Origin of the sequence: Deinococcus puniceus, assembly GCF_001644565.1 — a bacterium.
GTDB classification, from domain to species: Bacteria; Deinococcota; Deinococci; order Deinococcales; family Deinococcaceae; genus Deinococcus; species Deinococcus puniceus.
This window is the reverse complement of sequence record NZ_CP011387.1, coordinates 2705001-2759366: the sequence shown is the minus strand read 5'-3', so window position 1 is coordinate 2759366 and position 54366 is coordinate 2705001. Positions and strand designations below refer to the sequence as shown.

At 63.2% G+C, this 54366-nt stretch carries 59 protein-coding genes and 1 tRNA gene (1 of these 60 cut by a window edge); 34 read left to right on the top strand and 26 right to left on the bottom strand.

Annotated elements, in window-relative coordinates:
• Positions 1-19: 19 nt before the first annotated feature.
• Both SU48_RS12835 and SU48_RS12830 read left to right on the top strand, forming a co-directional pair.
• Positions 20-979, top strand: a complete 960-nt coding sequence (locus SU48_RS12835; protein ID WP_064015586.1) for a coiled-coil domain-containing protein — start codon at positions 20-22, stop codon at positions 977-979.
• A gap of 48 nt (positions 980-1027) precedes the next feature.
• The gene (locus tag SU48_RS12830; protein WP_064015585.1) at positions 1028-2134 is read left to right on the top strand and encodes a coiled-coil domain-containing protein; all 1107 of its coding nucleotides are present in this window, start codon (positions 1028-1030) and stop codon (positions 2132-2134) included.
• A gap of 153 nt (positions 2135-2287) precedes the next feature.
• Here SU48_RS12830 and SU48_RS12825 read toward each other — a convergent pair whose 3' ends face one another.
• From SU48_RS12825 to hisF, 4 genes are all read right to left on the bottom strand, one after another.
• Positions 2288-2905, bottom strand: a complete 618-nt coding sequence (locus tag SU48_RS12825; RefSeq protein ID WP_064015584.1) for a 5-formyltetrahydrofolate cyclo-ligase — start codon at positions 2903-2905, stop codon at positions 2288-2290.
• A gap of 83 nt (positions 2906-2988) precedes the next feature.
• Entirely contained in the window at positions 2989-3879 is an 891-nt protein-coding gene (locus SU48_RS12820) for a DUF4394 domain-containing protein (protein ID WP_064015583.1), read from the bottom strand.
• A 124-nt stretch (positions 3880-4003) separates the two neighbouring features.
• On the bottom strand, positions 4004-4678 hold the full coding sequence (hisIE, locus tag SU48_RS12815) for a bifunctional phosphoribosyl-AMP cyclohydrolase/phosphoribosyl-ATP diphosphatase HisIE (protein ID WP_064015582.1): 675 nt from the start codon (positions 4676-4678) through the stop codon (positions 4004-4006).
• A complete protein-coding gene (gene hisF / locus SU48_RS12810) occupies positions 4675-5496 on the bottom strand; it encodes an imidazole glycerol phosphate synthase subunit HisF (protein ID WP_064015581.1) in 822 nt (273 codons plus the stop codon). Before hisF ends, hisIE begins: the two co-directional genes overlap by 4 nt.
• Before the next feature lie 257 nt (positions 5497-5753).
• Between hisF and SU48_RS12805 the strand changes: the two genes are divergently transcribed.
• The 4 genes from SU48_RS12805 (at position 5754) to SU48_RS12790 (ending at position 7548) form a co-directional block, all read left to right on the top strand.
• Entirely contained in the window at positions 5754-6191 is a 438-nt protein-coding gene (locus SU48_RS12805) for a response regulator (protein ID WP_064015580.1), read from the top strand.
• Positions 6192-6261: 70 nt separating this feature from the next.
• Positions 6262-6807, top strand: a complete 546-nt coding sequence (locus SU48_RS12800; protein WP_064015579.1) for a hypothetical protein — start codon at positions 6262-6264, stop codon at positions 6805-6807.
• A complete protein-coding gene (locus SU48_RS12795) occupies positions 6804-7223 on the top strand; it encodes a hypothetical protein (RefSeq protein WP_231881629.1) in 420 nt (139 codons plus the stop codon). Before SU48_RS12800 ends, SU48_RS12795 begins: the two co-directional genes overlap by 4 nt.
• Before the next feature lie 16 nt (positions 7224-7239).
• The gene (locus tag SU48_RS12790; RefSeq protein WP_064015578.1) at positions 7240-7548 is read left to right on the top strand and encodes a hypothetical protein; all 309 of its coding nucleotides are present in this window, start codon (positions 7240-7242) and stop codon (positions 7546-7548) included.
• Between the two features lie 153 nt (positions 7549-7701).
• Here the strand turns inward: SU48_RS12790 and SU48_RS12785 are convergent, their stop codons facing one another.
• Positions 7702-8340 carry a pyroglutamyl-peptidase I gene (locus SU48_RS12785; RefSeq protein WP_064015577.1) on the bottom strand — a complete coding sequence of 213 codons (639 nt, stop codon included), beginning with the start codon at positions 8338-8340 and terminating at the stop codon, positions 7702-7704.
• A gap of 120 nt (positions 8341-8460) precedes the next feature.
• On the opposite strand from SU48_RS12785, the gene SU48_RS12780 reads away from it, so the two are divergent.
• From SU48_RS12780 to glmU, 10 genes are all read left to right on the top strand, one after another.
• Positions 8461-9303, top strand: coding sequence for a DNA-formamidopyrimidine glycosylase (locus SU48_RS12780; protein WP_064015576.1), 843 nt, complete (start codon positions 8461-8463; stop codon positions 9301-9303).
• The gene (gene pdxH, locus SU48_RS12775) at positions 9300-9950 is read left to right on the top strand and encodes a pyridoxamine 5'-phosphate oxidase (protein ID WP_064015575.1); all 651 of its coding nucleotides are present in this window, start codon (positions 9300-9302) and stop codon (positions 9948-9950) included. Before SU48_RS12780 ends, pdxH begins: the two co-directional genes overlap by 4 nt.
• Before the next feature lie 100 nt (positions 9951-10050).
• On the top strand, positions 10051-10929 hold the full coding sequence (locus SU48_RS12770) for a hypothetical protein (RefSeq protein WP_064015574.1): 879 nt from the start codon (positions 10051-10053) through the stop codon (positions 10927-10929).
• Positions 10930-10994: 65 nt separating this feature from the next.
• The gene (locus SU48_RS12765; protein WP_064015573.1) at positions 10995-11411 is read left to right on the top strand and encodes an organic hydroperoxide resistance protein; all 417 of its coding nucleotides are present in this window, start codon (positions 10995-10997) and stop codon (positions 11409-11411) included.
• A 47-nt stretch (positions 11412-11458) separates the two neighbouring features.
• Positions 11459-11851 carry a hypothetical protein gene (locus SU48_RS12760; RefSeq protein WP_064015572.1) on the top strand — a complete coding sequence of 131 codons (393 nt, stop codon included), beginning with the start codon at positions 11459-11461 and terminating at the stop codon, positions 11849-11851.
• Positions 11852-11906: 55 nt separating this feature from the next.
• Positions 11907-12635, top strand: coding sequence for an SDR family oxidoreductase (locus tag SU48_RS12755; protein ID WP_064015571.1), 729 nt, complete (start codon positions 11907-11909; stop codon positions 12633-12635).
• 414 nt (positions 12636-13049) lie between these two features.
• Positions 13050-13289: a twin-arginine translocase TatA/TatE family subunit gene (locus SU48_RS12750; RefSeq protein ID WP_064015570.1), complete on the top strand. Its 240-nt coding sequence runs from the start codon at positions 13050-13052 to the stop codon at positions 13287-13289.
• A 19-nt stretch (positions 13290-13308) separates the two neighbouring features.
• A complete protein-coding gene (gene tatC / locus SU48_RS12745; protein ID WP_064015569.1) occupies positions 13309-14076 on the top strand; it encodes a twin-arginine translocase subunit TatC in 768 nt (255 codons plus the stop codon).
• A 133-nt stretch (positions 14077-14209) separates the two neighbouring features.
• On the top strand, positions 14210-15142 hold the full coding sequence (gene lgt, locus SU48_RS12740) for a prolipoprotein diacylglyceryl transferase (RefSeq protein WP_064015568.1): 933 nt from the start codon (positions 14210-14212) through the stop codon (positions 15140-15142).
• Between the two features lie 131 nt (positions 15143-15273).
• Positions 15274-16719, top strand: coding sequence for a bifunctional UDP-N-acetylglucosamine diphosphorylase/glucosamine-1-phosphate N-acetyltransferase GlmU (glmU, locus tag SU48_RS12735; protein WP_064015567.1), 1446 nt, complete (start codon positions 15274-15276; stop codon positions 16717-16719).
• A gap of 222 nt (positions 16720-16941) precedes the next feature.
• On the opposite strand, the gene SU48_RS12730 is transcribed toward glmU, so the two are convergent.
• Positions 16942-17343 carry a winged helix-turn-helix transcriptional regulator gene (locus SU48_RS12730; RefSeq protein ID WP_064015566.1) on the bottom strand — a complete coding sequence of 134 codons (402 nt, stop codon included), beginning with the start codon at positions 17341-17343 and terminating at the stop codon, positions 16942-16944.
• 127 nt (positions 17344-17470) lie between these two features.
• Between SU48_RS12730 and SU48_RS12725 the strand changes: the two genes are divergently transcribed.
• Positions 17471-18217, top strand: coding sequence for an SDR family oxidoreductase (locus SU48_RS12725; RefSeq protein ID WP_064015565.1), 747 nt, complete (start codon positions 17471-17473; stop codon positions 18215-18217).
• 271 nt (positions 18218-18488) lie between these two features.
• Here SU48_RS12725 and SU48_RS12720 read toward each other — a convergent pair whose 3' ends face one another.
• Together SU48_RS12720 and SU48_RS12715 are read right to left on the bottom strand one after the other, a co-directional pair.
• Entirely contained in the window at positions 18489-19862 is a 1374-nt protein-coding gene (locus SU48_RS12720; protein WP_064015564.1) for an MFS transporter, read from the bottom strand.
• A 157-nt stretch (positions 19863-20019) separates the two neighbouring features.
• A complete protein-coding gene (locus SU48_RS12715; protein WP_064015563.1) occupies positions 20020-21405 on the bottom strand; it encodes an MFS transporter in 1386 nt (461 codons plus the stop codon).
• A 137-nt stretch (positions 21406-21542) separates the two neighbouring features.
• Between SU48_RS12715 and SU48_RS12710 the strand changes: the two genes are divergently transcribed.
• Positions 21543-21896 (top strand): GNAT family N-acetyltransferase, encoded by a 354-nt coding sequence (locus SU48_RS12710; RefSeq protein ID WP_157451168.1) that lies wholly within the window; start codon positions 21543-21545, stop codon positions 21894-21896.
• A 20-nt stretch (positions 21897-21916) separates the two neighbouring features.
• On the opposite strand, the gene rnhA is transcribed toward SU48_RS12710, so the two are convergent.
• The gene (rnhA, locus tag SU48_RS12705) at positions 21917-22477 is read right to left on the bottom strand and encodes a ribonuclease HI (protein ID WP_064015561.1); all 561 of its coding nucleotides are present in this window, start codon (positions 22475-22477) and stop codon (positions 21917-21919) included.
• Between the two features lie 41 nt (positions 22478-22518).
• Here rnhA and SU48_RS12700 point away from each other — a divergent pair, with 41 nt between their 5' ends.
• A complete protein-coding gene (locus SU48_RS12700; protein WP_064015560.1) occupies positions 22519-22998 on the top strand; it encodes a DUF4870 domain-containing protein in 480 nt (159 codons plus the stop codon).
• Positions 22999-23059: 61 nt separating this feature from the next.
• Positions 23060-23815, top strand: coding sequence for a PIG-L deacetylase family protein (locus SU48_RS12695; protein WP_064015559.1), 756 nt, complete (start codon positions 23060-23062; stop codon positions 23813-23815).
• Positions 23816-23889: 74 nt separating this feature from the next.
• Here the strand turns inward: SU48_RS12695 and apaG are convergent, their stop codons facing one another.
• Positions 23890-24285, bottom strand: coding sequence for a Co2+/Mg2+ efflux protein ApaG (gene apaG, locus SU48_RS12690; protein WP_064015558.1), 396 nt, complete (start codon positions 24283-24285; stop codon positions 23890-23892).
• A gap of 63 nt (positions 24286-24348) precedes the next feature.
• On the opposite strand from apaG, the gene SU48_RS12685 reads away from it, so the two are divergent.
• The 3 genes from SU48_RS12685 (at position 24349) to SU48_RS12675 (ending at position 27584) form a co-directional block, all read left to right on the top strand.
• On the top strand, positions 24349-25440 hold the full coding sequence (locus SU48_RS12685; RefSeq protein WP_064015557.1) for a M42 family metallopeptidase: 1092 nt from the start codon (positions 24349-24351) through the stop codon (positions 25438-25440).
• Positions 25441-25650: 210 nt separating this feature from the next.
• Positions 25651-26760: an o-succinylbenzoate synthase gene (gene menC, locus SU48_RS12680; RefSeq protein ID WP_064015556.1), complete on the top strand. Its 1110-nt coding sequence runs from the start codon at positions 25651-25653 to the stop codon at positions 26758-26760.
• Positions 26760-27584, top strand: coding sequence for a hypothetical protein (locus SU48_RS12675; protein ID WP_064015555.1), 825 nt, complete (start codon positions 26760-26762; stop codon positions 27582-27584). The genes menC and SU48_RS12675 overlap by 1 nt, the downstream gene beginning before the upstream one ends.
• 88 nt (positions 27585-27672) lie before the next feature.
• On the opposite strand, the gene SU48_RS12670 is transcribed toward SU48_RS12675, so the two are convergent.
• The 6 genes from SU48_RS12670 to SU48_RS12645 all read right to left on the bottom strand — a co-directional run bounded on the left by SU48_RS12670 (position 27673) and on the right by SU48_RS12645 (position 35272).
• Positions 27673-28281, bottom strand: a complete 609-nt coding sequence (locus SU48_RS12670) for a DUF4384 domain-containing protein (protein WP_064015554.1) — start codon at positions 28279-28281, stop codon at positions 27673-27675.
• 312 nt (positions 28282-28593) lie between these two features.
• A tRNA-Gln gene (locus tag SU48_RS12665) sits at positions 28594-28667 on the bottom strand.
• Between the two features lie 134 nt (positions 28668-28801).
• Positions 28802-31489 (bottom strand): DEAD/DEAH box helicase, encoded by a 2688-nt coding sequence (locus tag SU48_RS12660; RefSeq protein WP_407919260.1) that lies wholly within the window; start codon positions 31487-31489, stop codon positions 28802-28804.
• A 200-nt stretch (positions 31490-31689) separates the two neighbouring features.
• Positions 31690-32706, bottom strand: coding sequence for a 4Fe-4S binding protein (locus tag SU48_RS12655; RefSeq protein ID WP_064015553.1), 1017 nt, complete (start codon positions 32704-32706; stop codon positions 31690-31692).
• 155 nt (positions 32707-32861) lie between these two features.
• Positions 32862-34358, bottom strand: a complete 1497-nt coding sequence (locus SU48_RS12650; protein WP_064015552.1) for a 2-phosphoglycerate kinase — start codon at positions 34356-34358, stop codon at positions 32862-32864.
• Between the two features lie 290 nt (positions 34359-34648).
• A complete protein-coding gene (locus SU48_RS12645) occupies positions 34649-35272 on the bottom strand; it encodes a TetR/AcrR family transcriptional regulator (RefSeq protein ID WP_064015551.1) in 624 nt (207 codons plus the stop codon).
• Between the two features lie 217 nt (positions 35273-35489).
• On the opposite strand from SU48_RS12645, the gene SU48_RS12640 reads away from it, so the two are divergent.
• Positions 35490-36701, top strand: coding sequence for a vWA domain-containing protein (locus tag SU48_RS12640; RefSeq protein WP_064015550.1), 1212 nt, complete (start codon positions 35490-35492; stop codon positions 36699-36701).
• Positions 36702-36802: 101 nt separating this feature from the next.
• On the opposite strand, the gene SU48_RS12635 is transcribed toward SU48_RS12640, so the two are convergent.
• From SU48_RS12635 to murI, 4 genes are all read right to left on the bottom strand, one after another.
• Positions 36803-37030: a DUF4287 domain-containing protein gene (locus tag SU48_RS12635; protein WP_064015549.1), complete on the bottom strand. Its 228-nt coding sequence runs from the start codon at positions 37028-37030 to the stop codon at positions 36803-36805.
• A gap of 98 nt (positions 37031-37128) precedes the next feature.
• Positions 37129-37488, bottom strand: coding sequence for a DoxX family protein (locus SU48_RS12630; RefSeq protein WP_064015548.1), 360 nt, complete (start codon positions 37486-37488; stop codon positions 37129-37131).
• Positions 37489-37562: 74 nt separating this feature from the next.
• Positions 37563-38315: a ribonuclease PH gene (rph, locus tag SU48_RS12625; RefSeq protein ID WP_064015547.1), complete on the bottom strand. Its 753-nt coding sequence runs from the start codon at positions 38313-38315 to the stop codon at positions 37563-37565.
• A complete protein-coding gene (gene murI, locus SU48_RS12620) occupies positions 38312-39199 on the bottom strand; it encodes a glutamate racemase (protein WP_064015546.1) in 888 nt (295 codons plus the stop codon). The genes rph and murI overlap by 4 nt, the downstream gene beginning before the upstream one ends.
• A gap of 179 nt (positions 39200-39378) precedes the next feature.
• Between murI and SU48_RS12615 the strand changes: the two genes are divergently transcribed.
• Positions 39379-40308, top strand: coding sequence for a TIGR02569 family protein (locus tag SU48_RS12615; protein WP_082869772.1), 930 nt, complete (start codon positions 39379-39381; stop codon positions 40306-40308).
• Between the two features lie 54 nt (positions 40309-40362).
• A complete protein-coding gene (locus tag SU48_RS12610) occupies positions 40363-40956 on the top strand; it encodes a GNAT family N-acetyltransferase (RefSeq protein ID WP_064015544.1) in 594 nt (197 codons plus the stop codon).
• Positions 40957-41155: 199 nt separating this feature from the next.
• Here the strand turns inward: SU48_RS12610 and argB are convergent, their stop codons facing one another.
• Both argB and SU48_RS12600 read right to left on the bottom strand, forming a co-directional pair.
• The gene (argB, locus tag SU48_RS12605; protein WP_064015543.1) at positions 41156-41905 is read right to left on the bottom strand and encodes an acetylglutamate kinase; all 750 of its coding nucleotides are present in this window, start codon (positions 41903-41905) and stop codon (positions 41156-41158) included.
• Between the two features lie 218 nt (positions 41906-42123).
• Positions 42124-42630 carry a GNAT family N-acetyltransferase gene (locus tag SU48_RS12600; protein WP_064015542.1) on the bottom strand — a complete coding sequence of 169 codons (507 nt, stop codon included), beginning with the start codon at positions 42628-42630 and terminating at the stop codon, positions 42124-42126.
• Between the two features lie 188 nt (positions 42631-42818).
• Here SU48_RS12600 and SU48_RS12595 point away from each other — a divergent pair, with 188 nt between their 5' ends.
• The 5 genes from SU48_RS12595 (at position 42819) to SU48_RS12575 (ending at position 46938) form a co-directional block, all read left to right on the top strand.
• On the top strand, positions 42819-43925 hold the full coding sequence (locus SU48_RS12595) for a tRNA dihydrouridine synthase (RefSeq protein ID WP_082869771.1): 1107 nt from the start codon (positions 42819-42821) through the stop codon (positions 43923-43925).
• The gene (locus SU48_RS12590) at positions 43922-44503 is read left to right on the top strand and encodes a DinB family protein (protein ID WP_064015541.1); all 582 of its coding nucleotides are present in this window, start codon (positions 43922-43924) and stop codon (positions 44501-44503) included. The genes SU48_RS12595 and SU48_RS12590 overlap by 4 nt, the downstream gene beginning before the upstream one ends.
• Before the next feature lie 151 nt (positions 44504-44654).
• Positions 44655-45584, top strand: a complete 930-nt coding sequence (gene hemC / locus SU48_RS12585) for a hydroxymethylbilane synthase (protein ID WP_064015540.1) — start codon at positions 44655-44657, stop codon at positions 45582-45584.
• A gap of 27 nt (positions 45585-45611) precedes the next feature.
• Positions 45612-45797 (top strand): hypothetical protein, encoded by a 186-nt coding sequence (locus SU48_RS12580; protein ID WP_064015539.1) that lies wholly within the window; start codon positions 45612-45614, stop codon positions 45795-45797.
• Between the two features lie 172 nt (positions 45798-45969).
• Positions 45970-46938 (top strand): asparaginase, encoded by a 969-nt coding sequence (locus SU48_RS12575; RefSeq protein WP_064015538.1) that lies wholly within the window; start codon positions 45970-45972, stop codon positions 46936-46938.
• A 95-nt stretch (positions 46939-47033) separates the two neighbouring features.
• On the opposite strand, the gene SU48_RS12570 is transcribed toward SU48_RS12575, so the two are convergent.
• Positions 47034-47648 (bottom strand): DedA family protein, encoded by a 615-nt coding sequence (locus SU48_RS12570; RefSeq protein ID WP_064015537.1) that lies wholly within the window; start codon positions 47646-47648, stop codon positions 47034-47036.
• Between the two features lie 104 nt (positions 47649-47752).
• On the opposite strand from SU48_RS12570, the gene SU48_RS12565 reads away from it, so the two are divergent.
• Positions 47753-48442: an HAD-IA family hydrolase gene (locus SU48_RS12565; protein WP_064015536.1), complete on the top strand. Its 690-nt coding sequence runs from the start codon at positions 47753-47755 to the stop codon at positions 48440-48442.
• Between the two features lie 322 nt (positions 48443-48764).
• Here SU48_RS12565 and SU48_RS12560 read toward each other — a convergent pair whose 3' ends face one another.
• Both SU48_RS12560 and SU48_RS12555 read right to left on the bottom strand, forming a co-directional pair.
• Positions 48765-49442: an SDR family oxidoreductase gene (locus SU48_RS12560; RefSeq protein WP_064015535.1), complete on the bottom strand. Its 678-nt coding sequence runs from the start codon at positions 49440-49442 to the stop codon at positions 48765-48767.
• A 233-nt stretch (positions 49443-49675) separates the two neighbouring features.
• Positions 49676-50896 (bottom strand): M24 family metallopeptidase, encoded by a 1221-nt coding sequence (locus SU48_RS12555; protein WP_064015534.1) that lies wholly within the window; start codon positions 50894-50896, stop codon positions 49676-49678.
• Positions 50897-50958: 62 nt separating this feature from the next.
• Here SU48_RS12555 and SU48_RS12550 point away from each other — a divergent pair, with 62 nt between their 5' ends.
• Positions 50959-51831 (top strand): DUF1266 domain-containing protein, encoded by an 873-nt coding sequence (locus SU48_RS12550; RefSeq protein ID WP_064015533.1) that lies wholly within the window; start codon positions 50959-50961, stop codon positions 51829-51831.
• Between the two features lie 12 nt (positions 51832-51843).
• Here SU48_RS12550 and SU48_RS12545 read toward each other — a convergent pair whose 3' ends face one another.
• Positions 51844-53418, bottom strand: a complete 1575-nt coding sequence (locus tag SU48_RS12545) for a DUF4153 domain-containing protein (RefSeq protein ID WP_197474648.1) — start codon at positions 53416-53418, stop codon at positions 51844-51846.
• A gap of 274 nt (positions 53419-53692) precedes the next feature.
• On the opposite strand from SU48_RS12545, the gene SU48_RS12540 reads away from it, so the two are divergent.
• Positions 53693-54366, top strand: the 5' end (the start) of a protein-coding gene (locus tag SU48_RS12540) for a menaquinone biosynthesis decarboxylase (RefSeq protein ID WP_064015531.1). Its footprint extends 1180 nt past the window's final position; 674 of the gene's 1854 nt are visible here — the first part of the coding sequence; the start codon lies at positions 53693-53695; the stop codon falls past the right edge of the window.

Here is a 54366-nt window from a genome sequence, read left to right as displayed (position 1 = left end):
AAGCACCAAAAGGAGTGTCATGACAAAAAATTCTTCCACAGAGTTTGCCCGTATCGCCGAGCAGTACCGCGCCCAAACCAGCCTGCTGACCCGCACGCAGGAAGCCGAACGCCAGAAGGATCTGGTGCGTGTCGAGCGGGCCACGCAGCTCACTACGGGCGGCATCGTGGGCACGCTGGCCGACTTGCAGATCGAATTTAACGCCACGCTGCAAAGTCTGATTGCCAAGCTGGACGGCGAATACGAGCGGTTGGAAGAAGTGCGCCGCGCCAAAGTGGTGCAGGGCGAGTACCTGAACGAATTGTCTCAGATTCGGGTGGTGGCCGACGCTCTGTATTTGCAGCGCGTGGAGCATTTGGAGGGCATGGCAGCGCTGGCCCGCGACGCGCAACAGGCCGCCGACGCCCTCGCCCGTGAGCAGGCCGAGCAAGGCAAGGCGTGGGAAGAACAGCGCCAAGCCTTTGAACGCAGCACCGCCGCCCGCGAAGCAGAGCGGGCCGCCGCGCAGCTTCAGGAAACCGCCGACTACAGCTATGAGCAGACCCGCGAACGCCAAATTGAGCAAGACGACTTGAAGCGCGAAATTCGTGACTTTGAGCGTGACCACGCCGAAGACCGCCGCGTGCGCGAAAAAGACTGGGCCGAACGGGAAGCCGTGTTGCTGGCACAGGGCGCGAAACTGGAAGAGCAGAAAGCGAAATTGGCGGCTTTTCCCGCAGAATTGGCCGAACTGGTGAGCAAAACCCGCGCTGAGGCCATCGAGGAAGTGAGCCGGGAAGCCAAGGTCAAGGCCGAACTGATGGACAGAGATTGGGAAGGCCAGAAGCGGGTCTACGAGTACCGAATTGCGGCGCTGGACGACACCCTCAGCCGTCAGGCGGGCCAGATTCAGTCGCTGACCGAGCAACTGCAAGAAGTGATGAAGCAGGCCCAAGACCTCGCGCTGCGTGCCGTGACTTCTTACTCGCAAAAAGCCTGAGCCCACCAACTCCTTCTCCCCTTCCCCCACTGACCCGAGGATGTGCCCATGACCCTGAAAAAACTGAGTGACAAGAACACCAAAACCGAACTGCTGAGCGGCTACGAAGAATTGCTGGCGACCATCACCAAGCTGCAAGCCGACCAGAAGGCGATTCAGACCGAGAACCAGAAGTTGGCGCGGCAGGTGGCGGCCAACCAGAACAGCCCGGCTCAAGCTGCTGCCCCTGCGCCCAGTACGGTGACCGAGAAACCCGCTGCTGCTGCCACGCGCAACGGCAACACTTTGCAGGCGCTGGAAACCGTGCAGCAAAACTTGGGGGCCACCGCCAGCCAGCTTTCGGAGTGGCTGACGCAGGAGGCCGAAGCTTTGGCCGCCATTCAGGAGCGCGTGACGGCGGAACTGGCCGACCTGAAAAACCTGTACGACCTTCAGCCTAAAGACGGCTTACTGGGCGAATTGATTGCCAGCCACGACGAACAGGGCCGCCAGTTCTTGGCAGACACGGAAGCCGAACGCGCCACGCTGAACCTCAGCCGCCGCACCGCGCAGGAAGCGTGGACGCTGGAACAGCAGGCCCAGCGCAAGGCCCTGAGAGACAGCGCCGAAGCCTTCGAGCGCGAGTTTGAGCGCAAGTCGGAAGCAGACCAGTACGCGCTGGAATTGGCCCGCCAACTGGACGGCGAACAGTACGCCAGCGAAATGAACCAGCAGCGTCAGGTATTGCAAGACCGCCGCGAAACTGCCGCCAAAGCCTTTGCCGAAAGCGAAAAAACTTTGGCCGAGCGCGAACGCGACGCCGCCGACACCGGGGCCAAATTTGCTCTGCTGGATCAGGAAAAGGAATCGGCCCTGAAAAAAGCCAAGGATGAAGGCCGGGGAATTGCTACCTACACAGCCAAAACCCGCGCCGACATTCAGGCCAAAGACATGGAAGGCCAGCGTCAGGCCTTCGAGTTGCGAATCGAGTCGCTGAACACCAACATCGCCGATCAGCAGACCCGCATTCAGAGCCTCACGCAACAACTGGAAGCCGCCAGCCGTCAGGTGCAAGACCTCGCCGTGAAGGCCATCGAAGGTGCGTCTGGAGCCAGTTCGTCCAGCGTGCTGCGCGAAATTGCGTTGGAACAGGCCAAGCAGACCAAAAAGTACTGAGCTTTGGTGGACTGAACGCAAGAACTTGCCCCCGCTCGCCCGGTCAATTCCGGTGCGGGCGGGGGTTGTTTGTTGGCGGTTCCGGATAAACCCCCCAGTCTGCTCCGCAGCCAGCCCCCCTCAAGGGGAGCGCAAAATCTTTAGTCCTCCCCTCTAAGGGGGGGCGTTGCGCCAGCAACGGGGGGGTTCACCTTCCAGCCCAACTGCCCACACCCCCGCCTCAGTCGCCAGCCACCCCGCCCGCACATCATGGGGTTCACTGGGCAGCGTCGGCACGATCAGGTCTGACCACACCACCCCTACGGTCAGGCCAGCAAATCCGGGCAGCAGGCGGTCATAAAAGCCGCCGCCATAGCCGAGGCGCACGCCCTGTTCATCGAAGGCGAGGGCGGGCAGCAACACGGCATCTATGCTGTCCAGCGGCACACGCGGCGCACTCGCGGGCGGCTGAAGCACCCCAAAGCGGCTGAGTTCGGTAGCCGTATCCCAAGCGTGCAGCGTCAAATGTGGCTCCGGCTTCCAGCGGGCGCGGGTGGTGAACAGTTCAAACTGGCCCACCAACGCCGACACGTCCGGCTCTCCCGGCAAGGCGCGGTAGGCCAGCACCCGCCGCGCTCCCTGTGCCTGCAAAAAAGCGGCCAATTGGGTGGTCAGAGCCTCTGATCTGTTCGGCAAGTCGGCCCGGACTCCACGCGCCCAAGCCCGCCATTCTGTTTTCGGGGCGGCTGAGCTGGGTCTATCCGAACTGCTTTGATCTGAGCTGGGCGGCATCCTGAAAAGTATGCAGCGTCTTCACACCAAAACAGAGCAAGCCCGGACTGCTCTTGGGCTTGCTTTGTTTTGGTGCCGGAGGATTACTTGGAAAGTGGGACTGGGGCGGCGGGTCTGGCCGGGAGGCTGACCGCGAACGTCTTCAGGCTGCCCGTGAATTTGGCCGTCTGGGTGGTGGCTCCAGTCGTCAGATTGATGGAATACAGCGTGGTGGTGGTGCCGCTATTGATGCTGATGTAGGCCTCGTTCGCGCCCACGATATCAAAGCCCGTCGCGCCGCTGATGGCGTCCTCGTTGAGGTTGCCCACCGTGTTCAGCACGCTAAAGTTGCCCATCGTGGTTCCCGGCCCTGTGGCCGACGTATGCATGACGAGCGTGTCGGTGCCCGCGTCGATGGAATACAGGGCCGTCGTGTCGCCCGTCACAGGCGCACTGGCAAACGTGTTCGTGTAGGCGGCGGCAGTCAGCGCGGGGTTGGATCCGGTCTTCACGTCAGTGGGGCCGTAGACCAACTTGCCGTCAGCAGTGGTTCCGGCGGCGGCAGAGCTTCCGAGCGGCGTCGTCCGGAAGTTGTCGTCGGTGCTGTTAAAGACGCGCAGGCGGCGGGCAACGGGGTTGAAGTCCATCGCTGTGGGGGTACCCAGCGTCGGGCCGACATAATCCTTGGTGAGCGCGCCTGTGGCCGGGTCGATCTTGTACAGCGTGCCGTTGCTCGACAGACCATACAAGGCGTTGTCCACATTCCAGAAGTCCAAGTCCACCAACGTTTCGCCCGCGCTCAGCCCGGTCACGGCGCGGGTGCTGTAACTCGCGCCCGCGTTGCTGAGGCCGAAGGTTGCCAAGTTTCCGGTGGCGTCAAGGCCGTAGGCTACGCGCCCGGTGGGGGCTTCGGGCACAGGCGTCATATTGCACGAGGCGAGGGCAACGGTAGAAACGGCGGCGAGCAGGGCAAAGCGGGTCAGTGTGTTGGTCATGGGTGGAACCTCCGGTAGGGCTTTAGATAGGTATATGCGAAAGCCGCCCGTTTGGATCACAGGGCGGCTTTGGGAGGTACTTTAGGTGTCTCTCATACCTGAAGGTGCAAAGAATACTCAGGCCTTACCCGATCTCTTTTGGCCCCTTCAGGCCCGTTTTGCCCTCGCGGGCTTGCAGTACGGCGGCCACATCCGCAGGCCCCACGCCCACTTCGGCCATCGCAAACAGCGTATGAAAAAACAAATCCGCGACTTCGGTGGCAAGTTCGGCGCGGTCTCCATTCTTGGCGGCCAGCAGCACTTCTCCGCTTTCCTCACTGATCTTCTTCAGCACGCGGTCAAGGCCCCCAGCGTGGAGGCGGGCCACATAACTGGTTTCCGGCAGCGTGGCAAGGCGTTTGGTAATGGTGGCATACACGCGCTCCAGCGTGCCGTCCAGCCCATTCTCTGTGGCGGCCTCTTCCGGCTGTTCCCCCAACATGGAGCGGTAAAAGCAGCTGTATTCCCCGGTATGGCAGGCTGCCCCGGTCTGTTCTACGCGGTACAAGAGGCTGTCTCCGTCGCAGTCCAGCCGCACATCCACGATGCGCTGGGTGTGGCCGCTGGTGGCCCCTTTAATCCACTGCTCTCCCCGCGAGCGGCTGAAATAGGTGGCTTCACGGGTGGCGAGGGTGCGCTCCACGGCGGCACGGTCTGCGTAGGCCTGCATCAGCACCGCGCCAGTGCGGGCGTCTTGCGTGACCACCGGAATCAGTCCATCGGGGCCAAAGTTGAGGTTTTCAAGGGCAGGAACGCTCATGCCGTGTAGCCTCGCACATCGCCAGACTCCGTATCGCGCCAATCGGGGCGCACCGCGATTCCCTCGGCCTGTAGGTAGGCTTTCACCTGCGGCACCGTCAGGTCTCCAAAATGAAACACGCTGGCGGCCAGTGCAGCATCGGCGTTTCCACCCGCGTCGCCGCCGCGCAGCACGTCGCGGAAGTCGGTCAGTTGGCCTGCCCCGCCCGACGCGATCACAGGCAGATCTACAGCGCGGGACACAGCGCGGGTAGCATCCAGCGCAAATCCGGCCCGCGTGCCGTCGGCGTCTATGATGTTCAGGCACAGTTCGCCCGCGCCCAGCGTTTGCCCACGCACCGCCCATTCGATCAGGTCAAGCCCGGTATCCACGCGCCCGCCGCCCACATGCACCGTCCAGCCTTGCCCATCGGCGCGGCGTTTGGCGTCTATGCTCAGCATCACGCACTGCGCCCCGTGATGGTCGCTGGCCTCGCGGATCAGCTCTGGGCGCTTCACGGCCCCGCTGTTCACGCTGATTTTGTCTGCGCCCGCCATCAGCAGTTGCCGGAAATCCGAGAGGTGGTTCACGCCGCCGCCTACCGTCAGCGGCATCATCACCTGTTCGGCCACCTGCGCGGCCACGTCCAGCATCAGGCTGCGGCCCTCATGGGTGGCGGTGATGTCGTAAAACACCAGTTCATCGGCCTGCTGCGCCTCGTAGGCCTGCGCCAGCAGCAGGGGATCTCCGGCGTCGCGGTGGTTCTCGAAGAACCGGACGTTCTTGACCACACGCCCGTTTTGGACGTCGAGGCAGGGAATGATGCGCTTGGTTAACACCGCTCAAGTGTAGGACGCCCACCACAGCAGGAGCCGCAGACACCCATACACCGGGCAGAGGAGTATTGATGCCAACCCAGTCATTTCAGAGTCAGGTTCATAGTGCACCCTTTGAAGGGTAAAGAAGAATTTAGAAATCAAACCATATTGTGTGCTTTCGACACATAAAGCTGATCAAACCTTGATATAATCTTCATAGTTCAGCGGTACACTGCAGATCGAGACGCATTTCTACGACACGGAGGAAGGGAGAGACTGTGAAGCAACGCCGAATCTTGCTGGTAGACGACAACCCCAACGATGTGGAGTTGGCGCTGACGGTGCTGCGTGACAGCGGCGAGCTTCAGCAGGTCTTTCACAACGTCACCGTGGCGGGTAGCGGCGCGGAGGCCATCGCGGTGCTGAACGCCAGCGGGCCGTCCAATCCCCTGCCCGACGTGATCTTGCTTGATCTGAAGATGCCGCAGATGGACGGGCTGGCCGTGCTGGACGCCATTCGTGCCTGCGCCAGTACCCGCGATATTCCGGTCGTCATGCTGACCACCAGCGGCGAACCGCGCGACATCAGCGATTCTTACGCACACGGGGCCAGCGCCTACGTCATCAAACCGCTGGATTTCAGTCAGTTCCGGGAGGCCATGACCACCATCACGGCCTTCTGGACGCAACTGAACCGCCGCCCGAATCTGGGATAGGACGTCGGCATCTGTTGCGAATTGCGCCCCTGACACCCTCCCCGGCACCCACTTCCCGTAGCATGGGCGCGTGAACGTGGCGCGGTGGGGATTATCGGTGATTGCAGGGCTTTCGGCGGCGCTGATCGCGTTCGGCGTCATTTATGTGCGGGGCGATGTGGGCGGCGTGATGCGATTCTTGCGGGCGCGGGGCGACTTGCGCGACCTGATCGCCAGCGGTGCGGGCGCGGCAGAAGTGGCGGCGGCCAAAGCACAGGCATTGGCGGTGGCCCAAACCTTTGCCGTGCCAGACGTCGCCGTGAGCCTCGTACCGCTGCAACTGCTGATCGGGGTGGTGGTGGGCGCGTTGGTGTGGTGGCTGTTTGGCCGACGCATGGGACGTGCGCTGGGCGGGCAAGAGCGCCCCGACGTGCAGGAGCGCATGGTGTACCGCCTCGCGCACCGCAAGGGCGGACGCTTTACGCTGGCTGACCTGAGTGCCAGCAGCCCGCTGACGCCCGCGCAGGCACAGGCCGTAACCCGCCACATGGTACAAACGGGCCGCCTGCTGCAAGGCAACGACGGCGTATACCGCCTGATCCAGCAGCATCAACCCCAGAATCGGCGGCCCCTGTGACGGCTCTTTTCTCTGCCGCTGCACTGGCGACGTTGCTGGAAGAGGCCAACGGGCACCCGTGGGAAAGTGTGCGCTCGGCGTTGGCGGGGGCCGAGGGGCAACCTCACCCCCGGATCGCGGCGCTGGCCTCGCACCTGACGGCCACCAAACGGGCGTACTGGACACTGATTTCTGCCGCCGCTGCCCACGCTGAGGCCATTCCTGTGCCGCACCCACCGGACGACGCGGGCCTGACCCGCCTGATGGAGTGGGAAGTGGCCGCCGCCCGCGCCCTGCCCGAATCGGCTTTGGGCCTGATGGTCACGCATTCCGGCCAGACGGTCACCGTGTCCGACCTGCTGCGCCTGAACGCCCGCCACACCGCTTGGCACGCCGGACAAATCGCCGCTCTGGCCCGCCGCGAACGCTCCGCCTGAGCCGGGCCGCCGCCAGATGCCCACCGAGCGCCCTTTTCTGCACGATCCTGATCCGGGTGGCACCACGCCGCTGGGAGCCGTGCCGCCCGCCCTGTTCGATCTGGCGGTCAACCGCGCCGACGCGGCCCTGCGCGGCCTGCGCCCCACACATCCAGAAACGGTGCTGGCGGCGTGGCATGCCCGCACCCGCTTTGCCCGCCGCGTGCCTCTGGCCGCCGTGCTGGCGGCGTTGGCCCACAAGCCGTCCGAACCGTCAGCAGCGGGCTGGCACTGGGCTGGGGGAGAGTCGGGGGGCTGGGTGGCGGGGCGTGCGCCGTTTCCGTAAGGGTTCGCCTTCCACGTCAAATTTGAGCCGCGTGTCAACCCCCCAGTCTGCTTTGCAGCCAGCCCCCCTCAAGGGGAGCGCAACAGCTTTTAGTCCTCTCCTCTAAGGGGGGCGTTGCGTCAGGAACAGGGGGTTCACCTTCCGACTTCACTTTTACCCCAGCACCCCCGCCGCCACACGCACCGCCCGCGTCAGTTCGTCTTGCGGCAAATAGGGCAACGGCGGGCGGTCTGGGGCCACCGCTAAGGCGACCTCAGCATTGGCGGGCAAGTGCAGGAATCCGGCGGGCACGTGGGCGCGGCCCTGCGTTTGCAGGATATACAGTGCGTGGTACATCACAAAATTGCAGACGTACAGGCCCGCCGTATTGCTGATGTCGCCCGGAATGCCTGCCTCCCGCCACGCCGCCAGAATGGCCCGCATCGGCAGGGTGCCCAGCAGGGCCGGGGGGCCAGCAGTTTCGGCAGCCTGATCGCGGTAGGTTTTCCCGGCGTTGTCTGGAATCTGAAAATCCATGACGTTCAGGGCCACACGTTCCAGCGTCACCTGTGGCCTGCCTGCCGCGAGTCCGGTCAGCAGCACCGCGTCGGGGCGCAGTTCGCTCAGCAGCGGCAGCAAACGGGCGCGGGCGGCGTGGGGTTCGACGGGCAGCAGGGCCGAGTGGATTCGCAGCCCACCGGGCAGGATCACTCCGTTCAGGGCCTCGGCAGCGGCGGCGCTGGGATTGCTGGGGTGGGTATGGAAAGGCTCGAAGCCCGTCAGCAACAGAGTACGGCCAGCGCGGAAAGTCACCGGAACTCCGGCGCTGTAGGGAGCGGGGAGGCATGGAGCAGGGGCAGGATCATAGCTGCATGGTAAGGAATGGAAGCGTAAGCCGCACAGCCGATGCCTACCGCGCCCTATGCTCGCCCCATGCCCGAACTGCCGGAAGTGGAAACGACGCGCCGAAAAATAGAGCCGCTGCTGCGGGGCCGCGTGATAGAGCGCATAGAACACGACGCGCCGCACAAGTACCGAGATACCCATCTGGCGGTAGGCCGCCGAATTACCGGACTCTCTCGGCGCGGCAAATACTTGATGCTGCAACTGGCCGCCGCCGAAGCAGACGGCCTGCCTGATCTGCCTGACGACTTGCCCCACGACCTCGAACTGATCGTGCATCTGGGCATGACCGGCGGTTTCCGGCTGGAGGCGGGCAAGCACACCCGCGTGACCCTGACCACCGACGGCGGCACGTTGCACTTTGACGATGCGCGGCGCTTCGGCAAGATGGCGGTGGTGCGCCCCGGCCAGTACGCCACGATGCCCACGCTGGCCGGAATGGGGCCGGAACCCCTGACGGGCGACTTTGGGCTGGATGATTTCGTGGTGCGGGCGGCCAGTTGCGGAGCCGTAAAACCTTGGTTGCTGTCTCAAAAACCAGTGAGCGGCGTGGGCAACATCTACGCCGACGAGAGCCTCTGGACGGCCCAGATTCACCCAGCCCAGACCCGCCTGAATGCGGCGGAGGCCACGCGCCTGTACCACGCCATCCGCGAGGTCATGGGCGCGGCGGTGGAAGCGGGCGGCAGCACCCTCAGCGACGGCACCTACGCCCAGCACGACGGCGAGGCGGGGGCCTACCAGCACCGCCACCATGTGTATGACCGGGCCGGAAAACCCTGTGACCGCTGCGGCACTACCATCGAAAAAATCGTGCTAGCCCAGCGTGGCACGCATTTTTGCCCCCAGTGTCAGAAGGTCAGGGCTATATGAGCGATACAGACCTGACCGCCCTGCGCCTGAGCTACACCCGCGCCGAACTGCGCCGCACCGACCTGAATGCCGACCCGTTGGCCCAGTTTCAGGGCTGGCTGGATGAAGCGATTGCCGACGGCCTGCGCGAATCGTATGCCCTCAGCCTCGCCACCGCCGATAGCGCGGGCCGTCCCTCGGTGCGAACCGTGCTGTTGCGCGGAGCCGATGCACGCGGCCTCACCTTCTATACCAATTACGACTCCCACAAGGGGCGCGACTTGGCGGGCAATCCGCAGGCGGAACTGCTGTTTCACTGGGCTGATCACGAGCGGCAGGTGCGGGCATTTGGGCCAGTAGAGCGCGTGAGTGACGAAGAAAGTACCGCCTACTTTCATGCCCGCCCGCGCGAAAGCCAGTTGGCCGCCCACGCCAGCGACCCGCAGAGTGCGCCCATAGCTGATCGTGCGGAGCTGGAGCAAAAGCTGGCCGATCTGGAGGCCCATTTTCCCGAGCATCTGCCCGTGCCCAAGCCCGACTTCTGGGGCGGTTTCCGGGTGAGGGTGCAGGAATGGGAATTCTGGCAGGGCCGCCCCAACCGCATGCACGACCGCTTTCGGTATGCCCGGCAGGAGGGCGGCTGGAGCATAGAACGGCTGATGCCCTGAGCTGTTGCCCGTGCGCCGCCCCCGCCGTATAAAGGTCAGCCGGGGCATAGGGATAGGGTGGACTGAGCAAACTGCGGGCAGGCACGGCTAAACTGCACCCATGTCTCTGAGCGTGGTGGAGTCCAGCGTGCGCTCACGCATGGGTGACCCGGCTTTCAGCGCAGATGTCTTGTTGGTCACTCCGCAGATCGTCGCCGTCCTCAGTGGTCTGGATTTGAGCATCGGTGGCCAAAGCGTGAGCCTGCCGCACGGCCTGACCCCAGCCCGTTTTGCCGCCACCATCGGCGCGGCGGGCTTGCGTGCCCTGCCCGAACACGCCACCCTGCGCGGCGCAGTAGACGCCCTGACCGCTGGATTGGCCGCTGCGTTGGCCCGCGTGCAATCCAGTCGCCTGCCCCTGAATGTAGGTTTCGCCTTTGCCGCCGTCAGCAACGCCCGCCGCGAGGTCTGGCGCGTGGGGCCGATCAGCGTACTGCACGAAGACCCCAGCGGCGCGGCGGCTCTTCCACCCTCGTTGGCGGCGGTGGCAGCGGGCCGCGCCCTGATTCTGCACGCCCTGTTGGCCGGGGAACGCGAACGCCAAGCCAGTCAACACAAAGGTGAAGCTGTAGTGGCAGGCGAATTGGCCCGCAACCTCAGAACGCATGACCCCAGCCAGCCCCTCTTGGCTCCGCTGCTGGCCGCGCACGCCGCCCTTGCCAACGATTGCGGCCCCCTCGGATACGGCCTGATCAATGGCCGCCCTGTCCCCGACAGCCTCTTGCGCGTGCAGCCGCTGGCTGTGGGCAAGCATGAAGTGGTGTTTGCGACGGCGGGCTACCCTCAACCCGGCCCCACGTTGGCCGTCACCGAGCGCTACCTGACCGAACTGCTGCGGGCCGATCCGCTGCTGATAGAGCGGCATCCCTACATCCGGGCACACCGCCCTGACCATGAGGGCTACGCAGACCGGGCGTATGTGCGGGTGCGGGTCAGGTAACCCCACAGGTAACGCCCGCCTTTGTCCCTTGCCCTGACCCACGTTCCCGGCGCATTCTGGCCCCCATGAGCAACCTGTATACGGCAGAGGCCGTCGCCACCGGCGGACGCAGCGGCACCACCACCAGCAGCGATGGACGCATGACCCTGAACCTCAGCGTGCCCGCAGAACTCGGCGGCGACGGCGGCCCCGGCACCAACCCGGAGCAACTGTTCGCGCTGGGCTACGCGGCCTGCTTTCAAGGCGCACTGGGCGTGGTGGCCCGCCGCCAGAAAATCGAACTCACCGACGACAGCACCATTACCGCCCGTGTAGGACTAGAGAAAAAGGGCCTCGGCTTCGGGCTGGACATAGAACTCGTGGGCCACTTTCCCGGCCTGACCACCGAGCAAGCAGAGGGTCTGATGCACGCCGCACACGCCGTTTGCCCCTACAGCACCGCCACGCAGGGCAACGTAGACGTGCGCCTGAGCGTGGTGTAAGACCGATCTGCAAGAACCGTGTGACCCATCGCCCCTATTCTGGAGTCATGCGTAAATTTCCTTTGGCCGCACTGTTGATGTGCGGCTTCGCTTTAGCTCAAGTCGATCAAGAAGAACAGCGCACTATGAATCGCCTCAGCTTGGAAGCCCGTCAATTTACGGGAATGAAGTGCGATTTCGTGGACGGGACTTCGAGCATCGGGTCTATGGGAACAGATATCGGCTACGCGCAAAAGCATTTGGCTGAGAATTACCAGTATCTATGGAACAGCCTCGACCCAAAAACCCGTAAGGTTACCAAGCAGGTCAAGTCGGTCAGTCAAATCTCAGACTCCTTCTACATAAGAGACAAATATGAATCGTACTTCAGCCATTCTTGGTACGACTCGAAGACTAAGTTGTTCTATCAAAACTTTTGTGCTCTCCAAATGCTCAAGTAAAGCAGCAGGCCAAAAAGTTTTTTCTTTCTGACTTTCCCCGGTGTACCGTAGCCGTATGACCTTGTTCAGATTGGAAGGTAAGCGGGCGCTGGTCACGGGCGGCAGCCGGGGCATCGGCCTCGCGGCGGCGCATGACCTGATGCGGCTGGGCGCACAAGTCACGTTGGCGGCGCGGGGCGCAGACGCCTTGAAAACGGCGGCCAACGCGATTGGCGCACGCTGGGTGGTGGCCGATGTGAGTACCCCGGAGGGCATTCAGACTGCTCTGGCCGCCGCCGGACAAGTCGATATTCTGGTCAGCAACGCGGGCGGGCCGCCCCCAGCCCTGCCGAGCGCCGTGACCGAAGAAGCGTGGCTGGCGGGCCTGAATACCACCTTTCTGAGTACGGTGCGTTTGGCGGCGGCAGTGCTGCCCGGTATGCGCGAGCGGCGCTGGGGCCGAATCATTGCCATCACCAGCCTGACGGTGGGGCGGCCTGCCCTCAATCTGCCCGTCAGCAACGCCATGCGGGCCGCCGTGACCAACCACCTGAAAACGCTGGCCTTAGAAGTGGCTGCCGACGGCGTGACCTGCAACACGGTGGCCCCCGGCTACACCGCCACAGACCGCCTCCGCGCCCTACACGCCGACCCCGCCGACGCCGAAAAACTGACCGCCAAAATCCCCGCCCGCCGCTTTGGTGAACCCGGCGAAGTGGGGGCCGCCGTCGCGTTCCTTGCCACCCGCGAAGCCGCTTACATCACGGGGCAAGAAATCTTGGTGGATGGGGGCTGGAGCATCTGAATGTATGGCGTAGGTTCCGGGGCGTGAAAGCGTCTACGGGTCTAGGGTCTAAGAGTTGCTTCCAACCAAGCCACATCACCTAAGCCAGAGCTGTTGCCCTAGCGCTTTTTCTTAGCCCCTAGATCTTTAGAGCCTGAGACCAAGCACCAGCAACCCTAAGCGCACCCGCCCCAGATCAAGCCTTCATGTTGACGTCCAGTTCACCCACCAGTGATCCAATTTGACTTGCCCCGCATACATTCAGGGTAAGAAGGGCGCAGAGGGGCCGATTCAGCCGGATCGGTAAACACAGGGCACGAAACGCAGGGCACAGAAAGCAAGCCCACACAGCCCCCCGCAGGCACGCGCTACCCTACAGTCAGCCGCTTGGCCCACTCCGGGCAACCCATCACCGCACCACCCAAGGAGCAACATATGTCATTCGGGCCACTGGAAATTATTCTGATCGTTGTCGTTATCGCCCTGATCTTTGGCGCACGCAAGCTTCCCGAACTGGGCAAGGGCCTCGGGCAGGGCATCAAGAGCTTCAAGAAAGAGATTCATGAACCTGTGACTCCTGCCGTGACCGACGTGCATTCCCATACGCTTGACCCCGTGCGCACCGCAGATGGCCGAATCGTAGAAACGACGGTTACTGAAGTCGAGCGGCGTTAAGGACACAGGAGAAGCGGTCATGATGCAAGACCTGAAAAGTGCGCCGCTGTTCGACCACCTCGACGAACTCCGCAAGCGCCTGATCTACAGCGTCCTCTTTCTGGTGGCGGGTATGGGCGTGGCGTGGAATTACCGCGTCGACCTGATTGAGCTGCTGAAAGAACCCCTGAAATATTCGCGGCTCTATCAAGAGAACAAAGTTCAACTGATCGTTACCCAGCTCACCGACCAATTTTTGTTGAGCTTCAATATTTCGCTGTGGGCGGGTTTGGCGTTGGCATTGCCGTTTATTTTGTGGCAAGTCTGGGCCTTTGTCGCCCCCGGCCTCTATGCCAGCGAGCGCAAGTGGGCTATTCCCTTTATTGCGGGGGCAGGGTTGGCGTTCGCTGCTGGCGTAGTCTTTGGCTTTCAGTTGGTACTGCCCACGATGGTTCGCTTCTTCGTCGATTTCTTAGGCGGTACTGTTACGCCGCTGCTGAATCTTGCCAGCTACATGGGCATGATCATTACGTTCCTCGTTTCGTTTGGGCTGGCGTTCGAGATGCCTATTCTGGCCGTGATCCTCACCCGCATCGGCATCGTGAACCACACCATGCTCCGTAAGGGCTGGCGCTTTGCCCTCGTGGGCATCATGGTGGCCGCTGCCATCATCACACCCACACCCGACCCCGGCAGCATGTTGCTGGTGGCTGGCCCGCTGTACCTGCTGTTCGAGTTGGGCGTCGTACTGTCCCGCGTGTTCCGCATTCAGCCGCCCGCTGAAGAAACACCTGCTTTAGAGTTGTAAATCTGTGCTTGTTCCGGCCTGTCTTCCCTGCGGAAGATGGGCCGCTGTCGTTGCGACTCTGCCCTCAATCCCTGTTCATGACCGGGACTTCATACCCGGCCCGCCCCTATCCGGCATACACTGACCCCAACTTATGGATCCTGTTTTCTTGCAAATTGGCAGTTTCACCATTGCCTGGTACGGCGTGCTGATCACGCTGGGCATCGTCGCGGGCGTGTGGGTGGGCACACGCATGGCCCGGCAACGCGGCCTCAACGTCGACCTCTTCAACGACATCATTCTCTGGATGATCATCTGGGGACTGGTGGGCGCACGCATCGTTTTCGTGGCGACCTCATGGAACCAGTTCGAGAACATCCCGTTTCCCCGTGTGCTGCTGGATATCATCAACCTGCGGCAAGGCGGCATCTCCATTCACGGCGGCCTGATCGGCGGCATTCTGGTGCTGATCTACTACACCCGGCGCTACAAGCTCAATTTCTACCAGTACGCCGACCTGTGCGTGCCCGGCGTGGCGTTCGGCATCATCGGCGGACGCATCGGCAACATCATGAACGGCACCGACACGGTGGGCCGCGTGACGGGCTGGCCCATCGGCTACCGCTGGCCCGACTCGGCGCGTGCCTTCCATGACGGCGCGTGCGTGAGGGCCGCCAACCCCGACATGGATTTGTCTCAGTACTGCCAGCAGATCGGCGGGCAACTCGTGATGACCGCGCCCGTGCATTTCACGCAGCTGTACGGCGTGTTCATCGGCATCGTTCTCAGCATTGCCGCGTATTTCTGGCTGCGTTCGCGCAAACCGGGCTGGGCCTTCTGGCAGTTCTGGCTGTGGTATTCCATCTTGCGTGCGGGCCTAGAGGAAACCTTCCGCCTCAATCCCCTCTCCGTCAAAAGCTACCTCGATCAGGGCCTAGACCGCCCCGGCATCGGCTTCTGGACAGATACGCACCTGATTTCTGTGCCCCTGATTCTGGCTTCCATCTGGTTCCTGCTGCAACTTCGCAAACAGCCGGATACGCGGGTCGATCCGGTGGTATCGGCCACTCCGCCCAAAACGGTGTAGGGCTCTCTTCTAAAAATTTTGTGGGCGGCGGGCAAGCGGAAGAACGGTTTCCCTTGCCCGCCGCATTGTCAGGGTGGCCCCTGTGGATGTCTAGGCATTCTGTCGCCCCAGACCCGTAGACTAACTGAGCAATGAAGAACAGTAACCGTCCACTGGACGTCGTGATATTGGCAGCGGGCCAAGGAACCCGCATGAGATCAACCCTGCCGAAAGTGCTTCACCCGGTGGGAGGCCGCCCGATGGTGGCGTGGGCCGTGAAAGCCGCGCAGGAACTCGGCGCACGCAGCGTGGTTGTGGTGACCGGGCACGGGGCCGAGCAGGTCGAAACGGCGCTGGGGGGCACAGGCGTGACCTTTGCCCGGCAGGCCCAGCAGCGCGGCACGGGCGACGCCTTCCTCAGCGGGGCCGATGTCTTACCACACACAGGTGACGCCGATATTCTGGTGCTGTACGGCGATACGCCTCTGCTGCGGCCCAGTACCTTGCAAGCTCTGCTGCACGATCATCAGTCTCGCGGCAGCGCGTTTACCATCCTGACCGGAGAACTGCCCGACGCCACCGGCTATGGCCGAATTATCCGCGACGAGGCAGGCAACGTGACCCGCATCGTGGAGCAAAAGGGAGCCACCGACGCTGAAAAAGCGGTGCGCGAATTCAATTCCGGCGTATACGTGATGGACGCCCGCGCCCCCGAACTGGCCCGCCAGATCGTGCCCAACAGCGTCACGGGCGAGTATTACCTCACCGATCTGCTGGCCCTCTACCGCGCTGCCGGAGCCGCCGCCCACGCCTTCAAGCTGGACGATATAGACGAGGTGATGGGGGCCAATGACCGCAGCGGGCTAGCCGAAGCTGAAGCGATCTTGCGGCGGCGCATCAACACGGGCCATATGCGGGCGGGCGTGACCCTCATCAATCCCGACACCAACACCATCGAAGACACCGTGACACTAGGGCAGGACGTGACTGTGGAACCCGGCGTGATCCTGCGCGGCAACACCCGCGTGGCCGACGGCGTGACGCTGGGAGCCTACAGCGTCATCACCGACAGCGTGCTGGAAGCGGGTGTGGTTATCAAGGCTCATAGCGTGCTGGACGGCGCGACTGTGGGTGCGGGCAGCGATGTGGGGCCGTTTGCCCGCCTGCGCCCCGGCTCGGTGCTGGGAGCGGGCGTGCATATCGGCAACTTCGTGGAAACCAAGAATGCCCGCCTAGACGATGGAGTCAAGGCCGGGCACCTCGCCTACCTCGGAGACGTGACGGTGGGCGCAGAAACCAACATCGGCGCGGGCACGATCATCGCCAATTTTGACGGCGTGAACAAGCACCAGACCAGCGTGGGCGCGGGCGTGTTCATCGGCTCCAACTCCACCCTGATCGCCCCGCGCACGGTCGGCGACGCCGCCTTTATCGCTGCCGGAAGCGCCATTCACGATGATATTCCCGAGGGCGCACTGGCGATTGCACGCGGCAAACAGCGCAACATGGAAGGCTGGTCGCGCCGCTACTGGGGCGGCCTGCGCGAAAAAGTAAGCCAGAAGTTGCCTTGGCTGGCGGGATGGCTGGAGCGGCAGTAGGCGCGGTTCGGAATGGGGTGAGAGGGCGTCTAAGGGTCTGAGGAAGGGCAATCGCTGGCGCTCACTCACCCCCTCAAGGGTGAGGAGCTAAACATGGGCCTCTGCTCTTGCTTTTAGCCCTCGCCCCTTGTGGGAGAGGGGCGTTGCGAAGCAACGGGGTGAGGGGGCCACCGGGAAGACGAACCCGCCCCAGCACCTTAGACCAACCACCCAGAATTATCCCTATTCCTCCGTCCCCTCCCGCCGCTCCTGAAAAGCTCGGCGGGCTTCCTCAATCGTGCCCCGGTGCTGTTCGGCCCAAATCCACACGCCGCAAAACGCTTCGCTGAGGCTAAGGCCGAGTTCAGTCAACTGATACTCCACTTTGGGCGGAATCACTGGAAAGACGGTGCGCGTAACCAAGCCATCGGCCTCCATCTGGCGGACGGTTTTGGTGAGCATTTTCTGGCTCACGCCGCCGATCAGTTCTCCGAGCCGGGTAAAACGTAGCGGGCCGTGCTCGGTCAGGGTCTCTAAGGCCAACATCGTCCATTTGTCGGCCACCCGGCCAATAATCTCGCGCACGAGGGCGTCAAGTTCGGGGTCTTCCTGTTGGGTGTGTTCTGAAGCGTCTCGTATAGGCATTAAGGTTGCGCTAATCCTTTTCTGATCGTCTAGCACGTTACTCTCCTTTGGGTAAGTATAGAACTTTACGGTGCCTTCTTCCCGTTGGTACGTGTAGAGTCTACGATGCATGGCAAGGAGAAACGCCATGAACTATACCGGTAATACCATCTTGATTACGGGCGGCGGATCGGGCATTGGCCGCGCTCTGGCCGAAGCTTCTCATGCGGCGGGCAACCAGATCATCATCGCGGGCCGCCGCCAAGCGGTACTAGATGAAACCGTCGCGGCCAATCCGGGCATGAGATCAGTTGTGCTCGATATTGCCGACGCCGAAGACATTCGCACAGTGGCCGCCCGCCTCACCGCCGACTTTCCGGCCCTGAACGTGGTCATTCACAACGCCGGAATCATGCAGACAGAAGAAATTCAGAGCGGCAATCTGGACTCTGCCGAAGCCACTGTCGCCACCAACCTGCTTGGCCCAATCCGGCTCACGGCGGCGCTGTTGCCGCACCTGCTGGCCCAGCCCACCGCCGCCATCATGACCGTGTCTTCGGGGCTGGCTTTCGTGCCAATGGCCCTGACGCCCACCTACAGCGCCACCAAAGCAGCGATCCATTCCTACACCGAATCGCTGCGCCACCAACTGCGCGGCACGGCTGTAGAAGTGTTTGAACTGGTGCCGCCCTACGTGCAAACGGAACTGATGGGAGCGCATCAGGCCAATGACCCTCACGCCATGCCGCTGCAAGAATTCATAGACGAAACCATGTCGCTGCTGGGCCAGTTGCCCAACGGCGGAGAAGTGCTGGTAGAGCGAGTGAAGCCGCTGCGCTTGGCCGAGGCGACGGGGAAGTACGAGTTTATGTACGGCCAGATCAACCGGGAGTGAGGGGGCAGGTCTAAAGGTCTAGGGTCTAAGGAAGGGCGAACGGCTCAGAGCTGACGATTCCGGACGAACCCCCCAGTCTGCTTCGCAGCCAGCCCCCCTCGAGGGGAGCGCAACAGCTTTTAGCCCCCACCTCTAAGGGGGGGCGTTGCGCCAGCAACAGGGGGGTTTACCTTCCCACTCAAGCTGAATAAGATTCAATACCAACCAAAGCGGGAAGCCCTGAGATTGAATCTGGGCTTCCCGCTTTTTCTACTTCCTACAACCCAAATCTCTACCCGCCCTTCGCCGCCGCCAAGCCGTCCAGATACTCGCGGTCATCCACGCGGCGCACGCTGGGATTCAGCAGTTGCACGGCGGCCACCACCACGACCAGCACGCCCATGCCCACGATGACCGGGCCAGGGGGAAACCTTGTGGCGAGGGCCGACACCAACGCCATGCCCAGCGGCACGGTAAAGCGCGAGATCACGCGGCGCACGGCGAACACGCGGCCCTGCATTTCGCGGGGCACTTGAGCCTGCCAGATGCCGCCGCTGTGGGCCATCGCAAAGGGCATAGAAAAGACTGTGAGGCCGAAGAGCGCCGCCGTAAGGGGCAAGCTGCGGCTGAGGCCCATGCCGATGATGCCTATGCCGATGACAAGGCTGGGCACCAGAATGCCCAACACGCGGTTGTGTTTCAGGCCGCCCCACGCGCTGATGACCACGCCGCCCAGCACCATGCCCGCACTAGTAATCGTGGTAATGATGGCCAACGCCGCCGCGAAGCCCAGACCGCGTGTCGTCCAGTCGTCTTCCAGCGTGTAGCGCGTCAGGAGGGTCTGATACACCGGAATGGCGCTGGCGGCAAAGTTCACGGCGGCCCCGATCAGCAGCAGTTGCAGCAGCGGCGGACGGCGCAGCAGGTATGTCCAGCCAAGGCGGGTATCGGCCTTCACGTTGGCGACGGCACTTCCGGCACTCTCGGCGGGCGGCGGGCTGGGAATGTTCAGGCGCGTCAGGAAAGCGGCGGCCAGCAGATAGCTCAGGCCGTCTACCGCCAGCGCAAACGGCACGCCGTCTCGCAGAGTGGCCAACCAGCCGCCCGTGCCGTTCTGACTCAGCATCAAGGGCACGCCGATCAGGAGCGCGGCGGTAGCTGGCCCCAGCAGCCCGCTGATTTGGCGGGTGGTGTTCAGCAGTCCGTTGGCCCGTGTCAGGTGTTCGTCGGGCACGATCATGGCGAGGCTGGCGTCCATTGCCGCCTCATGCAAAATATCGAGCGACTGCGTGGCGATCACGAACAGCAGCAGCACCCAGAACGGCGCAGTCGTGAACAGCATCAGGGCCGCCATGCCCAGCGTCAGCAGGCCGCTGAGGGTGTCGCAGACGGCCATCAGGCATTTGCGATCCGTGCGGTCTGCCAAGCTTCCGGCGATGGGGGCCACCAGCACCGCCAGCAGCGTGGCAGCAATTGCCAATGCGCCTGTAGCCAGCGCAAACTCGGCCTTCTGGTCAGGGGCCGGATAGAGGGTCTGGGCCATATAGATGGTCAGCGCGAACCAAGACAGGGCGCTCCCGAATCGGCTGACCGACTGCGAGGCCCACAGCGCCAAGAATGTCCGCCAGCCGTTGGGAGGCACGCCGGGGGAAGATTGAGTTGCCATGTACCTGCCACTTTAGTGCGGGTACTGTGACCTTGTGTGCAGGTTCGTCTGCACGGCTGTCCGGTTCAAAACAGTTGAAAAAGTCCGTGCCAGAGGGCCTTCATTTATGAGGGGGTAGCGCCCGGTCTGGCGGCGGCCCGGCAATGCTGCTGTTTCATCACACCCTGACCGCAGAGCCAGAAGCCCCAAGGGGGTCTTCGACGCGGCGCATGACCGGGTTCAGCAGTTGCAGTGCCGATACCGCCGTCATAGCTAGGCCCGCCCACAGCAACACGCTGCCCGGAGCGTACCGGGCTGCCAGCACTCCAGAAATGGCTGTCCCGACGGGCACGGTAAATTGCGCGATCAGTCGCCGCACGCTGAACACGCGGCCCTGCAATTCGCTGGGCACTTGGGCTTGCCAGATGCTCTGAGAATGGGCGTTCATGATCGGGGTCATGATGCCGAAAAAAGCGATGGCCGCCGCCGTGAAGACCACCGTTCCGGCAATGCCACTGAGCGCCTGCGCCGCGCCTGCCAGTACCATCGGCACCAGTACGCCCAGCACCCGCCGCCATTTCAGGCCGCCCCACGCGCTGATGAGGAGGCCGCCCGCCAGACCGCCCGCACTCATGGCTGTCCAGAGCGTCGCCAGTCCGGTTTCTACGGTCAGGCCGCGTGCGGCGAGGTCAGGGGCCAGCGTGAATTTGACCAACAGCGGATGCAAGACGCCCACGCCACTGGTCAGCAGGTTCACCGAGGCGAACGTCAGCAGCAGGTGCAGCAGCGGGCGGCGGGCCAGAATAAATGTCCATCCCACGCGCATATCGGCCCACAGACTGGGTTTGTTGGCGGCCCCTTCGGCAAGGTCGACCCGCACCGGGCTAGGAATCCGGAGCCGCCAGACCACCAACGCGGCCACCGCAAAAGACAGGCCGTCTAGGGCAAAGGCCAGCGGTACGCCGTCTTGCAGGCCAGCCAACCAGTTCGGCCCGTTTCCAGACCGGGCCAGTGCGGGCAGCCCGATCAGCAGCGCCGCCAGCGCCGGACTCAGCAGGCCCGACAGGCTCCAGAGGGTCTGCATCATGCCGTTGGCACGCGGCAGGCGTTCCCGGCTGACCAGACTGGAATAGCTGGTATCGAAGGCCGAGCCGTGAAAAGTGCCCACCAAGCCCAGCGCCGCCGTGAACAGGACGAACAGCCAGATGGGAGGGCTACTGGACAGCACCAACGCCACCGCGCCCGCCGACAGCAGGGCGTTCAGCAGGTCACAGGTGAGCATCATGCGGCGGCGATCTAGGCGGTCTGCCAACGCCCCGGCCAGCGGCGCACCCACGATGGCGGCCAGTGCCCAGCCCAATGCCGTGAGCGACAGCGCCGCCGCCAGTTCCGGCTTTTGAGATTCCAGCGGAAAGCGGGTCTGGGTCAGGTAGATATTGAAGGCAAACCCGCTGAGGCCGCTGCCCAGCACACTGAGAGCTTGAGAACTCCACAGCCAGAGGAAGGTGCGCCAGCCGCCGTTCGGGTCTAGGGGCGCGGGCGAAACGGGGGAGGCGGGGGGCATACGCTTAGGCTACGGCTGGGCGAGGGAATATGGGATAGGCCGGATGGCTTGTGGGAACACGGAGCCGCCTAAACTCGGCTGTGCTTCTCTCCGATCTCACACTTACGCCAGAGTTAGAGGGCCTGCTGAGGCTCGCTATGTTCCCTGACCCACAGCGGGTGGCTGCCGCGTTGACGGCCTACGCAAATGATCCAACCCGGCTCGTCTTCGCTTGGTACGTGCGCGGGCAACCGGTCAGCGCAGCGGGCATTCAGGTCAGCGAAAACGCGGCAGAGGTGCTGCATATCGGGACAGCGGCACAGTGTAGAGGGCAAGGCTACGGGCGCGCCTTGCTGCACGGCATTCGGGCGCACCTCGGAGGGATGACCTTAAGCGCGGACACCGACGAACAAGCTGTAGAGTTTTATCGCCAAAGTGGATTTGATGTCATCCCTATGCCCTCAGTATGGGGCGGGCCGCGTTTCCGCTGCACCATCGGCAGGGGCGGCTGAATTCTAAGGATTGCTCAGCCTCACCCTGCCCGCAACTTCTTGCGTTCCTGCACGGCCAGAACGTCTACCCGCTCGTTCTCGCCATGCCCGGCGTGACCCTTGACCCAAATAAAAGTCAGCGCGTGGATTTTGGCCTGCTCTATCAATTCTTCCCACAACTCCTGATTTTTCACGGGTTCTTTGCTGGCCGTTTTCCAGCCGTTGCGCTGCCAGTTCAGAATCCAGCCGTCGGTGAAGGCTTTGCGGAGGTACTGGCTGTCGGTAATCACGCGCACTTGGCAGGGGCGCTTCAGGCTCTTGAGGCCTTCCAGCAGGCCGCGCAACTCCATGCGGTTGTTGGTGGTGTTCTCCTCATTGCCGCTGAGTACCAGTTCCCGTTCGCCAAAACGCAGGATGCAGGCCCAGCCGCCGTGTCCGGCCTGCGTATCGCACGCGCCGTCGCTGAACAGGTCTATTTGCTCGCCCGCAATGGGTACGGCGGGTTGAATGCCTGCTTTGATCGGCATCCGGTCACGCGCCGCACTCTCTGCCTTCTTCGCGGCGGATTTTTTGAAGGGCGCTTTGCCGCTTGATTTAGTCATAACCCCGGAACTGTAGACACCCGCGCCGCGTAACGTCAAGCATGAGCCTGCCGTCCTCGCCCTATTCTGCACCCACTACGCTGCCCGAGCCGGAGCGCACACCCGCCCTCCTGATTCACCTGTCGCCGCTGGCGGGCCTGCTGCTCCCCACCATCGGTAATCTGCTGGGGCCGCTGCTGGCGTGGTTGGTGTACCGAGACCGCAGCCGCGCCCTAGACGGTCAGGGTAAGGAAGCCCTGAATTTCCAACTGAGCTTGTGGCTGTACGGCGTCATCATCACCGTGCTGGCGTTCGGCTTGTTTAGCGTGGGCTTGGTGGGCGGCGCAGTCAGCGCGGCGGTGGGCAGCCCCGACGCTGGAGCCTTCGCCTTTTTTGGGGCCTTCGCCGGGTTTTTTGCCTTCTATTTGCCCATCATGCTGGTGCTGTTTTTGCTGCCGCTGGTGCTGATGCTGGTCGCGGTGGTGCGCGTCAGCAGCGGGCGGGCTTATAGGTATCCACTGACGATTCGGTTCATTCGGTAGTCGGCAAGGAACGCCGACGCCATTCTCTCCTTCCCGTCCATGCCTGCCCTATCCTTACGCCATGCGAATCATGGCGGTTTTTGCCCACCCGGATGACGAGATCGGCTGCATGGGCACTTTGGCACAGCACGCGGCGCGGGGCGACGAGGTCATGTTGGTCTGGACGACTCTGGGTGAGTTGGCCTCGCAATTTGGCGACGCCTCGCACGAGGAAGTGACGCGGGTACGGCGCGAACACGGCGCGTGGGTGGCAGGCCGCATCGGGGCGCAACACCACTTTTTCGATATGGGCGACAGCCGCATGACCGGAAACCGCGCCGAAGCCCTGCAGCTGGCCCGCCTGTATGCCCGTTTTCGGCCCAATGCCGTGATCACCTGGAGCGATGACCACCCGCACCCCGATCACCGCATGACCGCCAAAATCGCCTTCGACGCCATTACGCTGGCCCGCATTCCCAAAATCGTGACCGGGGCAGGCGGCGCGTCCAGCCCACCCGCTCCCCATCTGGGCGGGGGCGGCGGCAGCATAGAAAGCGGCGAGGACGTGTCGCGCTTGCAGGCGTGGCGCGATCCCATCCGCTTTTACCAGTACTACGCGCCCGCCAGCCCCTACCCCGAAGTCCTGACCGACATCAGCGACAGCATCGAGGTGGCCGCCGAAGTGATGGCTTTCTACCACGCGTTTTACAAGTGGACATGGACAGCAGACCAGTTCCGCGAAGGCCGCGCCCAACTGGGCCGCATGGCAGGCGTGAAATACGCGGAACGTTTCAACCTGCGGGCGTCGCATCTGCGGGCGCGGCCTTATTTGGATTAGAGGGCCGCTCTTGGCCCTTCCTCAGACCCTTAGACCCTAGACCCTTAGACAAAGCACCCGGAAACGAAGCTCCCCTAATTCAGCACCCGCGTCCCCGGCACTTCCAGCACGAACGGCGGAATGATGGCCTTGCCCGCCGCGCCCCAAGCGTCGCGCAATCCGTAGTGGCCCTGCATCATGCCGGGGGTGTCCTGCACGGTCACGAAGGAATCGTAGACGTACACGGCTCCGGGGGCGAGGTGCGGTTGTTGGCCTACCACACCGTCACCGTCCACCACCGTTTCTCGCCCGCCTGCGTCCATAATTTGCCAGTGGCGGGTCAGCAGTTGCCATGTCTGATCGGAGTGGTTTTCGATGGTGATGACGTAGGCGAAGGCGTGGCGTCCGGGTTGGCTGTGGGCGGCCAAATACTGCACTTCTACGCTGACGCGCACGTCGGGATCGGTGGGGAGGAGTGGGGCGTCGTTCATCCGGCCAGAATACCGGGCCAGATGGAGCACAAAAGAATCGGCCCGCCCTTTAGACTCATCTGTATGACACAGGCCCCAGATTCTCAGTCCGCAGATCAGCAGTCCGGCCCGATCATCAACCTAGAATTTTTGTTCAAGCTGCTGTCTGTGGCTGCCCCTAGTGGCTCCGAGCGCCGCGCCGCCGATGTCTGGAAGCAGGAGGCCGCCGCCTTTGCCCGTGTCTCCGAAGACCATTTCGGCAACGTGTACGCCGAAGTAGGGCCGGAAGGTGCGCCCACGATTGCGCTGATGGGGCACTTGGATGAAATCGGCCTGATCGTGTCCCATGTCAGCGATGAAGGGTTCCTGAGCGTGCTGGGCGTGGGCGGCTGGGATCCGCAAGTGCTGGTGGGCCAACGGGTGCGTCTGCTTGCGCCGGGCGGCGACTTGCTGGGCGTCATCGGCAAAAAAGCCATTCATGTCATGGAGGCCGAGGAACGCACCAAGGCCAGCAAACTGGAAGACCTCTGGATCGACGTGGGCCTAGACAAAGACACCGTGAAGGCCCGCATTCCCATTGGCACGGTGGCCGTGATCGAGCAGATGCCCATGATGATCGGAGACAAGATCGTGAGCCGCGCACTCGACAACCGCGTGGGCGCATTTATCGTGCTGGAGGCGCTGCGGGCGGTGGCGGGCCATGACCTGAAGCACCGTGTGGTGGCGGTAGGAACCAGTCAGGAGGAAATCGGTGCGTTCGGGGCGCAGGTGGGCGGCTACCTGCTGAATCCGGTGGCGGGCATTGCCGTAGACGTGACCCACGAAACCAAGCAACCCGGCGTGAGCGAGAAGAAATACGGTGTGGTGCCGTTCGGATCGGGCGCGAATCTGAGCGTGAATCCCCTCAGTAGCCCGGCCCTGAACCGCGCCCTGATTGACGCGGCGGGCGCGGAACACATTCCCTACACCCTCAGCGCCGCCGGACGCTACAGCGGCACCGACGCCGATACCCTGACGTTGGTGCGGGCGGGCGTGCCCACTGCGGTGGTCAGCATTCCCAACCGCTACATGCACTCGCCCTCCGAGATGGTAGACGCCCGCGACGTGAAAGCCTGTACCGACATCATCGCGGCGTGGCTGCGGCGGGTGGGAACAGAGGAGAACTGGGGGCGCTGATTAGAAAAACCCCCCAGTCTGCTGCGCAGCCAGCCCCCCTTAGAGGGGAGCGCAACAGCTGTTAAGTCCCCACCTCTAAGGGGGGGCGTTGCGCCAGCAACGGGGGGGTTCACCCTCGGCGTCGAAATGCAACCCCCGAGTCTGCCCCCACTCAGGGGGTTCCATTCATTTTGGCCCATCCCGCCCACGCCAGCGGGCATACTGACAGCTATGCTGCGTATCGAGGCCGCCGAAATCATCGTTGTGCGTTTGCCCCTGAAATTCCGGTTTGAAACCAGTTTCGGGGTGCAAACGGAGAAAGTGGTGCCGCTGCTGGTGCTGCACGGCGGCGGCCTGCAAGGACTCTCGGAAGGCACGATGGAATTTGCGCCCATGTACCGCGAAGAAACCATCGCGGGCGGCCTTCATCTGCTCAAAGATGTGTTCCTGCCGCGTATTCTGGGCAAGACTTTTGCCAACCCGGAAGACCTTGAGGCCGCGCTGGGCGGATTCCGGGGCAACAAGATGGCGCGGGCGATGGTGGAAATGGCTGCGTGGGACTTGTGGGCCAGAATGCTGGACGTGCCGCTGGGCACGTTGTTGGGGGGCCGCAAAACAGAGGTTGAAGTGGGCGTCAGCCTCGGCATTCAGGCGGACGAAGCGGCGACGGTGGATGTGGTGCGGCGGCACGTGGAGCAGGGCTACCGCCGCATCAAGCTCAAGATCAAGCCGGGCTGGGATATTCAGCCGGTGCGGGCCACCCGCGAAGCCTTCCCCGACATTCGCCTGACGGTGGACGCCAACAGCGCCTACACGCTGGCCGATACGGGCCGCCTGCGGGCGCTCGATGAATTCGGCCTGACCTACATCGAGCAGCCGTTGGCGTGGGATGACCTGATCGACCACGCCACCTTGCAGGCCCGCCTGACCACGCCGCTGTGCTTAGATGAATCCATTACCACCGCGCAGGACGCCCGCAAGGGGTTGGCGCTGGGGGCAGGCGGCGTCATTAACGTAAAGGTGGCCCGCGTGGGTGGGCACGCCGAAGCGCGGCGCGTCCACGACATCTCGCAGGCGTTCGGTGCGCCCGTGTGGTGCGGCGGCATGCTGGAAAGTGGCGTGGGCCGCGCCCATAACATCCACCTGTCTACGCTGCCCAATTTCACCCTGCCCGGTGATACCAGCAGTGCCAGCCGCTACTGGGCCACTGACGTCATCAATGAACCGCTGGAAGCCGTAGACGGCCTGATGCCTGTGCCGACTGGCCCCGGCATCGGCGTGACCCTCAACCGCGAATTTGTCGCCAGCATCGCGGAACTGCACGAGGAGCGCACCGCTTGATGCAGGAACCGCCCGCCAATCCGGGGACGGCCCGCGTACCCACCCGCCCCTACGTGATCCGCGACGTAACCGATCCTTGGGCCATGCGTGCGCTGGAAGCCGTGCAGGTGGAGGCTTGGGGCTACTCAGACCGCGAGGTGACGCCCGGAACCCTGCTGCGAATCAGCGCCATGACGGGCGGAATCGTGTTGGCCGCGTATCCTTCAGATGAAAGCAACCCCGCCCCGGTGGGCTTTGCCTTCGGGTTTCCGGCGTTGTCGGGCGAGCGGATCTGGCACCATTCGCACCTGCTGGCCGTACACCCCGACTGGCGCGGTTCTGGCATGGCGGTGGCCCTGAAACTGGCCCAGCGGGAACGCGCCGTGCGGCAAGGCCTGACCCGTATGACGTGGACATTCGACCCGCTGATTGCCCGCAACGCCCGCCTGAACTTGGGCAAATTGGGCGCAACCGTGACCAGTTACCACGCCGACTGGTACGCCCTGGAAGACAACCGCGCCACCGCTTTTCCCGCTGACCGCCTGATGGCCGAATGGGACTTGACCCAGCCCCACGCTGACCGTCCGGTGCCCCCCGCACGCGGGCAGATGGCGCTGGAGGAACGCGAATACAGTCAGGAACCGGGCATCACCCGCCTATACCTGGCCGGAAACCGCCTGCTGGCCGAGGTGCCCACCCGCGCCGAAACCCTGCCTGAACCCGTGCGCCTGATGTGGCGGCATGCGCTGCGGGACGTCTTGAGTTCCTACCTTGCACGCGGCTACGCGATTACCGATCTGGCGCGTTCGGGGCACAGGGCGTATTACGTGCTGTCTAAGGAATAGAGATAGAGAATGGGCAGGCCAGAGAGAAGGCAGAGACGCCGTTCGGTAGACGTCCCTGCCTTTTCTGTTGACGTGTTGAAGACCTTGCTCAGTACACGTTGTAAAACGCCGTGTCGCTGACCCAATCCTGCTGAGGTACCGGCTGAGCAATCGGGTTCACTACGATGCTGAGGGCCTGCGCCAAGCGCTCTGGGGTCTTGGGCGTCACGGTGGCAAAGCTCTGGCCCTTCTGGTAAGAGCTGAGTTCGGACAGGTTCAGGGCGCGGCGGCTGGCGATGACCAGTACGCGGTTTTGCCCGCTGGGGCCAGTAATGTCGAAGGTGAACTGATCCCCTGTGGCGGGGAAGGCGCGGGTGGTTCCGGCCCGCACGTAGTTGCTGGCGCTGATGCGGTTGGGCAGAATCTGATCGGTGGTGCCGTCGGGATTTACGTTGAACAAGTACACGTAGGCGTTTTCGTTGACAGTAGTGTACAGCGTGATGCGGTCGCCGACGCTGTAGTTGGGCACGCGGGTGCCGCTGGTGTCGCGGTCGACCCACACACGGGCCGTCAGGGTAGTCTGCACCGGGTTCACGATGATGCTCTGGGCGCTCAGCTTGGGTGTGGCAAAGGCGGGGGCCGACACACTGCTCAGGGCGGCGGCACTTACGGCGGTCAGGAGAGCAAGTTTTTTGGAGATCATTTTAAGGGTAGACATGGGGGAACCTCCGGGATGGGGGGAGCGCACCTCGGGCGTCGGGTCTGTCCCAGCGCGTCTTTTCGGTGCGTTCTTTGTGCCCTTACAGTAGGCCCGCGTACCTGACTCACCGTGAATTGCGGCTGACTGAAGATGAGGCGCAGAGCGTTTGGTCTCATGTGCGGCCCAAAACGGCCTAACACTAAAGGTGGCGTCAGAAATGTGATCAGGTTAATCATCACAGCGGCTCAGCGGGTGGGTGTGATGGGGGAGCATCGGCAGAATGAGCACGAAAAAAAGCGGCCCCTTTGCAGAGAACCGCTTCTTCGTTTGTGGCAGGGATACTAGGATTCGAACCTAAACTAACAGATCCAAAATCTGTTGTGCTGCCATTACACCATATCCCTATGTCTAAACTCCACGGATGTCGCCACCCTAAAGCACATGACCCACACCGCCCAAACCGAACGGCGAACCAGAGTATAGGCATGAAAGGCGCGAGTGGTCAACAGGGGAACGCACATCTCATGAATGTCGGACGCTAAGTATTCCGCCTGCCCCGTCCTGCACGCGCCGCTGGCCCCGGTACCACCGTCAGGCCCGCGAAGGCCAGTAGCAGGCGCTTTTGGCCCACGCCGGGAAAATAGATCAGCACTTCTCGCCGCTCTCCCGCATGCGAGCCGCCCATAAATACGCCTTCGCCAAATTTAGGATGACTGACCCGCAGCGGATCGGTGCTGCTGACCGCCCGCTGCAACTCGCGGCTGGGAATGCCGAGTCGGGCGCTGACTTCGGGCAGAGACAAGCCGTGCAAATCCAGCAACTCGCGGGCTTGCAGGGGCCACGCGGCGGGCAGGGCGGGCGCGGTGTCGGGCAGGGGGGCAGCGTCTGGCACGTGTGCGGTGGCCTCCACACCCAACAGGCCTTGGAGGAGCGCGTGGGTGGCGGCCTTGTCGGTGGGTCGGCGCTCCCCGCTGGGCAAGAAAGGCGCAAAACAGCGGCTCACGGCAATGCATTCGTAGCATCCGTTGGCAGCGTTACAGCACGTTTTGGCGGTCAGTTGGTAGGCGCGGGCCAACAAGTCATCCATACCCTCGAACGCACGGCGCGATACACCCAGCCCGCCCAGCCAGTCGTCGTAGAGGAAAAAATAGGTGTCACGGCCCTCGCGGAAGGCTCCTGCCAAGTCGCCCTCATCGCAGGCCACCCGCTCCGGCGTGACTTTTTGCAGCAGGTGCTTGAGGGTATGGGCCACCGCGGTGGGGCGCTCGGTGGCCGCCGGGTCTAGCCCCACTTCCAGCGCACTCGTTCGGAAGGGCGGCAACTCCAGCGGGTTGTCGTACAAATGTTCGCTGAGCTTGTGATCCTGCATCCGGTCTTGAATGCGGCCCCCGCAGGCGCGGCAAGTGCGCTCGCTGGGACCGGGATCGCGGTCACAGCCGCTGCACACGCGCTCGAAGACTTGGCGCATCATGGAAAATCCGGTGTAGCGGCGGCGAATAATCACCTCGCCGTGACGGTAAGCCAGCGGGCCACGTCGCACCCAGTCGCCCATTTTGGCGGGCTGCACATCGATGGAATACAGCCCCCGCGTGAACAAGTTGGCCGCCTCGAACTTTTCCACGATGATGGCCGTTCCGGGCGAATGTTCCTCCCAGCGCAGCACCTTGTAGCCCTGCCCGTCCAGCGAAAACACGGCCCCCTCATGCTTTTCGGTGAGCGCGTAGTGCTGGCTGGGCGATTCCAGAGGCGCGTCGAAGCAGCGCATGCCCCGCGTGGCCCACTCTGCGGCCTCTATCACCGCAAATTTGGCGCTCCCTTCGCCGCGCAGGTTCCAGTAGCGCGGCGCGGGCAAGTTCTCCGACGGCAGGCCCGCCGCCCGGAATTCTTCGTTCTGGCGCTCCTTGTGCCGGGGCGACAAGTACGGATTCCCCGCTTCCACTACCGCCTTTTCGATCTGGCCCTTCACCAGTTCATGAAAGTTGCCGGTATTGCTGTAAAAGGCGTCTACAGGCTGCGGCACGCCCTGATCGTTCAGCGCGGGCAGATACAGCACCAAGCCGGGGGCCACCCGTCCAGCGCGGCCCGCCATCTGCCGAAAAGCCATGCGCGAGCCGGGGTAGCCGTCAATGATCACGATCTCCAGATCACCGATGTCCACCCCAGCTTCGAGGGCGTTGGTGGCGAACATGACGCCGCTGGAGGCGCGCCGGAACTCGGAGAGGCGGCCCTCGCGGTCACTGGTTCCAGCCATGTACAGGTGCGCGGCGCGGGCGTAGCGCGGTTGGGCGCGGTAGGTGGAATACAGCCGTGCAGCGCGGGAACGGCCCCGAAAAAAGGCCAGCACTTTCAGGCCATGTGCAGCGCTGGCGTTCATCACGGCGTCCCAAAAACGGCGCGGCTGCCCTCTGTGATCGGCCAAGTAGTAGCGTTTGCCGTGCCGTGCCGCGCCCGATTCGCTGACCTCTACGGCGTCTATGCCCACCAGTTCGCGGGCAAATTCGGCGGGGTTGCCGATGGTGGCGGTACTTAAAATCACCTGCGGATTGGCTCCCAGCGCCCGCGCCAAGTCCAGCAGGCGGCGCAGCATTCCGGCTACCTCACTACCAAAGCCGCCCCGGTAGGTGTGCGCCTCGTCTAGCACCACGAAGGCCAATTTGGACAGGAAGGCCCGCACTTTGGGATGGGTCAGTGACCAGTGCAGCTTGTCGGGCGTGGCCGTGACCATCCGCACGCCGTCCTTAAACACGTCTGCGGGCTGTGCGCCTCCCTGAAACGCGGCAATCTGCCACCCGAATTTCCCCCCATCGCGGAAGGCATTCAGCTTGTCGCGCTGGTCTTGGCCGAGCGCCACCAGCGGGTAGATGAACAGCGCAGTGGCGTCTAGGTTGGTCTCCAGCCGCTCGAACACTGCCGGAAAAAACGCGCCCGTTTTGCCGCTGGCGGTGGGCGTGGTCACGATCACATGCTCGCCCGCGTGCATCAGGCGGTAGGTGTCGGCTTGGTGGCGGTACACGTCGGCAAAGCCGAAGCCCCGGCGCACGGCCTCTGTCCAGCCCAGATCGGCGGCCTTTTCGGTGTGGGCGGGCACGGCTTCATCCTCATGCAGCAGCGCCACGCCCCCGCCCAACACCTCGCGCAGAAAGCCCTCTAGGCGGGCGTAGCGCGTGGACTGTGGGGCCAGAGGATCAGGCCCAAGCTGATCGAGAAGGGAGCGGGCAGACAGCACGCCTTCAGTGTAGGCCGGAAGGTCAGCAGGGCGCGGGGGGACGGGTTACGGTGGGGGCGTGGGCAAGTGGACATTCCGGGCGAACCCCCCAGTCTGCTTCGCAGCCAGCCCCCCTTAGAGGGGAGCGCAAAAGCTGTTAAGTCCTCCCCTCAAGGGGGGGCGTTGCGTCAGCAACGGGGGGGTTCACCTTCCCAATCCGCTTATAACATCCCCTCGCTCTCACGCAGCAAAATCGGCGCACGGAAGGCGGCGGGCAGCCATTCTTCCTGCGGGTGCATGGCGTCGGGCGGGCAGGAATGCACGCAGGCCATACAGCCGGTGCAGGCGCTCAGGTTCAGCAACAGTTGCACGCCGCCTTCGGGCTGAAGCTCGCGGGTGATGGCGCTCGTGGGGCACACGTTGGCGCACACGGGGCAATTGATGCATTTGTCGTCCACCAGCGGGGCGGGCCAGTACACGCCCGCGTCTTCGGGTGGGGCAGGCTTGAGGGTGCGCTCTCGCCAACGCCACTCTTCGGGGGTGCGCTCGGCGGGCACACTCCAGTCCACAAACGGCAGGGGTTGATCGGGAATGGCCTGTACGAGTTGCTGTTTTCCGGCCCGGAACAGGCTGGCAAAGGCTCCGCGCCTCGACATCTGCACGTCGCGGCCTTTATCGCCCTCGGTGGCGGGGCGCACGGTCACGCGGGCAGGCTGTCCCGTGCTTTTCCGCAGGCGTTGCGCTTCGTCTACCACGCGGCTCAGGCGTTCGGGCACATCGGGCGCACCCACCGGACAGGCCGCGCAGTCGCCGTGAATCAGGTGCAGAGGTAAATCCCACACGCCCGACGCGGCCACCAAAGCAGGCGTCACCCGTCCCAAGCACGGCAACTGCGGCCCGCCCGCCCCACTCTGAGAACAGGTCAGGGTGGCATCTTCTTGCGGCCTGCCCGTCACGCTACTGCGCTGATCGCTCACGGCTTGCAGCGGCCCCTGAAGGTCGTATTCCAGCGCCCCGGACGGGCAGACCTGCACGCACAGCCCGCATCCGGTACACAGGTCGGGCAGCACCGTGATGGAGTTCCCTAGCATCCCTACCGCAATCGCTTCATGCGGGCAAGTGGTGTAGCACGCATCGCAGCCGCCCACCGCCTGCCGCTCCAGCAGGCAGCGCGGCCCGGTATAGCGCGGCGTCAAATTTCCCATGTCCCCTAAGCGGGACAGCACCCCTTGCAACATGGCCGGAGTCTAGCGGGCGGGGGGCAGCAAGTTTGCGAGGTTGGTGGGGGTGGGGGGTGCTGGACAACGTTGGTGTGTAAACCCCCCAGTCTGCTGCGCAGCCAGCCCCCCTTAAAGGGAGCGTTGCGTCAGCAACGGGGGGTTCACCTTCCATCTCAGCCCGACGCTTCCCCCAGACCAGCCTCACCCAGCCCTGTTTCCCCCAACAACGCCGCCCGTTCCTCCGGCGTCAGGGCCACCATCACGCGGCTCAGCACCACGTCTACAGCTTGTTCGGCGCTTTCGTCCAGCGTCAGGCCGTCCAGCAGGGGCACATCTAGGTCGTGGGCCAGCCCCTCAAGGTAGTCCTGCATGGTGCGAATCTCGCCAAAGTAACGCATATAGCGGTGCAGCGGGCGGCTGGCGGCGGTTTCTTCGTCGCGGCTCTCGAAGTGGCGGCGGTGTTCGGATTCGCTGGGCAGCGTGACCAACATGGGCACCACCAACGCGCCCGCAAAAGCGTCGGCCCGCAAGTAGCCGGGAACCAGATGCACGCCCTCCAGCACCACACTTGTCCCCTCTTCAATGCTGCGGCGCACCACTGCCGACAGGCCTACGCTGACCTGCTGCACCTGCTCGCGGAATCCGGCCAAGAGGGCCTCGCGGGTGGGGTGGGTGGGCGGCGTCTGACCGGGCGGCACCAACGTTTCCCATGCATTGAAGGTGCTGGCGTGCAGCGTGGGCAGCAGCGCTGGAGACACCATCGCCCGCATGACCTGACGAATGGAATCGGTGCTGACCACCCGCGCGATGCCCAATCGGTAGGCGATTTCGGCGGCCAGAAAGCTTTTGCCGGTGCCACTGACGCCCCCCAGCAGCACCACCAATGGGCGCGGCGGCTGACGAATCACGCGCAGCAGGCGGTAGCGGGCGCTCACATCCGGCCCCACCTCGTCGCGCAGCAGTCCCTCCACCTTTTCGCGGATGGCGTGGCGGCGCACCACCCGGTCATCGGCCCCGCGCAGATCACGCTGGGTAATTCGGGCCACTTTGCGGGCCACATCGGGGGCCACGCCTGCGGCCAACAAGGACTGCACCAACAAGCCCTTAGAAAAAGGACTGGGGGCGCTGCCGTCGCCGCTGACCACACCCAATTTGCCCCGGTTATGGCGCAAAAACTGATAAGTCAGGCGCATATGTTCGCCGTACTGGGCGGCCAGTGTGCGCTCGGTTAGGTCGTCTATGGCCTCGGCACTCAGTTTTCGTAGGCCCGATTGCCGCATCTGCACATCTACGGCGCTGGCGGTGGCGTAAGCGTCCCGCTGAGACAGCCCCGCGTCTTCCAGTGTGCGGGCCAGCACCCCCCGGCTGAAGGGCAACTCGCCTTTTTTGGCCGTGACCATGATGTCTACGAACGCGGGCGTCTGTTGTTCGGCGGCGTGGGCCACAGCGTCGCCCCCCACGTCCCGCGCTACCTCGACCACCAGTGCTTGCAGTTCATCGGGCGTAACCTGAATGCGCCGCGCTGCCCGGAGTTGCTGCTCTACCCGCCGTGCCACCGCCGCCGCCACTGCACCCGACGCCCCCGCATTGATCAGCGACTCCACCACCAACCCCCGGCTAAACGGCCAGGAGTGGCGGGACGTGCCAACAGTGAGTTCGGGCTGGGTCAAGGGCGGATACCTCGGCGGAAGACGGACGGCGGCGAATGGAAAGCAGGGAAGGAAAAAAAGTCAACCGGGGCAGTCTACTCGCCCCGGCCTTTCAGGATGCCTATATTGTTGGCCTACATTGTTGGACAGTGGAGATGGAAGGTGAACCCCCGTTGCTGGTGCAACACCCCTCCTGAGACTTGAAAAGCTCCGCAGGAGGGGAGGACAACAGCTTTTGCGCTCCCCTCTAAGGGGGGCTGGCTGCCAAGCAGACTGGGGAGTTCACTCGCCAACTCAGCCGCTCATTCTCCCTAGTGCCGCCCCACCGGTTCCCGCCGCAACGCCCCTTCCAGCAGCAGCGTCAGCGCCAGCCGCATTTCTTCTTGCAGGGTGCGCTCGGTGCCGTAGGCGCTCCAGCGCAGGGCCACCATCAGGTAGGTGTCGGCAATCAGGTTGCTGATGCGTTGCAGGCTCAAATCTGTCCGCATCTGACCCGCCTGATGCAGCGGGCGCAAGATCAGCTCGATGACTTTGCTGAGCGGCAGCGCCTGATACGCGGTGCGGGCGCGCTCGGGGTTGGGGTTCATGACCTCGTAGGCCAGCGGCGGAAACAGGTCGCGCTCGCGGGAATTTTCTTCGGCCAGCAAGTCCCAGACTTCGTACAGCACGGTCAGAGGCGGCACATGTTCCTTCAGGCGGGCCTCGGCGTGGTCGCGCAGGCGGGTCATCACTTCGCTGCCGTAATCCAGCAGCACCGCTTCTTTATAAGGATAGTAGTTAAAGAAAGTGCCGCGAGAAACATTGCTGGCTTTGGCAATATCGGTGGCCGTGGTGGTCTGAAAACCGCCCCGTTTGAACAAATCGATAGCTACGCTGTAAATGCGGGCGCGGCGACGTTCCTTTTGGCGCTCCCTCAGCGACGACGGCGAATCCATAACGTGCAAGATAGCGCGTCGTGGGTTCAAAATTGCACCCTGTACAAAAACCCGGTGAGTGGTGAGTGGGTAGTGGTGAGTGGGAAAAGACGAAGCCCAACTCAATATCAGTCTTTTGTGCCTTTCCCACTTCCTACTGACCACTCACCACTCACGTCTTTTCGCTAACCTGCTTTACCGTTACAAATGCCGCCCCCCACAAGCGCCATGCTGTGGTATGGCACGCCTGACGCGGTACAGCAAGTTTGAGGGTGAACTGGATCAGCTCGATTCTTCGGAACTGATGCAGATGATTCAGGAAGCGCTGCTGGGGCAGGGCATGAACGACCCTTACGACCCCGATCCCAACACCCGGCCCAGCATGGACGACCTGTTCGACGCCATTTTGGAGGCGCTGGCCGAGCGCAACATGATTCCCGAAGACCTGCTGATGGAAGCTATGCAGTCTGAGGACGTGCGCGAAACCAAGCTGGGCGAGCAGATTCAGACCCTGATGGACAGGCTGCAACAAGACGGCTTTATTCGTAAGGAATTCGACGATGAAGACGGGCAGGGCGGGCAAGGTCAGTCCGGCGAATCCAAATTCCAGTTGACCGACAAGAGCATCGACTTTTTGGGCTATAAATCGCTGCGTGACCTGATGGGCGGGCTGGGCCGCAGCAGCGCGGGCGCACACGACACCCGCGAATATGCCAGTGGCGTAGAAATGACGGGCGAGCTGAAGAGTTACGAGTTTGGCGACACGCTGAACCTCGATACCACCGCCACGCTTGGCAATGTGATGGGCAAAGGCGTGGAGAACTTGCAGGAGTCCGATCTGGTGATCCGGCAGGCCGAGTACAACTCCAGCGCGGCCACCATCGTGCTGCTGGACTGCTCTCACTCCATGATCCTGTACGGCGAAGACCGCTTTACGCCTGCCAAGCAAGTGGCGCTGGCCCTCGCCCACCTGATCCGCACCCAGTACCCCGGCGACACCGTGAAATTCGTGCTGTTCCACGACAGCGCCGAAGAAGTGACCGTGAGCAAGCTGGCACAGGCGCAGATCGGGCCGTACCACACCAATACGGCGGGCGGGCTACGGCTGGCCCAGCAACTGCTGAAGCGCGAAAACAAGGATATGAAGCAGATCGTGATGATCACGGACGGCAAGCCCAGCGCCCTCACGCTGCCCGATGGCCGGATTTACAAAAATGCGTATGGCCTCGATCCCTACGTGTTGGGCGCGACCCTGCGGGAAGTCGCCAACTGCCGCCGCAGCGGAATTCAGGTCAATACCTTTATGCTGGCCCGCGATCCCGACTTGGTGGGCTTCGTGCGCCGGGTCAGCGAGATGACGCGCGGCAAGGCCTACTTCACCACGCCGCAGAACATCGGGCAGTACGTGCTGATGGATTTTGTGACGAATAAGACGAAATTGGTGAATTAGAGCAGGCAGCAGGGCATAACGGCAGACAGAGTGTGGATCGTGGAACGTGGGGAAGGCCAAACCACGATCTACGATCTACACTCCACGTTCTTGCCCAAGCTTCAGCTCGCTTCCCCCGCCTTCATCGCGTCATGGGCCAGCAACGTAGCGTAACCGTGTCCCAAGCCGTGTTCGGTCTTCAGCCAATCTACGATGTCGCTGTGGCGGGCCAGTTCTCCGGCTTGCAATTTGGCACGAATCTGGGTCAGCCAGTCGGGAATGGTAACGCCTGTTTTGGTTTCTATGTTGGTGTAGTAGCTCTGCTTGATCTGTTCCGGCGTTTTTGCCATACGGATTACTCCCATTGTTGGGTAAGAAAAAGCGGGCCTGCCAGAGAATTCTCTGTGTAGGCCCGCTTGTCCATCTTTTCCTACTAACGACTGACTGCTTACTTTCTGCTGCCTACTGCCAGCAGCGCCCCAAACAACGCCAGATTCTTCAAAAACTGAGACTGCTGGTGCATGCGCTCTTTGCCGCTCTTGTCCCAGAAGGGGTGGCCGATGACGGTGGTGGGAATCAGGCTGGCGGCCAGCGCGGTGGTGGCAAAGCGGGGAGCCACGCCGAGGGCCAGCATCGCGCCTGCGCCCAGCATCACGGCGCTGTTGGCCCGCACGGCAATTTCGGGTTCCGGCACTTCCGCGCCCTTGGCCGCCCGCACGATAGGCTCGGGGTTTTGCAGGTGGTCAAGGCCGTTTTTGATAAAAATGCTTGCGAGCAGTGCCCGCCCGATAAATCCTGTTACGCCCATGTGAAGCCTCCTTGAGATGCTGGCAAGTTTAGCGCAGGCCGGGACGTTTGGCCCGCATGGGCGCGGCAGGTGGGCTAGACGCCCGGGGGCACGGCCAATTGCCGCCCCAAGTCCACCATCAAGGCTTGCACCGCCGCGACTCCAGTGGTCATCAGGCGCGTGAATTCTTCGGTGGTCATCGGGCCTGCCTCGGCTCCGCCCTGAGTTTCTATCAGCAGGCCGGTGCTGGTCGCCACCACATTCAGGTCGGCGCGGGCCACTTTATCTTCGGCGTAGTCCAAATCCACGCGCAGTTCGTCGCCCACAAACCCCACGCTGATCGCGCCCACGTTGTGCAGCAGGGGCCATTCGCTCAGTTTTCCGGCCCGCACCATGCGGTCACACAGGTCGTGCAGGGCGGCGTGGGCGGCCAGAATGCTCGCCACGCGGGTTCCGCCATCGGCCACCAACACGTCGCAGTCTATGTACAGCGTCTGATTCCGAAAAGGGCGTAAATCCATGCTGGCCCGCATCGCCCGCCCCAAGAGGCGCTGGATTTCGTGGCGGCGGCCATTTTGCAGACTGCGTTCCCGCGCTTGGCGGTCGGTGGTGGCGCGGGGCAGCATGGCGTACTCGGCGGTCAGCCAGCCTTCTTTCAGCCCGCGCATATGGGGCGCGGCTTTGTCCTCCACGCTCACGGTGGCCAAGATTTCGGTGCGGCCCATCGTCAGGTGAGCGCTGCCGGGGGCGTGCGGGTTCACGCTGCGGCGCACGGTCAGCGGGCGGGGCGTGAGGCTGTCGCGGCCCTCGCGGATCGGCAGGCGGGTCTGGTGGTTCATTTTGGTCATGTTTGGATGGACTCGATTCGGAGCGCGTCGGCTCTGGGTGGGGGAGAAGTAGGGAGGGTGGATAAGTGCTGATCTGTATTGTGCATGGGCCCGGCCAGCAGGGTAGCCATGACAGGCTGCGCCGCCTGCACCGAGCCGGTAACGAAATAGCTGATTCCGGGCGTGTGTGACACGACTTCTGGCCTAAGTAAGCCAAGCCGTTCTAGCGTGCTGCGGGTGTGCCGGGCCACCGCCGCGCCGCTGTCTACGAGGGCAAACGTATCGCCAAATTCGGCGCGAATGGCGGGGGCCAAAAACGGATAATGCGTGCAGCCCAACACCAACTGGTCTGCGCCCGCTGCCCGCAACGGCTCCAGCACCCGCCGCAGTTCGGCCCGCGTTTCGGCGCTGTCTTGCTGGCCCGCCTCTACAAGTGGCACCAGCGCGGCACTGACCGCCATCAGCACTTCTACGCCCGCTGGTACAGCCCATTGCCGAATCACGTCTTGCAGCAGCGTGCCGCGCAGGGTGCCCGGAGTCGCCAGCACGCCCACCACGCGCGAACGGGTGGCCTGAATGGCTGGCTTGACTGCCGGAACCAGCCCGATGACCGGAAACTGGGGGCCGTACTTCTCACGCAGATGGGTGAGGCTAAAGGCGCTGGCGGTGTTGCAGGCCACCACCACGCCCTTGACGCCACGTGCGTGCAGGGCCGCCACCGCCCGCGCGGTCAGGTCGCGCAAATCGTCGTCGCCGCGTGCGCCGTAGGGCAGGTGCGCGGTATCGGCCAGATACACGATGTCCTCTTGCGGCAGCACGCGGCGAATTTCGGCCAGTACGCTGAGGCCGCCTACGCCGCTGTCGAAAATCCCCAAAGGACGGCAGGAAGGGTCGGCATTGCTCACGCCCCGGATGATAGCGGAGGCGGCAAGCGGGGCAAGCGCCTAGAGCAATTCTCCGAATTACGCCACCGAACAAAGGGACTTTCGGTGGCTCCATTCTCTGCTCCTTGCGCTCTCCGAGTCCGTCCTGTTCGGTCAAATTCGCTCGGTCATTCTTATGACAAATGCTCTAGACTCGCCCTGTGAATCCTCCACCCCCGGTGAGCGTTTTGGAGGCGTTTGGGCTGTCTGGAACGCCCGAACGACTGGTGGGTGGGCAGGCGACGGTGTGGCGCGTGGGTGAGGCGGTGCTGAAGCCGGACACCCACACGCCTCAAGAACTGGACTGGCAAGCGCGGGTGCTGGGGCAAGTCGGTGGGACTGCGCTGCGGGTATCCCGGCTGCTGTATGCCCATAACGGCGCAGTCTTGGTCGAAGGTTGGTCGGCGTGGACTTACCTTGCAGGCCGCCATGAACCGGGCCGCTGGACAGAGATTTTGCAAGTCGGTCAGCACTTCCATGAAGCTCTGGAAGCTGTGCCGCGCCCCGCGTTTTTGGACGCCCGCACAGATCCTTGGGCCGCCGCAGACCGCATGGCTTGGGGAGAACTCCCGCTGGACAACTTTTTGGCTGCCCCCCACATCCGGCGACTTGCCGAGCAGCTCCGGCCCGTGCATGCGCCCCCGCAACTCATCCACGGCGATCTGACGGGCAATGTCTTGTTCTCGGAGTCGGACGCGCCCGCCGTCATCGACTTTTCTCCGTATTGGAGGCCTGCCGGGTTTGCGCTGGCGATTGTGGTGGTCGACGCCTTGGTCTGGGAGGGCGCAGACGAGGGCTTACTGCAGGCCGTCCGCGCTGTCCCCGAATTTCCGCAACTCTTCCTCCGTGCGCTGATTTTTCGTAGAAGTGTTGAAGAACTACTTCCCAAGCCGTCTAGAGCAGTTGTCCGAATTTCAGCGTCAGAAAAAAGGCTCCTCACGCCTCCATGCTCCCAACTCCTCGCTGAACTTCATTCACTTCGTTCGGTCAACACAAACAACTCTTTTGACAAACGCTCTAGATACGCAAACACCGCGCATGATCCCTATCGAAGTGCCGTTGATCTGGCTGTTCGGCTGTCTTCTCGCTGAGTCTTTCACCGCACCATTTGGCCGCCTGCTCGCTGCTGACCGCTACTCTTGCTTATGCCCACGTTGCCCACCGTTCCGCACGAAATCCGCACCCCGCGCCTGCTGTTGCGGCGGCCCGATCCTGCCGACGCCGAAGCCCTGTGCGCCGCTGTCCAAGCCTCTTTGCCGGAATTGCAACCGTGGATGATCTGGGCGCAAACGCCGCTTGATCTGATCGCCACGCGCGACAATTTGCAGGATGTAACCGCCAAGTTCGATGCCCGTGAGAACCTGCGCTATCACGTCTGGCGTGTGCCGGAACAGGCCGGAGTGCCGCCCGAACTGATCGGCAGCAGCGGCTATCACGCCCTCGATTGGCGCGTGCCCAAGGGCGAAATCGGCTACTGGATCGCCACCGCCCACGCGGGGCAGGGCTACGCCACCGAAGTCACGCACGCCCTGACCGAACTGGCGCTCAATCCGGCAGCAAGCGGCGGCCTCGGCTTTCGCCGCCTAGAAATCCGCTGCGATCCGGCCAACCACCGCAGCGCCCGCATTCCGCCCGCGCTGGAGTACACGCTGGACGCTCATTTGGTGAATGACACGGTGGCGGCCAACGATCCGAGCCAACTGCGGGATACGCTGATTTTTAGCCGGACGCGCTCTTAATTTCTACCGGATGGAGGCTGCCAAGTAACCCCCCAGTCTGCTTCGCAGCCAGCCCTCCTCAAGGGGAGCGCAACAGCTTTTATCCCCCACCTCTAAGGGGGGGCGTTGCGTCAGCAAAGGGGGGGTTGATCTGCTCAGGCCGCAAAGTATTGCCTGATATATCTTTTATCCTCCCTACCACCCACACCCCAAACCCCTTTTACCCCGTCACCACCGTCCCTGCTTCCCCCCGCGCCGCTGCCCCCAGCACCCCGGCCTCCATGCCGCTGGCAATCGTGGCGTGTGGTGCGCCCCGGTCTAGGGCATCCAGCGCGGCGCGGACTTTGGGAATCATGCCGCCCGCGATCCAGCCTGCGCCGATGCCTTCTTCAACTTCTGCCCGGCTGAGGGCTTCGGCGCGGCTGGCAGGGTCAGGGTAATCGCGGTACACGCCGTCTACATCGGTCAGAAAGATGATGCCTTCATTCAGCGCCCCGGCTACGGCTCCGGCAGCGGTATCGGCGTTGATGTTCAGCGCGTCCCCGTCTGGCCCCACCGCCACGCAGCCCACCACAGGCGTTATTCCGGCCCCCAGCAGGGTTCGCAGCAGGTCGGCATTCACGCCTGTCACGCGGCCTACACGCCCCAACTCCGGGTCAAAGGGTTCGGCGGTCAGCAGGTTGCAGTCGCGTCCCATCAGCCCCACCGCGCCGCCGATGTCCTGCGCCAATTGCTTGTTCAGTTGGCACAGCGCCATTTCCACTACGTCCATCGCTGCGGGTGAGGTCACGCGCAGGCCGCCCCGGAACTCGCTGGCAATGCCCCGCGCCGCCAATTCGCGCTCTATGACCGGGCCGCCGCCGTGAACCACCACCACAGGCATCAGCCCCCGCAGCGCCGCGATTTCAGCCGCCACCGCCCGCCGAAGTTCCAGACTTTTCATGGCATTGCCGCCGTATTTCACGATCATAGGTGCTGATGATGGCATGGGCTTGGGTGGGAGTTAGGCTGTGGTCTCTGGGCCATAAGCTGTGAAGGCCGACTGGGTGCAAGTTTGGAGATCAAGTTGGCGTGTAAACCCCCCAGTCTGCTGCGCAGCCAGCCCCCCTTAAAGGGGAGCGCAACTGCTGTTGTCCCCACCTCTAAGGGGGGGCGTTGCGGAGCAACGGGGGGGTTCGCCCTCTTCCTCTAGTCTGCGCTCACACCCTGCACCACACGTTTCCCCGCGCTTGCAGGCACGCCTACCGCCTTGGCATACCACGTCATCACTGGGCGGGCATCGAGGGCGAAGGTGTAGCCCAGCCGCTCCCAAAAGCGTGCGCCGCGTGGGTTGTCGCCCAGCACACTGGCCAGAATCCGGGTCGTGCTCCTCGGCACCCGCGCTTCTAGGTGCCGAACCGCCTGCTCACCCAACCGTTGGGACTGGCGGTCTTCGCGGATCAGCAGCAGATTGATGGTCAGGTCACCCGGTTGGGGGTAATCGTGTTTGCAGTCCAAGCTGCCCACCAGATTGCCGTCGTCGTCGTGCAGCAGTTCCAAGCGTCGGCGCGGGTCGAGTAGGGCGAATTCTACGTCGCGCTCGACTTCGGTCAGGCTGGGAACACGGCTGCCCAACAGGGCGAAGTAGCCGGGGGCGGCGGTGTACAGGCTGTGAAGCAGTGGCGCGTGGTGCAGCGCCAAGCGGGTCGCATTCAAGGTCGAAGCCTCCGATCCGGCAGCATGGTGCAGATGACATTCCAAGGGAAGTCCAGAGGAAGGTCTGTGGGTTGCCGGACTGCCCAGAGCATACGCCCCGGACTACCAGATGCAACATGAATTCAGCGAATGGCTGGGTTGATGTTGGATTCACCGTTTGGTGGGGGGAGGTGCGCTACCCTGCCGGGATGACGTCCGCGCCCGCCCCCGCTTCCTCCCCTCTGGCTCCCGCTTCCCAACCGGGCTTTTATGCCGCCCGGTTGGCGTCCCCAGCGGCGCGGCAGGGCGGGGCGGTGCTGGCCCCGATGGCAGGCTACAGCGACGCGCCCATGCGCCAGTTGGCCGCCGAGCAGGGCGCACTCTGGACGGTCAGCGAAATGATCAGTTCACGCGGTTTGGCGCTGGGCAGCGACACCGAGAGCCTGAATCTGGGCCGTCCCTACGCGGGTGAAGTGGGGCGGGTGGTGCAGCTCTTCGGCACAGAACCGGAGGTGTTGGCCGCCGCCGTCGCCAAAGCGGAGGGCTGGTTTGCTCCGGCAGCCCTAGACCTGAACATGGGCTGCCCCGTGCCCAAAGTTCGCGGCAAGGGCGGCGCATGCCTGTTGCAAACGCCTGAACTGGCCTTTGAGCTTATCCGGGCCATGCGCGGCGCAACCGGACTGGATGTGAGCGCCAAGATTCGCCTCGGCTGGGACAGCAACCGCAGCCTAGAAGTGGCGCAGGGTTTGGCCGAGGCGGGCGCGGCGATCATTACGGTACACGGGCGCACCAGTGCCCAGCGGTATACCGGAGAAGCCGACTGGGACGCCATCGCGGCGGTCGGGGCTAGTGTAAGCGTGCCTGTGATCGGCAGCGGCGATATTCGCAACGTAGAGCAGGCCCGCCAACGCCGCCAATCGGGGGTAGCTGCCGTCATGATCGGGCGCGGCGCGGTAGGCAATCCGTGGATCTTCCGGGCCTTGGCCACAGGCGACGACGCCTGGCCGAGCTTGCCCACCCGCGCCGCCACTGCCCTCCGGCACGCCGAGCTGCACATCCAATTTTATGCGGGGCCACTCGGCACAGGCCGCGTTAGCCTGCTGCCCCTCCGCAAAGTGCTGCCCCATTATCTGCCCGATGTGCCCGACTTACACGCCGCGTTGGTGCAGATCGAAACATTAGAGCAACTTAGGGATTGCCTGATGCCGTATTTAGAAAGCCCATTAATGACTGACCGGGCAGAAGAATATAGGCTTGTGGCTGCCCAGTCAACACCACAGGCGCTCCTTAAAGGGTATGCTGTGAACCGACCATGAATGTTCGCGAGTATTACACCTACCTGTCCGCTGCCCGCGAGCAGTTGTGGAATTTCCTGCGTGCCTTGCCCGCAGAGGAACTCAACCGCAACCTGATCGAAAATGGGGATCGTTTCCACACCATCAAAGACCTGCTCTTACACGTCACAGACGTAGAGGACCATTGGGTTCACGCTATTGCACGCGGAGGGGGCGTGCAGCAGTCGGGTAACTACCGCCACGACTGGATCAAACCCGACGCCGCCCAGTACGAACTCGGCTGGATCATCGAGTATGGCCGCGAGGTCAGTCAGCAGACTCAGGCCTTCCTTGACAGCGAACCCGACCTGAACCAGAGCGTGAAATTGGTGCAGGACGACCCCGCCAGCGATACCGTCACGCTGGATCAGTTGATGTGGCACGTGATGACCCATGAGGTGCGCCACACCGCCCAGATTGCCCTGCTCATCCGTCAACTCGGCCACGTGGCCCCTTGGCTGGATTACATGCGCTTCGTGCGCCCGCAGGTCACGGCGGCCCAGAACAGCGGTGCAGAACAAGAACCAGAGTCTGATCTCGATCTGGAAGACGACCTCTAACCTCGTCTCGCCCAATTCTTGGCAACGCCGTCGAATGCACTAGATTCAGCGGCGTTTCTGCCATCTTCCTGACGGCGGGCGTGCATCAAGTCTTTGCATTTGCGGCCCGTAACCCGCGCCTGTGCCAAAAGCCGTCTATACTGAGAGGGTTATGCGGACGGTCACGGTAGGGACGCGTGGGAGCACGCTTGCACTCGCGCAAACCCGGTGGGTAGTCGCCCGACTCAAGGAAGAATGGCCTGAAACGGATTTCCGGATTCAAACCATCTCCACGGGCGGCGACAAGAACCGGGGAAGCCTTTCAGAGATGGCTCAGAAAGGCGATAAAGGCTTTTGGGTCAAGGAAATCGAAGACGCTCTGTTGCAAAAACGGATCGACATCGCGGTGCATTCCCTCAAGGATTTGCCCACCGTGCAGCCCGAAGGCCTAGAAGTGTCTTCCATTCCCAAACGGGTCGATGCACGCGACGTGCTGATCGGCAAAGAAGGCATGAAAAAGCTGGCCGACTTGCCCAAGGGCGCACGCATCGGCACCAGCAGTGTGCGGCGCAAAGCTTTCCTGATGGCCTACCGCCCCGATCTTCAGGTCATCGACTTGCGGGGCAACATCGACACGCGCCTTGGGGTGCTGGCCACGCCTGACTACGACGCCATCATTCTGGCCGCAGCGGGCCTGATCAGAACCGAAATGCGCAACCGGATCGATGAGTTCTTGGAACCTGACATCATGCTGCCTGCTCCCGGTCAGGGGGCGCTGGCCCTAGAGACCCGCGCCGACGACGACCTGAACGTGGAAGTCGCCTACGCCATTCACGATCACACCACCGATGACCGCATTACCGCCGAGCGCGAGTTTTTGGCGGGGCTGGGAGCCGGGTGCATGGCCCCGGTGGGCGCACACGCCACCATCAAGGGCGGCGTGCTGACCCTCGAGGGCTGGGTGGCCGCACTGGACGGCACCAAAGTCATCCGGGCCACCAGCATCGGAGACGCGGGCGAATGCGCCGATATAGGCGCGGAATTGGCCGCCGATCTGCTAGACCGGGGCGCACAGGCCCTCGTAGACGCGGCCCACGAGTAGGCCCATAAGTCAGGTTAAGGTGTGAAAATGACGGCGAGAGTCTGGGGCATCGCAGCTTTGGCGGCGGCCCTCTGGTTCATCATCGGCCTTGTGCAGCGCACCCGTGCAGGCGCGGCCCTAACTGACGCGGCGCTGGCCGAATTGCCCTTCACAGTGGTGGTATTCGGCATCGCCGTCATCTGGGTGATGCTGCGCCAAAGCCGGGGGAAGTGAGCCACAGATAAATGACACAGCAACAGGTGATCTTGATTCCGATTGACTCCTGCTCTTTTGGGATTCGATCGGAGCGAAGCGAGTGGGAAAAAAGACGGACTCCGCGTTGTGGAGCCGCAAGTGGTGGGGTTGCGGTTGTGGCGGAATGGAGCAGAGTCCGTATGACCTCCCCATGAAGCGCCTCGCCGTCATTCATACCGGGGGCACGATTGCCAGCCGCCCCAGCCCCGATGGACGCGGAGTGACGCCCCAGACGCCGCCCAGCGTGCCGGGGTTGCCGGGTGTGCAGGTCACGCATCACCAGCCGTTCAACCTACCCAGCCCGCACGTCACGCCCGCGCACATGCTGCATCTGGCGCACCTGATTGAGCGGCTGGCCCCCGACGCCGACGGGATCGTGGTCACGCACGGCACCGATACGCTGGAAGAAACGGCGTTTTTGCTGCATCTCACGCTGTCGGCGCGAACTCCAGTTGTCCTCACGGGCAGCATGAGGCACGCCGAAGAAATCTCTTGGGACGGCCCCGGCAACCTGCTGGACGCGGCTTATACGGCGCTGCATCCCCAGACCGCTGGGCGTGGCCCGCTGGCCGTGTTCAGCGGCGATATTTTTGATGCCCGAACCGTGACCAAAGTGCATACCACCGCCGTTGACGCTTTCGGGGGCTATCCCGGCCCGATTGGACGCATAGACCGGGCTGGCCCGCGAGATCAGATGCAGGCGCATTTGCGCTACTTTGCCACCCCCGAACCGCGCCCCACTTACGCGCCGGAAGTGCTCACTGCCCGTGTGGAAATCCTGTACGCCGCTGCAGGCTGGACAGGCGAAGGCTACGCCGAAGCCGAAGCGAGGGCGGATGGCTTGGTCATTGCCGCGCTGGGTACAGGCAACTTGCCCGCCGAACTCCTGCCCCTGATTGCCTCAACTACTCAACCTGTGATTATCGCCACCCGCACGCACGCTGGCCCGGTTATTCCGGTGTACGGCTACGCGGGCGGCGGCGCGACGTTGGTGGCCGCCGGAGCCATTCCCGCCAGTTTCCTCAACGCGCACAAAGCCCGCCTGCTGCTGATGGTGCTGCTGAGCTTGGGCATGAGCCGGGAGGAGATTCGGGGGGTGTTCGAGGGCGGAGTGTTCTGAGGGCGGTGAGTGGAAAAAGATGGAAGAGCGGGCCTGTCAACAAATTTTTGTTGACAGGCCCGCTCTTTTCCCACTCTCTACTGACCACCCACCACTTACGTCGTTTCCGCCTTCTGCGCCTGCTTGCGCCGCACGAACCACACCGCCGCGCCGATGACCAGCAGCACCAGAATCACCCTCGAAACGGGGCTGATGTAATGCTCCACTTGGTCAAAATTTTCGCCGAGGATATAACCAGCGGCCACCAGTGAAGAAGCCCACAGGGCCGACCCGATGGTGCTGTAGATCAGGAATGTAAAGATCGGCATCTCGCTGATGCCTGCAGGCAGGCTGAGCAGGCTCCGAATACCGGGAATCATGCGGCCAAACAAGACGGCCTTGGGGCCGTGTTTGTCGAACCAGTCGTCGGCCCTGCGGATGTCTTTGCCGCGCAGGGTCAGCCATTTGCCGTGTTTGTCGGCCCACGCCACCAGCTTTTCTTCGCCAAAGGCCCGCCCGATGTAATACAGCGGCAGGGTTCCCACCACGCTGCCGATGGTTGCCACGATGACCACGATGACCACATTCAGGCTTCCGCGTGAGGCCGCGAAGCCCGCCGATGGCAAAATCACCTCACTAGGAAGAGGTGGAAACAAATTCTCCACGATCATCAGCAGCAAAATTCCCGCGTAACCCAAAGTGTCCATCACGTTTTGCACCCATTCGGCCATAGGGAGTCAGCATAGCGGGTGACTTGGGGGCAGACGTCCATCTAAAGACTTGGCGAGGAGATGCTGTCATCCTTTTGCAGCAACCTGCCCCCTACACTGCCCCCATGACCGCCCCCGAATCCGTCCTGACCGCCCTTCCACACGGCATCCGGGCCATCATTTTCGATTTTGACGGCACGATTCTGGACACCGAAAGCCGCGAATTCTGGCACTGGCAGGAGCTGTACCGCACGCATGGCCGCGAACTGGCCCTCTCGGACTGGCAGCGCGGGATCGGCACGTGGGACGCCTTCGATCCTTGGGCGGGCTTGCCCGATGCGGTGCGGGCAGACCGGGAGCAAGTACACGCCGCGCTGCACGGACGAATTTTGGCCGACATACAGGAACAGGATGTGCGCCCCGGCGTGCGGGCGGTGTTGGAGGCAGTGCGGCCCGCCGGATTGCGCCTCGCCCTCGCTACCAGCAGTGACCGCGCTTGGGTTACGCGCTGGCTGGAGCATCACGGCATGCTGCACCTGTTTGAAGTCCTAGCCACCCGCGACGATGTAGCCCGCGTGAAACCCGATCCCGAGTTGTACCTGCTGGCCGCACACCGCTTGGGCCTGAAGCCCGAAGAATGCATTGCCGTGGAAGACAGCTTGAACGGGGCCACCGCCGCCGTCGCTGCCGGAACCCGCGTGCTGGTCGTACCCAACGAGGTCACGCATACCCAGCCGTTTCCGGCGACCTGGCCGCGTATCGGGGGATATGAGGGCGGGTTGGCGGAAGTAGTTCGGGTGGCGCTTGGCGGGTAAGAGGGTTATTGGCCTTGTCCCACGTTGGATTCCCCCACCCCCCAGCCCCCGCCCCCAAAGGGTGCAGGGGAGCTAACGTTGCACTAGGCAGTATTGATCTTGTCGCGTTTCAAGGCGGCTGAATCCCTCTTTAGAAGCGGAATCGCCAGTTCAATCCAAGATGGAATTGGCCCGCGCGTTGCACGCACGACGGCCTCACACGCAGTGGGGTGGGGACGGTGTGGGGTGGCGGTGTCGGGGTTTTGCTCCCTTCATTAGACCCTTCAACCCTCGACCCTTAGACCAAGCCCCCTTCAACATTGCCCCTTAGCCCTTCCGCCCCTCAAACGTCCGGGTATACCTTCAACTCCGTCACGTGCGCCCGGTCTGGCCGTGTGAGTGCGTGGGCCACACTTTTTGCCAGCCCACGCGGGTCGATCAAGCTGTCCCAACTCATGCCCGCGTCCCGGTTGGCAGGTGTGTCTACGGCCCCCATCGGGTACAGCACGCAGCCGCGCACGCCTTTGGCTTTCAGTTCGTCGTGGAGGCTGAGGATATAGGCGCTGACAGCGGCTTTGCTGGCCGTATACAGCGCGGCGCGGGGGCCACTCAGGCGTGCTGCTTGGCCTGCGCTGACGCCCATGATCAGGCCGTCTTTTTGCTTCAGCATAGAGGGCAGCACGCCCTGAACCGCGTGAAAGAGGGTCAGCATATTCGCCCCGAACATGGCGTTCAGGTCGGCGGTAGTGGCCTTTTGCGCGTCCTGCATCGCAAACGCGCCTGCCGTATGCACCAGCGTGTCTACCTTCACCTTGCGGAGCAGGTCTACGCTGGCGGGGTCGGTCAGGTCTACATCAATCACTTCGGTGGCGGGAAAGCGGTCAGCGGCCTTCGCCAACGCTTCGCCCCGCCCCACCAGCACGATTTGTGCGCCTGCATCTTCTAATTCCTGAGCTATCGCGGTGGCGAGTGCGCCGCCCGCGCCCGTAAGCATGACCGTGGAGGAGCCGAGATTCGCCATGCGCCTAGCCTAGAGCATTTGCCGCAAACTGACCGGATGAGTCAGATGAAGGCTGCCGTAAGGTCGGGCTGTGGGGTGGGGGATGGGCGTTGGGACGATGGGGAAAGGGTTTAAGGGTCTAGGGTCTGAGGGTCTAAGAAGGGCAAGGGCAATCGCGTTGCTCACCACCCCCTCCCAACCTCCCCCCTCAAGGGTGCGGAGCTAAACCTAAGATTCAGCCCTTGAAGTTAACCCTAGCCCACCGCCTCCTCCCCATAAGCCGCCGCCCGCACCGCCTCCCAGTCACCCATGCCAAGCACAAAAGGCTGCCGCTGTGTATCCGTCGTTACCCGTGCGCCCGCCGGGTCTAGGTACACGTCCACCTCAGTTCGAATCCCAAAGCCCTGCGCCGCCGGATAAGTGCCGGGTTCCACAGTCACGCACAGGCCGGGGGTCAGGCGGCGGATGTCGTGGGTTTCGTAGTCGTCCAAGTTTGCGCCGCTGCCGTGAATCTGCACGCCGAGGTCATGTCCAGTGCGGTGAAAAAAGAATTCGCTCCAAGGTGCGCCCATCGTGTCGCGCACGGTGCGGTCTATCTGCCAGCCGCTCAGGTCGCCGCCCGCCAGCAGTTGCGCTATGCCCGCATCCCGCGCCGCCGCCACCGCCTGCCACGCATCCAAGTACGTCTCAGACGGCTGACCTGCGTAGCCCACCCACGTCACATCGGCAAATGGGCGGCCCGGTTCCTGTGCCCACAGGTCGATCAGCACGCACTGGCCCCAGCTCAGCGTGGCGTGTTGTTCGGGGTTGGGTTCGTAGTGGGAATCGGCGGCATTCACACCAAAACTGACGTTCACGGGGTGGCCGCTGACCATGCCCGCCGCCTCAATCGCCTGCCCGATCACGGCCTGTGCGTCCAGTTCGGTCACGGTTTGGCCTGCCTTCAACCGCTCGTGAATCAGGCGGTAGGCGTCGTCTTTGGCCTGCATCAGCACAGCTACAGCCCGCTCGTGCGCGGCCAAATCTTCGGCGCTCCAGATCAGGAAGGCTTGCAGCAGATCGGCGCTCGATACTATTTCTGCGCCCGCCGCCCGCACGCGCTCCACGGTTCCGGCGTCCACGCGGCTCACATACGGCACTGAGCCAAGTGGGCTGTATTCCATCGCCACGCGCTTCCCGGCCACCACGTCGCGCAGGGCCGTGTCCAGTTGGTCATGCGATCCGAAAGCCCGCCGCTCCACGCCCCAGCCCGCCGAGAGGGTGGCCCAAGTGCCGCCTTCGATGTGGTTGTGCAGCAGCACCGCTTGCCCTTCACGCGGCACCCAGACGAAAAACCTTCGCGTCAGGAAAGCCTCTTTGGGCAGCCCCAATACTTTCGCCGCGTGCGGATTCAGGCCCTGAAAATCGTAGATCAGCCAGCCGTCGAGGTCGGTGGACGCGAGGGCGGCCCGCATCTGGTCTATCGGATTGGTCATACCCCAAAGACTATCGGAAACCTATGGAGCCTGATTCCGGTGGCTGGGGTACCTTGGGACTTATGGATGTTGTTCGGTTGCTGGTGCCTATCGCCGTCGTGTTGGTGGTCATGCTCCTGATTTGGGCAGGGCGGGCCATGCTGGAAGGCGCACGTGAAGGCATCGCGGAAGCCAAAGAAGAGGAGGCAGCAGCCAAAGCCGTGCAGGCTGCCGAACAACAGGCCAAGACGGAAGCCCGTCTAGAGCGGTTTGAAGCTGCCTCCGCCGCGCTTTCCCCCGCTGACCGGTTTGCCCTCAATCTCCGCGCGCCGTTTACCGAAATCTGGCTGGAAATCTTTCCGCACGAAGACGATGCCCGTGAGCTTGAATACTTCTACCGCCTGACGCCGCCTGCGGGCCAAGAACACGAATTACGAAAGGCGCTGGAAGACGGCTGGGACATCACCGATCATGGGTCGGCCCTGCACACCCTCGCGTGGCTGATCGACAGCGGCCACCGCTTGCCCTATCTGCAGGTGCGGCAAGCTTTAGCTGAGGGTGAGGACTTGAAGGGCAGGGCGCGTGAGGCGGGCGTGGTGAGCAAGTGGGAAGCGCAGGCAGGCGAGGCGGGCGGCGCGGCTTTCGATCTGGCCCGCGCTGTGGATGTAGCGGCGATGGCCCACGCGCTGGGCTACCTCTCGGAAGCCGAATGCTGGCGGATTCTGCGTCAGTGCCGGATCATCTCCCAAGACCTGTTCGGCAGTTGGGAAGTGTACGGCCAAAGCTTTCTGGCGGGCGCGGAATTCTGGAAATCCGGCGGCTTGATGGACGGCACACGCAATAAGCGTTACGCGGGGAGCATTCGCTGGCTGATGGAAGACGCGCAGAGTCCGTGGCGGCGCGATCCTTGGCCCGTGTCGGTGGAACGGCAAGAGCGGCTGAAGGGGATGAACTAAACCGCCCCTAAATTACTCCCGAAGCCCAAGCACCGCCCGCCGCGCCCGCTCCTGACTGAGATTCCAAACTCGCAGGTCACGCGCCGCGCCGTACTCCACTTTGAGCCGTTGCACCACGTAAGCGCGGGAGTTGTTGCACTCGCGTTCTGTGTTGGGGCAAATGCGGCTGAGCTTGTCCAGATTCGCCACCACAGTCGGCACGGCGTCGGCTCCCAGAGAGATCAACTTCCAGACATCGGCTTGCTGGGGCGTGCTGCGGGTGACGTTGGTCACGGCGGCGAGTTCGCGCCCCACATTCACGCGGGCAATGAGTGCGCCGGGGTTGATCAGGGTGGCAATCAGTAACGTGCCGAAGCCCGCCAGCAACGCCGGATAAGCAAAGCGCCGCAGCGTGCCGCGCCACAGGCAGACGCCCAACCATGCCAGCGCCAGCACCAACCACACCAGCAGCGCCGCGCCCAGCACGCGGATTTCACTCAGGCCATACGCCAGCGTGTACAGCCGCCACCGGTTGGCCGCACTGACCAGCACCAGCGCCAGTGGCAGCAGCACCGCCAGATTCAACAGGCGGTAAGTGGTCTGCGCCCGTACTTCTGGCCGCGTGAGGCCGTAAGCGGCCAGCAGCAGCCCCAGCGTCAGGAAGGCCACCCACAGCAACTCCGAAAAGCCGCGCCGCACGTATTCGGCGAAAGTGAAGCCGTCCGGCAGAGTCACGCCGCTGAGGAAATAGGGCAGTTGCGTGAACAGAAAAACCAGAAATAAGGCTCCTAGCGCCAGCAGCGGCATTCCTGTTTCGATCAGGCCCAAGCGCCCGCCGCGTTCTTCCGGCGTGTCGGTGGCGGTTCCCAGCAGGGTAGGGGAGAGCGCCATCAGCGCCGGATACGCGAGGCCGCACGCGAAGGCTACCCACAGCAGCACCGAAAACGAGCTTTGAATCAAGTCCTCTGGATTCCAGCGCCACAGCCCGGAAATCAGATCGGCAAAACCGCTGTCGGCCCCAGCCAGCAGCCCGCCGAAGACCAGCAACACGGGCAGAGTGAGGAGCAAGCCAGTCAACCAAGGTGTGGCCCGCCCGGATTTGGCTCCGCGCAATCGCCCCCACGGAAAGCGCTCCAATAAGGCAAAAGGGCCGTAGATCAGCCTCAGCCCGCCTGTGAAGACCATGCCCGTCATGCGTCCGGTGGCGGTGGTTGCCAGCCCCGCGTGTCGCCAGACCGCCGCGCCCAAGACCAACGCCAGCAAGAGGGCCAGCCCATTCAAAAACTGGAACTCACCCGGAGCGTCCCACAAGGCAAACGTGAGAGCAAAGGCCAGCGCCACGCCCAGCAGGGTCAGTCCTTCGCGGGAGGGTTTCTCGCCGCGCTGCCGCGCACTCCACAGCAGTAAGCCGCCCCAAAGTGCCACCCAAACCGCCACATTAAGGCCCGACTGTCCGAATGTGTTGACGGTCAGGAAATGGGCGGCCACTCCAGCCACCGCCGCCGCAACCGCAGGCCACGCCGCCCGCTCTGGCCGGGGCCGGGGTGTAGCGTCCCAAGTCGGTGCAGGGGTCAGAGGATGCGCTTCAGCAGGAGCAGAAGTGGACACAGACGGAAGGTGCGGCACTGGCTCTGGTTGTGTCATGCCCGTACCGTAGCGGCGCGGTGGGCGCGGGGCGTCGGCCAAAAGTGGGATGGGGTTTATAAAGTGGCGGCAGTGGGGAAGGCGTCTAAGGGTCTAAGAACAGAAGACTAAGAACAGATTCCGACTTCGCCTCAAACATGTGCCCTTGACCTTCCTTAGACCCTCAACCCTTAGACTGCCTTCCCTTTTTGCCTTCTCCGGTACGGTTGCCCCGGCCCCGTGCCTCTACACTCGCGTCATGGCGTTTCCTGACCTGAGAACCTTTATGCGGCTGCTCGAAGACCGGGGCGAACTCGTGCGCGTGCCTTTTCCGGTAGACCGGGAGCTGGAAATCACCGAAATCGCAGACCGCTTGGTCAAGGCAGGCGGCCCCGCCGTGCTGTTCGAGAACGTGAAGGGCAGTCCCTTTCCGCTGGTCATTGGGCTGATGGGCACACGCGAACGCACGGCCCTGTCGCTGGGCGTGTCCGATCTAGATGATTTGGCCGCCAAAGTGCGCGCCCTGATCGACTTGAAAGGCAGCGGCGGCATCGGCGGAATGCTGGGCAACGTGACCAAGTTGAAGGACGCGGCCAACTTGCCCCCCAAGCGCGTCAAAACTGGCCCGGTGCAGGAGGTAGTATGGCGCGGCGATGAGGTAGACCTCTCGAAACTGCCCGTGCTGAAATGCTGGCCGCAAGACGGCGGGCCGTTCGTGACGCTGCCACTGGTCATCACCAAAGACCCCGAAACGGGCGAGCGGAATATGGGCATGTACCGCATGCAGGTCATGTCGCGCAACACCACCGGGATGCACTGGCAGCGCCACAAAACAGGCACGCGCCATCTGGAGAAGGCCCGCAAACTGGGCCAACGGTTAGAGGTGGCGGTGGCCCTCGGCGGCGATCCGGCCCTGATCTACGCGGCCACCGC

What these genes read in the sequence shown, in the direction of transcription:
- SU48_RS12670 (WP_064015554.1), bottom strand. Translation starts at nt 28,281, where the DNA reads ATGTCTACCCTTAAAATGATCTCCAAAAAACTTGCTCTCCTGACCGCC.
- SU48_RS12555 (WP_064015534.1), bottom strand. Translation starts at nt 50,896, where the DNA reads ATGACCAATCCGATAGACCAGATGCGGGCCGCCCTCGCGTCCACCGAC.
- SU48_RS12695 (WP_064015559.1), top strand. Translation starts at nt 23,060, where the DNA reads ATGCGAATCATGGCGGTTTTTGCCCACCCGGATGACGAGATCGGCTGC.
- SU48_RS12550 (WP_064015533.1), top strand. Translation starts at nt 50,959, where the DNA reads ATGGATGTTGTTCGGTTGCTGGTGCCTATCGCCGTCGTGTTGGTGGTC.
- tatC (WP_064015569.1), top strand. Translation starts at nt 13,309, where the DNA reads ATGATGCAAGACCTGAAAAGTGCGCCGCTGTTCGACCACCTCGACGAA.
- SU48_RS12750 (WP_064015570.1), top strand. Translation starts at nt 13,050, where the DNA reads ATGTCATTCGGGCCACTGGAAATTATTCTGATCGTTGTCGTTATCGCC.
- SU48_RS12645 (WP_064015551.1), bottom strand. Translation starts at nt 35,272, where the DNA reads ATGGATTCGCCGTCGTCGCTGAGGGAGCGCCAAAAGGAACGTCGCCGC.
- SU48_RS12565 (WP_064015536.1), top strand. Translation starts at nt 47,753, where the DNA reads ATGACCGCCCCCGAATCCGTCCTGACCGCCCTTCCACACGGCATCCGG.
- SU48_RS12685 (WP_064015557.1), top strand. Translation starts at nt 24,349, where the DNA reads ATGACACAGGCCCCAGATTCTCAGTCCGCAGATCAGCAGTCCGGCCCG.
- SU48_RS12630 (WP_064015548.1), bottom strand. Translation starts at nt 37,488, where the DNA reads ATGGGCGTAACAGGATTTATCGGGCGGGCACTGCTCGCAAGCATTTTT.
- SU48_RS12595 (WP_082869771.1), top strand. Translation starts at nt 42,819, where the DNA reads ATGACGTCCGCGCCCGCCCCCGCTTCCTCCCCTCTGGCTCCCGCTTCC.
- lgt (WP_064015568.1), top strand. Translation starts at nt 14,210, where the DNA reads ATGGATCCTGTTTTCTTGCAAATTGGCAGTTTCACCATTGCCTGGTAC.
- SU48_RS12725 (WP_064015565.1), top strand. Translation starts at nt 17,471, where the DNA reads ATGAACTATACCGGTAATACCATCTTGATTACGGGCGGCGGATCGGGC.
- SU48_RS12830 (WP_064015585.1), top strand. Translation starts at nt 1,028, where the DNA reads ATGACCCTGAAAAAACTGAGTGACAAGAACACCAAAACCGAACTGCTG.
- SU48_RS12715 (WP_064015563.1), bottom strand. Translation starts at nt 21,405, where the DNA reads ATGCCCCCCGCCTCCCCCGTTTCGCCCGCGCCCCTAGACCCGAACGGC.
- pdxH (WP_064015575.1), top strand. Translation starts at nt 9,300, where the DNA reads ATGAGCGATACAGACCTGACCGCCCTGCGCCTGAGCTACACCCGCGCC.
- SU48_RS12765 (WP_064015573.1), top strand. Translation starts at nt 10,995, where the DNA reads ATGAGCAACCTGTATACGGCAGAGGCCGTCGCCACCGGCGGACGCAGC.
- SU48_RS12760 (WP_064015572.1), top strand. Translation starts at nt 11,459, where the DNA reads ATGCGTAAATTTCCTTTGGCCGCACTGTTGATGTGCGGCTTCGCTTTA.
- SU48_RS12755 (WP_064015571.1), top strand. Translation starts at nt 11,907, where the DNA reads ATGACCTTGTTCAGATTGGAAGGTAAGCGGGCGCTGGTCACGGGCGGC.
- SU48_RS12825 (WP_064015584.1), bottom strand. Translation starts at nt 2,905, where the DNA reads ATGCCGCCCAGCTCAGATCAAAGCAGTTCGGATAGACCCAGCTCAGCC.
- SU48_RS12610 (WP_064015544.1), top strand. Translation starts at nt 40,363, where the DNA reads ATGCCCACGTTGCCCACCGTTCCGCACGAAATCCGCACCCCGCGCCTG.
- SU48_RS12730 (WP_064015566.1), bottom strand. Translation starts at nt 17,343, where the DNA reads ATGCCTATACGAGACGCTTCAGAACACACCCAACAGGAAGACCCCGAA.
- SU48_RS12580 (WP_064015539.1), top strand. Translation starts at nt 45,612, where the DNA reads ATGACGGCGAGAGTCTGGGGCATCGCAGCTTTGGCGGCGGCCCTCTGG.
- SU48_RS12720 (WP_064015564.1), bottom strand. Translation starts at nt 19,862, where the DNA reads ATGGCAACTCAATCTTCCCCCGGCGTGCCTCCCAACGGCTGGCGGACA.
- SU48_RS12700 (WP_064015560.1), top strand. Translation starts at nt 22,519, where the DNA reads ATGAGCCTGCCGTCCTCGCCCTATTCTGCACCCACTACGCTGCCCGAG.
- SU48_RS12635 (WP_064015549.1), bottom strand. Translation starts at nt 37,030, where the DNA reads ATGGCAAAAACGCCGGAACAGATCAAGCAGAGCTACTACACCAACATA.
- SU48_RS12835 (WP_064015586.1), top strand. Translation starts at nt 20, where the DNA reads ATGACAAAAAATTCTTCCACAGAGTTTGCCCGTATCGCCGAGCAGTAC.
- SU48_RS12640 (WP_064015550.1), top strand. Translation starts at nt 35,490, where the DNA reads ATGGCACGCCTGACGCGGTACAGCAAGTTTGAGGGTGAACTGGATCAG.
- apaG (WP_064015558.1), bottom strand. Translation starts at nt 24,285, where the DNA reads ATGAACGACGCCCCACTCCTCCCCACCGATCCCGACGTGCGCGTCAGC.
- argB (WP_064015543.1), bottom strand. Translation starts at nt 41,905, where the DNA reads ATGATCGTGAAATACGGCGGCAATGCCATGAAAAGTCTGGAACTTCGG.
- SU48_RS12575 (WP_064015538.1), top strand. Translation starts at nt 45,970, where the DNA reads ATGAAGCGCCTCGCCGTCATTCATACCGGGGGCACGATTGCCAGCCGC.
- SU48_RS12655 (WP_064015553.1), bottom strand. Translation starts at nt 32,706, where the DNA reads ATGTTGCAAGGGGTGCTGTCCCGCTTAGGGGACATGGGAAATTTGACG.
- rph (WP_064015547.1), bottom strand. Translation starts at nt 38,315, where the DNA reads ATGACCAAAATGAACCACCAGACCCGCCTGCCGATCCGCGAGGGCCGC.
- SU48_RS12710 (WP_157451168.1), top strand. Translation starts at nt 21,543, where the DNA reads ATGTTCCCTGACCCACAGCGGGTGGCTGCCGCGTTGACGGCCTACGCA.
- SU48_RS12770 (WP_064015574.1), top strand. Translation starts at nt 10,051, where the DNA reads ATGTCTCTGAGCGTGGTGGAGTCCAGCGTGCGCTCACGCATGGGTGAC.
- hisIE (WP_064015582.1), bottom strand. Translation starts at nt 4,678, where the DNA reads ATGAGCGTTCCTGCCCTTGAAAACCTCAACTTTGGCCCCGATGGACTG.
- rnhA (WP_064015561.1), bottom strand. Translation starts at nt 22,477, where the DNA reads ATGACTAAATCAAGCGGCAAAGCGCCCTTCAAAAAATCCGCCGCGAAG.
- glmU (WP_064015567.1), top strand. Translation starts at nt 15,274, where the DNA reads ATGAAGAACAGTAACCGTCCACTGGACGTCGTGATATTGGCAGCGGGC.
- SU48_RS12590 (WP_064015541.1), top strand. Translation starts at nt 43,922, where the DNA reads ATGAATGTTCGCGAGTATTACACCTACCTGTCCGCTGCCCGCGAGCAG.
- SU48_RS12790 (WP_064015578.1), top strand. Translation starts at nt 7,240, where the DNA reads ATGCCCACCGAGCGCCCTTTTCTGCACGATCCTGATCCGGGTGGCACC.
- SU48_RS12560 (WP_064015535.1), bottom strand. Translation starts at nt 49,442, where the DNA reads ATGGCGAATCTCGGCTCCTCCACGGTCATGCTTACGGGCGCGGGCGGC.
- menC (WP_064015556.1), top strand. Translation starts at nt 25,651, where the DNA reads ATGCTGCGTATCGAGGCCGCCGAAATCATCGTTGTGCGTTTGCCCCTG.
- hemC (WP_064015540.1), top strand. Translation starts at nt 44,655, where the DNA reads ATGCGGACGGTCACGGTAGGGACGCGTGGGAGCACGCTTGCACTCGCG.
- SU48_RS12780 (WP_064015576.1), top strand. Translation starts at nt 8,461, where the DNA reads ATGCCCGAACTGCCGGAAGTGGAAACGACGCGCCGAAAAATAGAGCCG.
- SU48_RS12820 (WP_064015583.1), bottom strand. Translation starts at nt 3,879, where the DNA reads ATGACCAACACACTGACCCGCTTTGCCCTGCTCGCCGCCGTTTCTACC.
- SU48_RS12570 (WP_064015537.1), bottom strand. Translation starts at nt 47,648, where the DNA reads ATGGCCGAATGGGTGCAAAACGTGATGGACACTTTGGGTTACGCGGGA.
- SU48_RS12675 (WP_064015555.1), top strand. Translation starts at nt 26,760, where the DNA reads ATGCAGGAACCGCCCGCCAATCCGGGGACGGCCCGCGTACCCACCCGC.